This window comes from Streptosporangium sp. NPDC005286, from assembly GCF_040607515.1.
Lineage (GTDB): Bacteria > Actinomycetota > Actinomycetes > Streptosporangiales > Streptosporangiaceae > Streptosporangium.
In genome coordinates this window covers 1,464-59,134 of record NZ_JBEXGU010000040.1, presented here as the reverse complement: position 1 = coordinate 59,134, position 57,671 = coordinate 1,464, and the positions used below count along the sequence as shown (strand labels likewise).

Sequence of the window (57,671 nt, the reverse complement as noted above, 5' to 3'; positions counted from 1 at the left end):
TTTGGAGCTTATGTCGGGTATACCGGTAGAAATTCGCTTTCGCATGAAATCGAATTTCGCATGAAAACCGGAAGGGGGCATGGGTCATGATGAGACCCGCAAGCCTGGAGCAACACCCCGATCTCATGGAGATGCGGGCGAGGTACGAACGGGCGGGCTCCAGTTCGGTGGCGCAGGTCATCGACGGACTGGGCCTCCTGGCCGGGCTGTACCTGGCGATCTCTCCATGGGTGGTCGGTTTCAACGGCCTGTCCAGGCTCACCGTCAGCAACCTCGTCACCGGCCTCGTGGTCGCCGCCCTGGCCCTGGGGCTCGCGTCCGCCTACGGCCGGACGTACGGGATCAGCTGGGTCGTGCCGATCATCGGAATCTGGACCATCATCTCTCCCTGGGTCACCGGCTCGGCGACGACGGCGAACATCTGGAACAACGTCGTCACCGGCGTCATCATCTTCCTGCTCGGGCTGGGAGCGGTGGCGGTGGGCTCCAAGAGAATGCCCGGCATGGGACACAAGGGAGACATGTCCCACCGAGGAGACATGCCACACAGGACAGACATGCCCAACCGGCCGGACATGCCCAACCGGCCGGACTTCCCCAACAGGCCATAGGTGGATGTGGCATCGGTGCGGCGGCGAAGGACCGCCCCGCCGATGCTGTACGGGACCTCCGCCTTCAAGCCGCCCCCGTTCTGACCGCCTCCGCGAGGGGCGGCGGGGGTGCACAGTCCAAAGCAGCGACATCTACCCGAGTCCCGCCAGGGAAACGACCTCACCGCGACAGCGGCCCAGCCTGGCCGGGGATAGCGGTGGTGGTGCTGTATCCAGATGAGCCCGGCCCCGACCGGGCTTCCGTCATCTTCGATCCGGCGGGGGTCAGGAGACGAGCTCGCGGTCCAGGTAGGCGCGAAACTCCCTGACCTGGATGGTCGCGCTGTACGGTTCAAGCCGGTCGGAGAATTTCCGGATGCGCCCGACCAGCCGAGGCGAGGTCAGTGATCTGGCCATCGGGATGGCCGTCCGCGCCGAGTCGATGGCCTGTTCCAGCTCACCCAACCTCAGATAGGCATCGGCAGATAGGCATCGGCGGCGCTGACCCGGCTGAGCTGGTCCTGGTCCGCGAACTCTCCCGGGGGCACTGCCGCGCCTACGCCACGACGACCTTCGCCACCGAAGCACCGGCCAAGGCCATCGCCTTCGCCCTGCCGACCCTTTCGGGCATCCGCCTGACCTGCCCGCCGCCGTTGCGCCTGGGCCGCCGTTCAGTCCGTCTCCAACTCACGGACCCCGCTGACACGGCCGAGCGCGCCCAGGACGGATGACCTACTCGAAGAGGGTGTGCCGCTCACCGCGCCGACGTCTCCGTACGATCCGGATCCCGACCACCACGATGTCCACGACGGCGATGGCCGCCAGCACGGCCAGGGCCACGGCGAGCGCGGTGATCCCTGCCTGTGTCGCGAAGACCGCCAGAGCCGTACAGACCACCAGCCCGAAGATCGCCAGAGCGAGCCGCAGGTTCAGCGCGCTCTTCGGATGGTCATGCGTTCCCGGCTGCTCCTTCATGAGACCACCTCCGGGGCAATATCGATCTCCCCACCTGCCCATACCTGTGCAAGGAGGCATCTCCCAGCCCTTACCCAGGACATCCCGGATAACCCGCGGCATCATGGTCTTCACCCCGATTTTGCAGCAGACCTCCCAGGTTTCCCGCACTACCGGAGGTCCACTGCAAAACAGCACCGGATTCCCTCGGGCAACCAGGCCACCGACATGTGCGTTTACCTTGGGTCTCCATCGCCCCTACGAGGCGACCCTCGACCGTTCACGGGCCCCGGTGAGCCCGGCGACCGGCAGAGACCGCCAGGAGTGCTCTAAAAGGGGCCGGGTACAGACATCGCGCCGAAGACGGCTCACGGTTCGGCGGGGGTCGACGTGGAGGGCTCATCGGGGGTGAAGCGCCAGTATCCGTACGGGTTGAAGAAGAAGCTGTCTTCCTCGTAGCCAAGGCACGGGTGTCTTTCCATGATCCATCGCGGGCCGTCGGGGGTGGACCGGTAACCCTCGCCGTCGCTCATCTCCCGCGCCCGCCGCTCGGTCAGCAGGTAGAGCGCCACCTCGTCGATCAGATCCACGACTTCGCCGACCAGCGTCGCGGGCAGCGGTTTCCCCGCGGGCGACCCGATGTCGATCTGCACATCGGGTGCGCCCAGCAGATGCATACCGCAGCTCTTCAACAGGATGCCATCCAGAAGCGGCCGTTTGACCCAGGCGTGGAAGAGGATCACGGCCAGCATTTCCCGATCCCTAGCCTCGGCCGCCCGATCGGCCAGGGTGAGCCACCGCTCCCGGCCGTGCGCGAGACCGCTGCTCTCGCCCTTCGCGGCCGTGGCGCCGGAGCGCAACAGCGCGGCCGTCACCGCCAGCATCCGCCGCGAGACGTCGAACGTTCTGTCCCACACCTCCTCGAAAACCCCGTCACCATGACCGACCATCACTCTTCGATGGAGATCGAACGCGTTGTTCTGCCTCATCGGCGGCGACAGCACGTACACCACCGAATCGTGTGTCTCCACCGCCCCCCAGTCGGATTCGGTGAAGGAGACGTTCGCCAGGGAGGCGTCAAACGACCGGGGCATCCGCGGATCGTGAGCCTGCTGAAAGCGCTCCAGGTCGACGCTGAAGCCGGGCCCCCCGACCTCTGCGACGACCTTCTCCACCACGTCGAAATCCAGACCCGAGCCGAGCACGCAGAGCACGTGGCGTGGGTACACCTCATAGTTTTGCCGGAACATGCTGGCGAAGGTACCGAAACCCACCGACAAAACATACCTGGCCGATCACATGCTTCGGGGCTCGGGTACGCACCAGGCTGGACAAGGCGGACAGCAGAGACTGATCTCCGGGGACGTCGGGGGTCTGAAACCGGGTAGGAACAGAGCGTTCGCGACGCAAGGAGGGGCCAGGTGGCCGCACATCAGCTGGTCAACGACCCGCAGGAGATCGTCGGCGAGGCGCTCGAAGGGCTGGAGCTCAGCCAGCGGGGGCGGCTGCGCTGGAACCGCGACCCCAGCTTCGTCATCAGGGCCGATGACCGGCGGCCGTACAAGGTGGGCGTGCTGTCCGGCGGCGGCTCCGGGCACGAGCCCCTGCACACCGGTTTCGTGGGGTACGGGATGCTGGACGCCGCGGTGCCGGGAGCCGTCTTCGCCAGCCCCACCGCGATCCAGATCCAGGCGGCCACCGAGGCGGTCGACGACGGCCGGGGCGTCGTCCACGTGGTCAAGAACTACACCGGCGACGTGCTGAACTTCGCCATCGCCGCCGAGGTCTCCGGCGGCATCCGGACCGAGACCGTGCTCGTCGACGACGACCTGGCCACCGACACCTCCGTCGAGGGCGGCCCGGGGCGGCGGGGCACCGCCGCCGTCGTCGCCGTCGAGAAGATCTGCGGCGCCGCCGCCGAGCGGGGCGCCGACCTGTCCACGGTGGCCGCGCTCGGCCGCCGCGTCGCGGGCAACGCCCGGACCATGTCCCTGGCCCTGCGGGCCTGCACCCACCCCGGCCAGTCCGTACCCTCGTTCGACCTGGAAGTGGGCCAGGTCGAGTTCGGCGTCGGCATCCACGGCGAGCGGGGAGTCCGGAAGATCCCCGTCGCCCCCGCCGACGAGCTGGTGGCCGCGCTGACCGAGCCGGTCGCCGACGACCTCGGGCTGAGCAGGGGCGACGCGGTCTTCGTGATCGTCAACGGCCTCGGCGCCACCCACCAGCTGGAGCTCCTGACCGCCTACCGGCAGGTGACCCGGCTCCTCGACGCGCGAGGGGTGACGGTCGCCCGGCAACTGGTGGGCTCATATGTCACCGCCCTCGACATGGCGGGCTGCTCGGTCACCCTGATCCGCGCGGACGAGGAGCTCGTCGGCCTGTGGGACGACCCGGTGCGCACCGCGGCCCTCACCTGGTGACCCGCCCACGGCTCCGGCGGTCGGCGACGGTCACCTGACCGGCCCCGCCCCGGCCCGGTTCTCCGCATATGGAGCATCGTCGCAGGTCAGCCACCCTGTGAGACCGAATCGACCGGCCTCGCGTCCCGTCCCGGTACTCGAAGGAGAAACCCATGAACGACCTCGAACCCCAGGCCGTACTGTCGTGGATCGAGCGGTTCATCATCCGGATCGACGACCGGGTTCAGGAGTTGACCGAGCTGGACCGCCGCAGCGGGGACGGCGACTTCGGCACCAACATGGTCACCGCGCTCACCAGGGCCAAGGCGAAGCTCTCCCCCGCCCCCGCCGACGCCGGGGCGCCGTTCTCCAGCCTCTCGACGGCCTTCCTCGAACACTCCGGCGGCACCAGCGGGCCGCTGTTCGGCATGTGGTTCCGCGAGTTCGCACTGGCCGGGCAGGGCAGTCCGGCCTTCACCACGGCCCTGCTCGCCGACGCCGCCAGGAACGGGGTGGCCACGGTCCGCAGGCTGGGCTCCGCCTCCGTGGGCGACAGGACGATGGTCGACGCCATGGCCCCGGCGGCGGACTCCCTGGCCGAGGCCGCGGGGAACGACGTCCCCGCGGTGGAGGCACTGCGGTCGGCGGCGGAGGCGGCCCGCGCCGGAGCCGACTCCACCTCCTCGATCACCGCCCGCCGGGGCCGGGCCAGTTACGTCGGCGAGGCCGCCCTGGGAGCTCCCGATCCCGGAGCCGTCGCGGTCGCCCTGTTCTTCGAGTCCGCAGGCTGACCCACTTATCGTCCGCACAAGGATCCGGAGCCGCGACCCCTGAAATCTTCAGCTCGGCCGTACGACGAGCCGGAGTCGGCGTCGCACGGAACGCGCCCCTCCGGGACCGGGTCCGAGGCGGCGCGGGTCAGCCCTGGGACACCGCCGCTCCCGCTTCCACACCGCGTACGAGCGCGAGCGCTGCGCGATACTCGTCGACAAGCGGGTGCAGGGGCAGCTCCCGCAGCACGTCTTCGAGTGCGGTGAACCGTTCGAGCTGGGCGTCGCGACCGCGCGAGAACATCGCCCACGGATCACCGTGGTCCCGGGCACAGACGATCGACATAAAGTTGTCGATCTTGTCGGCCAGGCTGATCGCCTGCGCCTCCCACGGCTTCTCGGTGAAGTGCTCCAGGTACTGTCGCTTGCGTTCCTCCCACGGGAGCGACCTGTCCTGCTCGGTGACGTGGTCAACCAGTTCCGCCACCCGAGGCCCGAAGAGGTCGCGCACCTGCTCGATGGTGGCCTCGGTGTCCTCGACGGTGTCGTGCAGCACCCCGGCGGCGACCACCTCGGTGTCGAAGCCGTGCCGCGACAGGATGGCAGCGACCCCCGCCAGGTGACTGACGTAAGGCACGGCCACCCGCGGATACTTACGCAGTTGAGTCCGGTGCCACACGGCGGCCTGGTCGAGGGCTCGTTTGAGAAGAAGGTCCATACGACAGGCTCCTATCACGACCACCCGGACGTAAACGTACATGATCGCCGATCACGCCTCCCCCGTGACCCCGAGCCCGCCGCCCCACCCGATCCTCAGACCGTACCGCGGCCTGGACCGGAGCCCCGGCGGCTGTGATCCTTGCGGTGTGGCCGGCCGTGGCGACGCGCCGTAGCCGGCCGGACCGCCCGCCGAGGCTGGAGCCGCCATGAGTGATGCCGCGCACGCGCCGACGCAGATCATCTCGTTGCCGCAGGGCGGCGGGGCCGTCAAGGGCCTGGGCGAGAAGTTCTCCCCCGACCCGCACACCGGAACCGGCAACTTCGCGGTTCCGCTCGCGGTGCCGGCGGGCCGGAACGGCTTCGAGCCGAAGCTCGATCTCGCCTACAGCACGGGCGCCGGCAACGGCTGGTTCGGTCTGGGCTGGGGTCTGAGCGTCCCCGGCGTCTGCCGGAGGACCTCGCGGGGCGTCCCTGTCTACGACGACGACCGGGACACCTTCATCCTGTCCGGCGTGGAGGACCTCGTGCCCGTCGAGCGCGTCCCCGGTGGCCCGGACCGCTACCGGCCCCGCACGGAGGGGTTGTTCGCGCGCATCGAGCACCACGCCGCGGACGGGTCGGACTTCTGGGAGGTCGCCGGCAAGGACGGCATGGTGAGCAGGTACGGCACGGCCCGCCCGCCTTCGGCGCCACCGGACTGGCGCGACCCGGCGGCGGTCATGGACGGGCCGCGGCGGATCTTCGCATGGAAGCTGACGCGGACCCGCGACCCCTTCGGCAACCTGATCGAGTACGACTACGTCCAGGACGAGGGCGAAGGGGACGGGCACCGCTGGAACCAGCCGCTGCTGCGGCGCATCCGCTACGCCGACTACGACGACGCGGGGCGGACCGCGTTCCTCTGCGCGGTGACGTTCGACTACGAGGACCGCCCCGATCCCTTCTCGGACTACCAGGCGGGCTTCGAGATCCGGACGACGCTGCGGTGCCGCTCCATCACCGCCGCCGTGCGCCCGGGCCGGGACCTGCCGGTCCGTCGATACGAGTTCGCGTACGAAGCCGACCCCGGCAACGGGGTCTCGCTGCTGCGGTCGCTCGCCGTGGCCGGCTTCGACGACTCCGGCGCCGAGCGGCGGGACCTGCCGCCGCTGCGGTTCGGATACACGCGCTTCGCCCCGGAGGGACGCGGCTTCGAGCCGGTGCGCGGCCCGGACCTGCCGCCGGTCTCGCTCACCCGCGGCGACCACGAGCTGGCCGACGTCACCGGCGACGGCCTGCCCGACATCGTGGAGCTCAACGGCACGGCCCGGTACTGGCGGAATCTGGGCGGCGGCGTGTTCGACCGTCCCCGCACGATGGGATCGGCCCCGGCCGGGCTGCGCCTGTCGGACCCGGGCGTGCGACTGCTGGACGCCGACGGCGACGGGCGCGCCGATCTGCTGGTGACCGCCCCGGGCCAGGCAGGGTACTTCCCGCTGCGGTTCGACGCCACCTGGGGCCCGTACCGGCCCTATGCGACGGCGCCGACCTTCAGCCTGGAAGATCCCCAAGTCCGGCTCGCCGACCTGGACGGCGACGGTGTGACGGACGCGCTCCGATCCGACGGCCGCCTGGAGTGCTTCTTCAACGACCCGGAGCGGGGCTGGACCGGCCCTGTCCGGGCGCCGTCGGACCTTCCTCTGATCGACTTCGCCGACCCGCGGGTGAGACTTGCCCGTATGACCGGCGGCGGCCTGCAGGACCTCGTCCTGATCCACAGCGGTGACATCTCCTACTGGCCCAATCTCGGCCATGGCCGCTGGGGCCCCCGGCTGCGGATGCGCGACAGCCCGCGCCCGTCGTATCGGTTCGATCCGAGGCGGCTGCTGCTCGGCGACGTCGACGGGGACGGCCTGGCCGACCTGGTTTACGTCGGCGACGACGAGGTCACCGTCTGGATCAACCGCAGCGGCAACGGCTGGAGCGACCCCTTCGTCGTCAAGGGCACTCCCGCCCCCGGCGACGCCGACGACCTGCGGATCGTCGATCTGCTGGGCACCGGCGCCGCCGGGGTGCTGTGGAGCCGCGACGCCGGGCGGAGACGCCCGCCGATGTTCTTCCTCGACCTCACCGGCGGGGTGAAGCCGCGGCTGCTGGCCGAGATGGACAACGACATCGGCGCGATCACCCGGGTGACGTACGCTCCCTCGTCCCGATTCGCCCTCGCGGACTCCGCGCGCGCGGCGACACGGTGGCGCACGACCCTGCCGATCGTCGTCCCGGTCGTGGCCGGCGTCGAGGTGATCGACACGGTGTCGCGCGGCAGGCTCACCACCGAGTACCGCTATCACCAGGGCCACTGGGACAGCCGCGAGCGCGAGTTCCGCGGCTTCGCCTGCGTCGAGCAGCTGGACACCCAGTCATTCGCCGGATACGACGGCGTCGTCGACCGCGTGGCCTTCTCGCCGCCCACGCTGACCCGCACGTGGTTCCACGTCGGCCCGATCGGCGACGAGGACTGGTCGGAGCCGGACTGGAGCTTCGGCTACTGGGCCGGGGACCCGAACCTGCTCAGGCACACGGAGGGCGTCGAGCGATTCCTCCGCACCCTCCCCGGCCGCCGGTCCCGCCGGGACGCGATCAGGGCCCTGCGCGGCAGCGTGCTGCGCGCGGAACTGTACGCCCTCGACGACACCGAGCGGCGGCATCGCCCGTACACCGTCACCGAGACCGCGTACGAGCTGCGCGAAGAAGCCGCGCGGGTGTATTTCCCTTTCACCGTCGCCCAGCGCACGACGCAGTGGGAACGCGGCGACGATCCGATGACCCACGTCGGGTACACGCGGGACTACGACGCCTTCGGCCAACCGCGCAGTCAGACCTCGATCGCCCTTCCGCGACGGTCTGCCCGGCGCCGCCCGGTCACCGCCGTGGTGGTGGGAAAGTTCGATCCCGACGAGACGCATATCCTGGCCACTCAATCGCGCACCTCCTACGCCTTCGGGGTCACCGTCCACGATCGGGTCGCCCAGACGTGGACCTATGAGCTGGTCGCGCCCCCCACTGTCATGGAATCGGCGCCTGCGGACGTCCGCGCGGTGCTGCGCGACCAGCTGTCGGCCGCCCGGGCCGCGCAGCAACTGTTCCACCATGCGGCAAACATCCACCTTATCGGGCATATCCGGCATCACTATGACGGGGCAGCATTCGCCGGCCTTCCGGTCGGGCAGGCCGGGCAGTTCGGCGTTCTCTCCCGCAGTGAGGTGCTCGTCTTCACCGGCGAATTGCTCGACCGGGCGTACGGCGAGGCCCGCCCGGCGTATCTCGGTGGCCCGGCGCCGCTTCCGCAAGGGGCACCCTCCGGATTCGGCACCGCGCTCGGCTTTCACGCGGAGACCGACGGCTTCTACGCGGACACACTGCGGCAGCGCTATGACTTCCAGACGCCGGGGCGGCCCCCGCACGGCCTGGTCATCGGTGTCCAGGATCCGCTGGGGAACGAGACAGAGATCGAGCTGGACGAGTTCTCCCTGTTCCCCGCCAAGGTCCGCGATCCCGCCGGACTGGAGACCAGCGCGGAGTACGACTACCGATTCGGCGGCGTGCGCCGGGTGACCGATCCGAACGGGCACTCCACCGTCTATCGGTTCCACCCGCTCGGGCTGCCGTCTCGCGTCTTCCTACGGGGGCGCGAGGGCGAGGGCGGGACCGATGCCACGCCGGAGATCGCCTACTCCTACGACTTCCTGACACTGCCCGTGCGCGTCCGGACGGCCCGGCGGGTCCACCACGGCATGGACGAGGTCGTCGAGACCCGTGAATACTCCGACGGCTTCGGCCGTCTCGTGCAGAGGCGCGTCCAGGCCGACGAGCTGGGCTTCGACGACGTGCTGGGCGGCGGCTCGGCGATGGGAACGCGGGTGCCGGATCGCGTGGTCGTGAGCGGCTGGAAGACCTACGACAACAAGGGACAGGTGGTCGAGAAGTACGAGCCGTTCTTCGATCGAGGATGGGACTTCCAGCCGGAGGAGGACGCCAGACGCGGGTGCCGGGTCTCCCTCAGCTACGACCCGCGCGGCCGGATGGTGAAGGCGGTCTATCCGGACGGCTCTCAGACGCGGACGACCTTCGGCCGGCCGGGCGACGCCGAGCCCACACCATGGGTCCTCACCAGCCACGACCAGAACGACCTGGCACCGCTCAGCCCAGGCGCCGGTCGCGTCCCCGTTGACCACCACGACACCCCCGAGACAGTGATCATCGACGCCCTCGGCCGTACCAGGTGCACCCTCGCCCGCGCGGGGGCCGAGGTTCACGCGACGCGGACTTCCTACGATGTGCGAGGCAACGTGTTGAAGGTCACCGACCAGCTCGGCCGCACGGCCTTCCGGTACGACTACGACCTGCTCAATCGGGCGCTGCGGGTGACGGGCCTCGACACCGGGACGATGACCACCGTGTCCGACGCGGCCGGCACGGTGGTCGAGACGCGGGACAGCAGAGGCTGTGTCAGCCTCCGCGAGTACGACGCACTCAACCGCCCGATCCGGCTGTGGGCGAGGGATGTGCCCACCGACCCGGTGAGCCTGCGCCAGAAGGTCGAGTATGGCGACGCCGCGCCGGATGCCGCCGCCGCGCGGTCGAAGAACCGGCTCGGGCGGGTGTGGCGTCACTACGATGAGGCCGGGCTGCTCACCTTCGACGCCTACGATTTCAAGGGCAACGTCACCCGCAAGACCCGCCGGACCATCAGGGACTCCGCGCTGGCCGCGGGCTGGAGGGCGAACTGGGCCGCGGGGAACGCGTCGGCCGCGCTGGAATCCGACGACTACCCGGTGACCACCGCCTACGACGCGCTCAACAGGGTGATCCGCCTCCGGACTCCCGCCGGCCCGGACGGCCGGCGCACCGAGCTGACCCCTCACTACGGCCGTTCGGGTGCGCTTCAGGCGGTCGAGCTCGATGGGACGCCGTACATCCGCCTGATCGCGTACAACCCCAGGGGCCAGCGCGTCCTCATCACCTACGGCAACCAGACCATGACCCGCTACGCCTATGATCCTGCCACCTTCCGCCTGGCCCGCATGCGGAGCGAGCGTTTCACGACGTCGGGGAACACCTGGACGGGCACCGGAACGCCCCTGCAGGACCTCACCTACGAGTGGGACCTGGTGGGCAACGTCATCTCGATCGAGGAACGTGTTCCCGGGTGCGGCGTCGCTGCTCCCGGCCTGTCGCGCGACCGGTTGCTGCGAACGTTCGGCTATGACGCGCTCTACCGGCTCGTGTCGGCCACGGGCCGCGAATGCGCGACGATCCCTCAGCCCCGGCCTTTCGCCGACGCACCGCGATGCCGCACCGCCGACCAGGCGCAGGCCTACACCGAGACCTACGTGTACGACCCGGCGGGCAACATGTCATGGTTCAGGCATGTCGGGGGAGGTCGTACCTGGTATCGCCGCTTCCATCTGGATCGGGAGGGCAACCGGCTGACCAGCGTCGAGAACGGCGCCGGCAGCAGGCGGTTGACCTACGACGACGTCGGCAACCTCGACACAGAGGGCGGCATCCGGGTCCATACCTGGGATCACGCAGGCCGTCTCGTCAGGTTCGCCCAGCCCTCCACGACCGCACGCTATCTGTACGGCGCCGACGGTGTCCGGGTGAAAAAGTGGACGCGGCGGGGACCTGCGACCGACGAGAGCACCGTGTACATCGACGGGGTCTTCGAACGGCACCGCTGGACGAGGGGCGGAGGCGGCGAACACGCGCTGATCCACGTCCTCGACGGCGCCGCCAGGATAGCGCTCGTACGGCGAGGTCAGGCCCATCCCGGCGACAGAGGGCCGGGTATCCGCTTCACCCTGGCCGACCACCTGGGCAGCGCCACCATCACCACTGACGAGGCCGGGCGGTGGACGAACCGCGAGGAGTACTTTCCGTACGGCGAGACCGGCTTCGGCGGCTTCGCGCGCAAGCGCTACCGATTCTCGGCCCAGGAACGGGATCTTGAGTCGGGACTGGTCTCCCACAACGCACGGTCGTACGCGCCGGCGTTCTGCCGGTGGATCAGCTGCGACCCGATCGGCCTGCAGGGTGGCCTGAACGGTTACACGTCATTCCGGAACAACCCTTTGCGATGGGTGGATCCGGGCGGAACGCTTGACACCGACATATCGGGAACTCCCCCCACTGACGTCGCCGAACCGGCCCAGCCGCAGGAATTCTTCTACGGTCCCGTAGCGGGCACCCTAGCCGGTCCGAGGCCGTCCTCGGAGGCAGCCGAGCCTTCGGGCCCTGACACGGCGGCAGGGCGCGGCGTCATGAGCCGCGGCGGGGCGACCCTGCTCGGCGGCGGGCTGTCACTCGCCGTCGGGACGCTGATGCTGCTCGGCCCCGTGGGGTGGATCGCGGGCCTCACCGCCGCACTGCTGATCGGCGGAGGGACGGCCGCCGTAGGGCTGGGCGCCGGGCAGCTCGCCCTCTCGTACACGGGAAACACCACCGAGGCACAGGACCGCCAGCTCAACTCAGCCGGTGGAGTCCTCCTGGGCACGACGTCGATAACCGGATACGCCGGTGTCCTCACCGGTGGACTGGCCACCCGATCCATGGAAGGGATGGAGTACGGCGGCATGATCGGCGGTATGGCCGAGGGCGGCTTCTCATTGGTCCGGGGGGTAGGCGGAGTCGTCGCGGCGGAGGCGCGTTTCATGCTCCTTCGAGCGGGCTCAACAAGCCATAAGTGGGCGAATGTCCGCCCCTCGATCCAGACCGCGCTGGGGTACGGCGACGCCGCCTCCAGGGCCCGCGCCAACCCGCTGTTCTGGAACGACGTCGAGCGCATCGAGCTGTCCCACTTCTTCGCGCAGAGAAACATCCTCGGCTGGGAGTCACTGTTCAACCGTCCCTGGAACATCAAGGCGATGTGGGCCACCGATCACGCTCTGGTCGATCCCTTCCGTTTCCAGTTCACCAGCTCGTTGTTCAAGGCCGCCTATATCGGCGAGCAGCTTCAAGGAACGGCGCGACTGCTTCAGCTGGCCCCCGAGTGGATGGTGCGCGTGGCGTACGGCGCGGCGACATCGTCGTCGGCCGCCCTGCGCCATCAGAACACCGGCCAGTAGCTCACAGAGGCCGGTAGCTCACACGGGCCATCAGAGCTCACAGGGGCCACGGTGGAGTGCGCCCCTGGAAGGAGATGACGAGCATGATGTCGTCCAGTCCGCCGGTGGCCAGCCAGGAACGGATGTCGTCGGTGTCGGGGAGGGTGATCTCGTAGCGGCCGACCGGCGACTTGCCGATCATGCTGAACCAGGGGCCGCCGTTGGTGCGGCGGGTGCTGACGAGCCGGTCCACCGGGGAGGCCGTGCCTCCCAGACGCCCCGCCGTGCCCTGCTCGGTGAACAGGAGCCGGAGGGTGGTCAGCTCGTCGGGCAGCGGCCCGCCGGCCGACAGGAGCAGCGCGACGTCGGCGACGGCGAGCTCGTCGACGTTGCCGGGGAAGTCTGCGCGGGTGGTGGTGAGCGCGACCGACAGGGGGGAGGCGGTCTGCTCGGGGTTGTGCAGGTCCCACCAGGCGTCCGGGTAGTCGTAGCGGAGGCTGAGGCCCCGCTCGCCGGAGGCGGCGCCGTCGAGCTCGCGGATCACCTGGCGGCGGTGGTCGTCGCTGTCCAGCGCGGTGTAGTCGATTGTGACGAGCACGTCGGCGAGGGTGTCGCCGAGGTCGTTGGACGGCCGCGGCAGGCGCAGCTCCCAGGTGGTGTCCACGCCGAGCCCTTCGAAGGGGTCGCGCATCCCCGTGGGCGGCTCGAAGGGGAACACGCCCGTCGCGTTGATCGCCGCGGTGAGGGCGACCGACTCGGGGGCCCGCCGCAGCGTGATCGGCTGGAGCGGGGCGGGTCCGACCACGACCCTTGAGACCCCGGTGGTGGACAGCGTGGCGTGCACCCCCTCCGAGGGAGGGGCCAGGGCTATCACGGACACGCTCACCCTGCGGATCAGCCGCAGGTAGTGGCCGGGGAAGTCGCGGTCGAACAGGCTCATCGGCGTGGTGAAGACGGTCACGCCGTCGGACCGGAGGCGCTGCAGCTCCAGCGGCGCCACCGCCGCGAGGGAGATCGTCTTGGTGAGCTGGTGCTTGCGCCGGTCGGTCTCGAACGCGTACAGGTCGAGCCGGGCCAGGTCGGCGAGCAGCCGGGCCGAGCCCGTCATGCCCCGCCGGTCGGGCCCCTCCCCCTGCCCGGCCAGCGCGGCGAGCGCATCGTCCTGGGGCGGCTCCCAGTAGTCGGCCTGGATCGCCGGAGGCTCGCCCTCCTGGCGTTCGAACGCGAGCTGCCTCGCCGCGAGCTGGGCCACGCCGGTGGCCTGCTGCAGCACCCAGCGGTAGGCGCGCTCCAGCACGCCCGCCATCCAGTCGTACAGTTCGGCGCTGGTGAACTTCAGCTGGTGAAACTCCAGGAGCCGCTCGGCGTTGCCGGCCTGCAGGTCGGTGATGAGACGCTCCTGCTCGGCCACCCGGACGCCGTCGCGTTCGATGGCGACCTGCTGGGTCGCCGCCTGGCTCGCATACGTGGCCCGGTTGCGCTGGAACTCCCACTCCTGGCGCCTGCGGGCGTATCCGGCGCTCATCGAGTTCCACTGCGACCACGTGGAGGCGTTGGCGCCCAGGCTGGTCAGCGCCCCGGCGGTGTTGCCGAACGCGTCCCGGACGAACTGGGTCCCCTCGGCGGTCCGCCCCGCGTAGAACGCCGCCGTGGCCTGTCCCGCGTTCACGGCGGCGGCCGCGAACGCCGCGATCGAGGACGCGACCTGGTAGGAGGAGGCCGCCTCCAGCCAGCGCAGCGCCTCCAGCTCGTAGTCGAGCTCGCCGGCGGACAGCAGGTCCTGGTAGTACCGCGCCTCGTACAGGGCGCCCACCTCCTGGATCTGGGCGAGCGTGACCCGGTCGGCGGCCTGGGTGACCCGCAGCTCCTGCAGGCGTACGCCGGCCCGGGAGATCTGCAGGTCCTGGCGTGCGCTCAGCAGGTTGAGCGTCTCGGAGTCGTGCTTCTCCAGCGTGGCGAGCAGCATCGCCTCGAGGTCGCGGGCCTGCCCGGCGAGCTGCCTGGCCTGTTCGACCAGGGCCCGGTAGTGGTACAGCGTGGCCGGCGTGATCCGGTTCGCGGGCAGCACGAGCTGCCCGTCGGCGCCGATCACCGGCAGCCCGGACGCCTGGTCGGCCGGGGCCGAGTACGCCTCCAGCTCGCGGCGCAGCCCCGAGATGTTCCGCCCGGTGCTGATCTTGAAGAGGTTCAGCTCGGCGTGCAGCCGCAGCGCGCTGAGGACGGGGTTGGGGCTGACGCGGTATTCCGGGCCGGGCGTCGCGGTCATGTGCGGAAGCGCCCCCGCGGACTCGCCCAGCAGCCCCGTCAGCGCCGTCAGCGCCGCGGCGGCCCTCCCCAGCGGGAACGGCTCCGCCGGGAGCTCGCCGGGGGGAATGCGCGCGATGACGTCGGCACAGCCGTCCAGCCGCTGCCGCAGCAACGGAAGGTCCAGCAGGTCCTTGGCCGTGCCATACAGGATGCGGGCGCGGGCGATCGCCTCGGCGGTGTCCCGGGTGAACTCGGCGTCGGCGTGGTCGAGCAGGCAGCGGATCACGAGTTGGAGCACGCCCCGGGTGTAGGCGTGCGGGCGGGTGGCCGCGGCGGCGTGGGGGTCCAGCGGGTCGCTGATCCAGGCGAGGAGCCGACGCGCGTAGTCGCCGGGATCGGCCTCGGCGCGCTCGTCCTCCCCCTGGGCGTCCCCGACCAGGCCGTAGAAGATCTTCCGCTGGGCGGCCGGCCGGGTGAAGTCGTAGACCAGCCGGAACCAGTCGAGGGCGTGCTCGTACGCGTGCGCCTCCTGCAGGGCCAGCGCGACGGCGAGCGGCAGGTCGTGAAACGCCTCCCACAGGTAGACCCACATCGCGGCGTCCGGCCCCGCGTTCCGTTCGAACGCGTTCTGGGTCATCGCGCGGCGCCGGTTCCGGTCCGCGGTGTCGTCGAGGATCCAGTCGCGTGGCAGCCCGCCGTACCTGGGCTTGAGCGGGATCCGGGTGCACAGCGGCACCGGCGTGAACGGCGTGGCCGGGGTGAATCCCAGCAGGGTGAGCGGCGTCGCGGCCGCGGGAGTGGACTCGTAGCGGCGGATCAGGGTGGAGTCGATCCGCGTCCCCTGCCTGTAGTACTCGAACTCTCCGGGGACCGGGGCGGAGAACGCGCCCGGCGCGACGACGATCAGTTCCCGCGGGTCGGCGGTGAATCGCCCGGCGACCGCGATCGCCGCCCCCTGCGCGGGCGGTGGCTGCCGGCGCACCCACCCGCCCTGGTCCCAGCGGTAGTACCAGCGCCGGTTCTGGCCGAACAGGACCAGCTCGTCGCGGCCGTCGCCGTCGAAGTCTCCGGGCACGGCGAGGCAGGGCCTGCCCTCCTGGGCCGTGAAGGCGATCTCGGGCAGCGCTCCCCAGCGCCCGCCGACGGCGGGGTCGGCCTGGGCGCCCGGGATGAAGTCGGCGACCCAGAGCCGCCCGCCGGCGAAGTCGTTCTCGGTGAACTGCAGCGCGACGAGCTCCTGCCGGCCGTCGCCGTCGACGTCGGCCGCGACCAGCGCGCCGACCGCCTCGTTCCCCCCGGACAGGTCGCCGACCGTGCACCACATGTTGGAGGACACCACGCCGAGCTGCCGCAGGCGGCTGTCGGCGTGCGTGACGTCCATGACCCAGAAGTCGTTGGCCACCGACAGGTCCAGGACGGTGCCGGTCCGGCCGCTGGGGAACACCGCCACCTCGGCCCGCCCGTCGCCGTCGAAGTCCGCGGCGCACACGTGGCCCAGGTAGGCCACCTCCGGCGAGGAGCGGAACGCCAGCCGGAGTACGCCGGACTCGTAGGGGGCGCGGTTGTCGGGGTCCGGCGGGTAGGAGGGCGAGACGCGGAACGCGCCCTGGGCGTGGTCCGCGACCCAGAACGACGGCCCGGAAGGCGTGAAGAAGCCGTTCGGGAGGTCGGCTCGATGGGACCTGTTCCCCACCACCAGGGCGGCCTTGGCGGCCTGCCCGAGCCGGCCCGCGACGAGGAACTCCGCGATGGCGTTCTCGTGGGTGGACAGGCGGATGCTCGCGCCGTTCGCCGCGCCGCTCAGCGCCATCGGCTCGAAGCCGGTCAGCGGGTCGGCGTAGCGCTGCACCAGGATCGCCGTGCCGCGGCCGGGGTCGCCGACGCCGAACCTGTTCTCCAGGGTCCAGGCGATCTCGTCGGCGCCGTCGCCGTCGAAGTCCGCGGCGCAGACATGTGACCCGGGCTCGGCCTCCGCCGTGGTCAGGCCGAGCGACACCACGGTGTGACGCCGCCCCGGCGGGGCGTCCGCGTCGTACAGGACCTTGAGCACCTCGACGGGTCCGGCCTCGTGGGGGACCACCACGATCTCCTGGTGGCCGTCGCCGTCCACGTCGGCCGCCAGGAGCAGGCGGGCCCGGGCGCGCGGGTTGACCGTGGCGAGGGTGTCCCAGCCGTCCTCCACCCGCGCGGGGGCGATGCCGTCCCGGTTCCAGACCGTGCCCTTGAGGTTCATCGTGGCGATGTGGCGGCGGCCCCTCGGGTCCGACTGGTCGCGGCCGGTGAACTCGAACCCGAGCGCGGGCGGCTGGCTGACGGCCCGGGACAGCACGAAGGCGGCGTACGGGTCCGTCTTGGCCGGCGACTCCAGCTCCTGCTGCTCGTCCCACGCCCCGGTTCTCAGGTCCCGCCGGGTGAAGACCAGCCGGGTCTCCCGCCCGTCGGCGACCAGCGCGAACACGTACAGCCAGCCCTGGGGGTCGCCGGACGAGGGCGGAGGGAGGTAGACGGTCGCGCCGATCAGGGCGGAGGGCGGGGACGGGAACGCGGCCAGCCGGGTCCAGTGGCTCTGCCCGGTGTCGGCGGCGTTCCGCGCGCACCAGTACACCTTGCCCGAGCCCGCGCTGGAGGCGACGACGAACTCGCAGCCGCCGGCGCCGTCCAGCTCGGCTGGCCTCGCCCAGGACGGCGCGGCCGCGCAGAGGAACCGGCCCGGTGCGAGGTCGAGGTCGCACAGGTCCCGGAAGTACGCGCCGTATCCGGCCGCGATCCTGCGGGCCGCCGTGAGTGCGAGCTGACGGGCGTCCCTAACCTGCGCCAGCGCCTCGCTCATGGCGGGGCTGCGCGTGCGGCGGAGCGTGGGGCGCAGCAGGTTCTCCGGGTAGAGGTGGACGAGGATCGCCGACCGCCAGGTCGCGTACGATCCGATCCACCGCCAGTCCTGATCGAAGGTCGGCGCCTGCGCCGAGAGTGCCGGGTAGGTGTCGGCGAGCTGCCCGGTGCGGACCGACCACAGCAGTGCGAGGACGGTGTCGATGGCGTGCCCGGCCCTGGTGGTGCGGCGCGTGCCCGACTCGGTGACGTCCACGAGCAGATGGTCTGCGGCCCAGGCGGCGCCGTCTCCGGCCGTCGGCAGCGCGGCGAGCAGGTCGTCGCGGTAGCGGGGCAGCGCGGTCTCCTCGGCGAGCCGCACGGCGCCGGCCACGCCGTCCAGCACCCGGCGGTGCTGCTCGGCCCGGGCGGCGTAGGCGCGGTGCCAGCGGGTGATCTCGGCCTCGCTCACCCGCCCGGCCGCCCAGGGCTGCCGCAGCGACGCGAGACCGTCGCCGCCGGGGGTGCCGCCGGGGGGCGCGAAGAAGTCGGGGCCGAGCCGTACCGGCCCGCCGCCGCCGGTCCGCCGCCTCTCCTCCTCCCGCCACAGCCCGTACCGCCTCTCCTTCTCCGCGCGCAGGCCCGCGGCGATCACTTCGTCCAGCTCGGCCGCCAGGACCGGGACGCCGGAGGACGCCAGCCTTCTGACGGTCAGCAGCCGGCGCAGGGTCGCGGGGGTGAGGCGCAGCGGGGCCAGCCGGTCGGCGAGCCTTCCTCCCCACTCAGCGGTGAGCCTGTTCGCGCCGGTCAGGCGGCCGACCAGGGCCAGATGGGTGACGGTGGTGTCGAAGCGGTCCCATGTACCGGGCGGCGTGGTCGCCGCGGCACGTGTCGCCATCAGGTCGCGGAACGCGTCAACGCCGGGGAAGCCCAGGTCGTCGAGGATCTCGCGACGGGCCTCGTCGGCAGCGTCGGCGCCCGCGTCCAGGGCCGTCAGGAGCGCGGGCAGCCGGTTCCCGGCCTGGCCGAGCACCTGCCTGACGATCGTGTCGACCACCCCGGCGGGGCTCGACGCGCCGGTCACGACACGCCGGCGGGTGAGGTCGGCGCGCACGCGGGCCCGCTCCTCGTCACTCCAAAGGGTCGCCAGCAGCACGCCGTCGACGGCCTCCAGCGGCCGGGCCGCGCCGGCCATCAACTGACGCAGCGCCTGTTCCCGCTGGTACAGCAAGGAGCCGCGGTGGTCGCGGAGCCGTCCGGCGCGGCTCGCGGTGTTGCGCAGCCACCCCCTCGGCAGCCGGTCGGAATCGACCACGGGATCGCGGGTGCGCGCGGCGAGGGCGGCCCGCCACGCCTCACGGTCGTCGGCGGTGGCCCGGTGCCGTGGAAGCCGCGCCCGCCTGGCGTTCCAGTACGCGAGCCCGGCCCGGGTCTCCTCGTCCGCCCACTCGGGGAACAGCAGCCTGGTCTTCCTCGCCGCGGCCAGGCTCCGCACGCCGTCGGCGGCCTCCGCCTCGCCCAGGGGGACGCCCTGCGCGTCGCGGGCCGTCGTCGCCGCGAGCCGTAGGAACGGCGCGACGCCGAGACCGGTGCGGACGAGCACGGCGGCGGCCGCGGCTTCGGCGGTGCCGGGGTCGGCCCCCTCCAGCTCGGCCGCGCGGGCGGCGATCCACTCCGGCCAGGGCGGCTCCCCGGCGGGCGGCGCGCCGAGCGCCTCGTCGAGCCGCGCGGTCCAGGTGCCCGCCGCGCGCACGGCGTCGGCGTTGGCGGCGAGCAGCGCCGCGCGGCGGTGCCATAGTTCCCTGGCGGCCGCTCCGGCGTCTCCCGCCGGCAGGTCGGTGAGCGTCACGAGGTCCGGGTCGACCAGAGGCAGGGTCGGGTCGCGCTCCGGCGGCCACTCCCCCTCGGGCGGCGCGGCGGCGGCGAAGGTGGCGGAGTCGAGCCGCACGCCGCGGTCCTTCTCCTCCTGACGCCAGGCGCCCACCCTGCCGTTCCGATGGGCCAGGACGCAGATCGAGCGCAGCTCGGCGAGCTCGGGAGGGCTCGGCGGCACGCCACGGGCGGCGGAGTCGCGCAGGGCGAGGATGCGGAGGAAGGCGTCCGGCGTCAGCTTGAGCACCGCGCGCACGGTCCGCGCCGCGTCCGCCACGCCGGCGCGCAGCCGGGTGCCGAGCGCGACGAGCCCGGCCAGGTCGGGGGCGTCCCGCCATGGGAAGCCCGCCGGGGGCTGCCCGCCGGACGGGCGCAGCGTGGCGAGCACGGCGTCCATCGACTCCACCGGGGGGCCGCCCAGGTGGGCGGCCTCGACCGCGCGGAGGTCCCCGAGTATCCCGTCGATCCAGGCGCGGCGGGCCAGCCACAGGTCGTACGCCCCGTCCGGGTCGCCCGCCGCGGCCTTGGGCAGCGGCACGCGGAAGTCGTCGGGACCGATCAGGTCCGGGTCGACGACGGGCAGCGGCTCGGCGCCCTCGGGCGGCTCGTCCAGGTAGCCGTCCGCGGGCTCGTCCTCGGCGTCCCACTGCCGCCGCAGCCACTCCCATCGCCGTACGGCGAGGCGGGGGAAGACGACGAGCTCCGCGTCGGTGATCCGGCCCTCACCGCTGAGCGCGATCGTGGCTGACACCCCGCTGCCCATGCGCTCGGCGAGACCGATCGGGCCCGATCGCTCCCCCTCTCCCTCGGCGACCACGATCCCGTCGTCGCGGCGCAGGACGGCCAGCACCCGCCGGGCGTCCAGCCGATCCACCTCCAGCCGCAGCCTGCCGTCGCCGGTGGTGGCCGTGGACGCCGGGTCGGCGGACCAGTGGGCGCCGTCCACGCGCCAGCGCGACACCCGGGCCCGGTCGCCGCCCAGCGTCAGCCCGTCCCCCAGCGGGTCGCGGAGGAAGGACGGCAGGCCGAACAGCTCCTCCAGCCGATCCTGGCTCAGCCCGGCCCCGTCCAGCATGAGCTCGTCCAGCGTGTCGGGCCGCGCCCCGCCGAGGGGGAGGCCGAGCCGCTCGGCGAGCCTTCGCCGGTCTCCGGGGGCCGCGCCCCTCGCCTGCCTGATCTCCTCGTAGGAGGTCCCGTGCTCGGCCAGCAGGCGCTCGTAGGCCGACCGCAGGTAGCCGACGTCCACGTCGGCCGGGATGACCGGCGACAGGTGCCGCCATCCGGCCTCGCCGTATTTCAGCACCCAGATCTGCGCCGAGTCGCCGCCCGCGAAGACCAGCTCGGGGCAGCCGTCGCCGTCGACGTCCGCGGCCAGCACGGTCGGCGCGGGCATCCCTCCGTCCGCGGTCCACACCAGGTCGGCCCCGGACCCGTGGCCGGGGATCGGGGACAGGTGACGCCAGGTGCCGTCGTCCTCGCTGGTCATGACCCAGGCCCAGTACTCCTCGCGGCCTGGCGCGATCCGCCGGTGGGAGAGCACGACGAGCTCGTCGCGGGAGTCGTCGTCGACGTCGGCGAGCAGCGCCACGTCGATCGGGCCGAACTCGGTGGGCGCGCAGTCGATCACGCCGATCTCGGTGAACGGGTCACCCGGCTCCGGGGCCGTGTGGCGGAAGACGGTGAACCGGTTGACGTCGGCGCCCGGCCACGGCCGCGGCGCGACGACCACCTCGGTGCTGTTGAGCCCGGTGACGCTCCCCACCAGCGCGATGTCGGTGGCGAAGGGCCTGATCGGGTCGGCGTCGAGGTCGGCCTCGAGATCCAGCCCGCTGTTCTGGACCAGGTGCGACCACCGCTCGGCTGCCGGGTCGTAGGTGAAGATCCACAGATTGTTGCCGAAGTTCCCCGGGGCGTCGGGGATGGCGACGATCTCGTGGCCCCCGGTCTGGCTGACGTGCCCGCCCGCCGCGCTCCGCACCGGGTACGGCCACATGGCCGCGTCGGCGCAGACGAACGCCACGTCGTCGGGACTGTCCGGCGGGGCGAGCGCCCGCCAGTCGCGGCCCACGAGGTCGTACACGCAGAAGGCGCTCGTCCGCGGCGGGCCGCCGGGCGACGCGGGTGGCGCCTCACCGTACGAGACCAGCTCGTCGCGACCGTCCGCGTCCACGTCGGCGGCGAAGATCCGGCCCGTCGCCCACGGCGGGAAGGCCAGGTCGGCGCCCACGGCATCGACGATGTGCGGCGACACGTGCTGCCAGGCGTCGTCGTCGGCCTTCGGGTCGTAGCCGAGCGCCCACAGCCGCTGCGCGTCCTGGCCGGGCTCGTCCAGCAGGAAGACCGCCTGGGCGCGCTCGGCGCGCAGCGACGGGTCGTCGTCGGGCCGCAGCCGGGCGCCGAAGCCCGAGGACGCGCGCACACCGGGTGGGAACAGGAACGCCTCCGCCAGCGGTCCCGGCCGCGGCCGCAGATGCCCCCAGCGTCCGGTCGCCTTGTCCAGGCGCATCACCCAGAACCCGGACCGGGGCTCCGGCTCGGTCGACGTCAGGCACAGGGGGTCGTGGTCGAACCCGATCACCAGCTCGTCCTGGAGGTCGCCGTCCAGGTCGGCGGCGAACACGTAGCTGATCCGGTGCCGCAGGCCGAAGGGCGCGACGTCCGGCCGCTCACGCAGTTCCCGGCCGATGAGGCGGAGCAGGCTCTCCACGCAGAGCCGTACCTGGTTGACGTCCTGCTCGCCGGCGTCGCAGTCGGCGGCCAAGTCCTTGAGCGGCTGCCGGATCAGCTCCTCGATCCGGGCCGCCCCGAACGCGCCGACGGCCAGGCCGCCGCTCTCCGCGTAGCCGAGTCGCTGTCCCGCGTAGCCGAGCAGATCGGCCAGGTACGCCAGCGGGCTGGTCGCCGCCAGGCAGTCCGAGCAGCCGCAGTCGGCGCCGTCGGCGGCCGATCGCCCGAGACCGTCAACCCTGCGCGCCGTCGCGAGGCCGTTCAGGACCGCGGCCTGGGCGGTGGCCACGCCATGGAGGCGATCAGCCGTCCGCTCGCCGAGCGCGCCCGCGACGGCACGGAACTCGGCGCGGGGCAGGGCCGCGACCGCACCGGGCGTCGCCAGCCCGGCCTCGATGAGTCCCGCCCGCTCGGCGGCGTCGGAGGTGATCGTGGACAGCACCGCGTGCGCCGCCAGCTCGCCTGCCACCGCCCGATCCGCGTCGGCGAGGTCGTCCAGGTCTCCGCCGGCGACGAGCGCGGCGAGCGACGCACCGGACTCCGCGCCCCGGCCGATCAGCACCCGGACCACTGCGTCGTCGGGCGGGTTCGGCAGCGAGGCGGCCAGCTCGGCCAGATCTCCGGAAGACGGACGGGAGGATTCCGGCTCTTCGGCCACCGTGCTCATTCACTCGCCTCCGCCAGGTGGGCGCGGCGTCATGCCGGCAGCCAGAATCGTCCGCCATGACGTGCCTCTGGATGTGCTCACCCAAGCGTAAAAGGCGATGGAATGATCGGGAAGGGGCGGTCGCCTGCGCCTGCGCCGAGGCCGAGCGTTCGGTGAGCCGCCGGGCATACGAAAGGCCCCCGCGGATGATCTCCGCAGGAGCCTTCCAGGGTCGTGCTGTAAGCCGAGCGGCTAGTAGATCGGGCGCGAGGAGGAGCGCAGCCGCTCCAGGGCCTCGGCCAGGATCTGTGCGCCGTCCTTGTCGCTGCGACGTTCCTTCACATACGCGAGGTGCGTCTTGTAAGGCTCGTTACGCGGCGGCGCGGGCGGGTTGGCCTCGTCCTGACCTGCGGGGAGACCACACCGGGGGCAGTCCCAGAACTCGGGAACGGCCGCGTCGCTGGCGAAACTGGGGCGCGTCTCATGCATGTTCGCGCACCAGAAAGGGACCCGCACACGGGGGGCCGCCTCGCCACGCTCCGCCTCCCCCATCGGGCCGGCACCGACACGGCTGCCACGGATCGCGTTGCCACTACCCACGGATGAACTCCTTGCTCGATGGCCCCGCCGCTTGGGGATGCGGGGACTGAACCACTGTCACGCCTGTCGAAGCCGGGTCAGGGCCTCAGGAGCAGGCCCAGCGCGATGATGCAGACGAACCAGACCACACCGGTGATGACGGTGAGCCTGTCAAGGTTGCGCTCCACCACGGAGGAGCCTCCGAACGACGACGAGAAACCGCCACCGAACAGATCCGAGAGACCACCGCCCTTGCCCTTGTGGAGCAGGACGAGCAGCATCATCAGCAAGCTCGACAGGATGAGGGCGATGGAGATTCCGATTGTCACCGTTGACCTGTTCCCTATGTGCGCGTGTCCCGCGTCCGGGCACGACCCTTGTGTACGCCAGAGGCGTGACGATTCAAACCTGCTCTAAGAGGGTATGACGTGCTGTCAAATCACACCCCCCAAATGGAGCAGTCAACTCGACAATTCGCCAAGACGGCAAATTTTGACGAATTCCCCGGCATCGAGGCTCGCGCCACCGACCAGGGCACCGTCGACATCGGGCTGTGCCATGATGCCCGCGATGTTGTCAGACTTGACCGACCCACCGTAAAGGATACGGACACCCGCGGCCACATCGGTGTCGTACAGCTCGGCGAGTCGCTCCCGGAGGGCCCCGCAGACCTCCTGCGCGTCGTCGGGGGTGGCCACCTCGCCGGTGCCGATCGCCCAGACGGGCTCGTAGGCGAGCACGATTGAGGCGACCTGCTCGGCGGTGACCTTGCGAAGCGCCCCTTCGAGCTGCGCGAGGCTGTAGGCCACCTGGCCGCCCGCCTGGCGCACCGGCAGCCCCTCCCCCACACACAGGATGGGGGTGAGCGAGTGCCGGTAGGCCGCCTGCACCTTGGCGTTGACGACGTCGTCGTCCTCGTGGTGGTACTGGCGGCGCTCGGAGTGCCCGATCGTGGCGAAGGTGCAGCCGAGCTTGGCGAGCATGGCCCCGGAGATCTCACCGGTGTAGGCGCCGCCGTCGTGCTGCGACAGGTCCTGGGCACCGTAGAGGATCCGCAACTTGTCGCCGTCCACCAGGGTCTGCACGCTGCGCAGATCGGTGAAGGGCGGCAGCACGGCCACGTCGGCCCGGTCGAAGTCCTTGTCGCCCAGCGCGAAGGCGAGCTTCTGGGTGTGGGCGATGGCCTCAAGGTGGTTGAGGTTCATCTTCCAGTTGCCGGCTATGAGCGGCTTGCGAGCGGTGCTCATTTGACTTCTACCTCTCCAGCGCCACAAGTCCGGGGAGGGTCTTGCCCTCCAGGTATTCCAGGCTGGCCCCGCCACCGGTGGAGATGTGCGAGAACCCGTCCTCGGGCAGGCCGAGTCTGCGCACGGCGGCGGCCGAGTCTCCCCCGCCGACGACCGTGAAGGCCTCCGAGCCGATCAACGCCTCGGCGACCGCGCGGGTTCCGCCGGAGAACGCCTCGAACTCGAAGACGCCCATCGGGCCGTTCCAGAACACGGTCTCGGCGTCGGCCAGCTTGCTCGCGAACAGCTCGCGGGTGCGCGGGCCGATGTCGAGGCCCTGGCGGTCGGCCGGGATCGCGGTGGCGTCGACCACCTCGTATTCGGCGTCCTCGGCGAACTCGGTGGCCGCCAGCACGTCGACCGGCAGGACGAGCTGCACGCCGCGCTTGGCCGCCTCGTCCAGGAAGCCCCGCACCTGGTCGAGCTGGTCCTCCTGGAGCAGCGACCCGCCCACCTCGTACCCCTGTGCCTTCAGGAAGGTGTAGGCCATGCCGCCGCCGATGAGAAGCCTGTCGACCTTGGTGAGCAGGTTGCCGATGACCCCGAGCTTGTCGGAGACCTTCGCGCCGCCCAGCACCACGACGTACGGCCGTTCGGTGGTCTCGGTCAGCCTTTTGAGCACCTCGACCTCGGCCAGGACCAGCCGGCCCGCGGCGTGCGGCAGCAGGGCGGGCACGTCGTAGACGCTGGCGTGCCTGCGGTGCACCGCGCCGAAGCCGTCGCCCACGTAGAGGTCGGCGAGAGCGGCCAGCCTGGCCGCGAACTCGGCCCGCTCGGCGTCGTCCTTGGACTCCTCGCCGGGCTCGAAGCGCAGGTTCTCCAGCAGGGCCACCTGGCCGTCCTGAAGCGCCTCCACGACCTCCTGGGCCGACTTCCCGACCACGTCGGTCGCGAAGGCGACGTCCGCGCCCAGGAGCTCACCCAGCCGCTTGGCGACGGGGGCCAGGGAGTATTCCGGGTTCGGCTTGCCCTTGGGACGCCCCAGGTGCGCGACGACGATCACGCGGGCGCCCTTGCGGGCGAGTTCCTCGATCGTCGGCACCGAGGCGCGGATGCGGCCGTCGTCGGTGATGACGTCCCCCTCCAGGGGGACGTTGAGGTCGGCGCGTACCAGGACGCGCCGACCGTCCACGTCGAACTCGGAGATGTCCTTCATCAGAGGTCGGCGCCGACCAGCTCGATGAGGTCGGCGAGACGGTTGGAGTAGCCCCACTCGTTGTCGTACCAGCCGACGACCTTGACCTGGTTGCCGATCACCTTGGTGAGGGCGGAGTCGAAGATGCAGGACGAGGGGTCGGTGACGATGTCGGAGGAGACGATCGGGTCCTCGGTGTAGGTGAGGTAGCCCTTGAGCTCGCCCTCGGCCGCGGCCTTGAGTGCGGCGTTGACCTCCTCGACCGTGGTCTCGCGGCCGACCTCGACGGTGAGGTCGGTGGCCGAGCCGGTGGGGATCGGCACCCGCAGCGCGTAACCGTCGAGCTTGCCCTTGAGCTCGGGCAGCACCAGGCCGATGGCCTTGGCCGCACCGGTCGAGGTCGGCACGATGTTGATCGCGGCGGCGCGGGCGCGGCGCAGGTCGCTGTGCGGGGCGTCCTGCAGGTTCTGGTCCTGCGTGTAGGCGTGGATGGTGGTCATCAGACCCTTCTCGATACCGAAGGTGTCGTTGAGGACCTTGGCCATCGGCGCCAGGCAGTTGGTGGTGCAGGAGGCGTTGGAGATGACCGTGTGCTTGGCCGGGTCGTACTTGTCGTGGTTGACGCCCATCACGACGGTGACGTCCTCGTTCTTGGCCGGAGCCGAGATGATGACCTTCTTGGCGCCGTTCTCGGCGTGCACTCGGGCCTTGTTCGCGTCGGTGAAGAAGCCGGTCGACTCCACCACGACGTCCACACCCAGGTCACCCCAGGGCAGCTTGGCGGGGTCGCGCTCGGCGAAGGCCTTGATGGTCTTGCCGTCGACGATGATCTCGTCGGCGGTGCTCTTCACCTCGTACGGCAGGCGGCCAAGAATGCTGTCGTACTTCAGCAGGTGGGCGAGCGTGGCGTTGTCGGTCAGGTCGTTGACCGCCACGATCTCGATGTCCTTGCCGCTGGCAGCGACCGCGCGCCAGAAGTTGCGGCCGATGCGGCCGAATCCATTGACGCCTACGCGGATGGTCACGGTGCCGATCTCCTCGTACGTCGGTGCGCCAGTCGTGAGGACCGGCGACTTGGGGCGGGCTGAAACCTCAACCACGAACCTTATCGGACCTAAATTGGTGTAGACCACTGGAGGGGGGAGGTCCGTTATTCCTTAACCCATGAACAGGTATCGCCCCATTCAAGTAGAGTGCCCGACCCGTCACCGGAAATCCCTTAGACCTCACGAGGAGCTGTCATGACGGATAACGATCCACATCTGGCAAACGGGCTTCTACCAGGTATTTTTACCGGTCTCGGCGCCACCGTGGTCGGTGCCGCGGCCTACGGCGCGCTCATCGGCTTCAGCGGGTACGAGATCGGCTTCGCCGCCATCGGCGTCGGTCTCCTCGTCGGCCTCGCCATGATGGCGGTCAGGCCGACGAGCCCGGTGCTGCCGCCGCTGGCCGCCCTCTTCTCCCTGATCGGCGCCGCGCTCGGCCAGGTCGCCGGATACGTGATCATCTGGGTACGAGCCTCCGGCGACGACTACGGCTCGGCGCTGACCCAGGTTCTCAACACCTTCCCCGAGGATCTCAGGCACGATCCCAAGTCACTGCTGTTCTGGGCGATCGCCGCCTACGCGGGCTTCGGCTTCGTGAGCAGAAGAGTCAAGGCCGCCCGCGAAGCCCACGCCGCCTCGTCCGTCCCGCAGCCGGACGAGGCCGACCGGGTGGACTACTTCGCTCCCAGGAAGCAGCCCTGAGCGGGCTTTGACGGCACGTACCGGAGCCGCGGCCGCACCGGGCCCGCCGCTCTCCCGGTGCGGTCACCGGGAGCGCGGCGCCGCCCTTTCGGATCGGGGAGCGCGTCAGGGGGCCAGCATGTCGACGGTGAGATTGGCCTCGGTGTTGGGGATGCCGATGTCCTGAGCGCGCTTGTCGGCCATGGCCAGCAGGCGGCGGATGCGACCGGCGATGGCGTCCTTGGTCAGGGGCGGGTCGGCGAGCTGGCCGAGCTCCTCCAGGGACGCCTGCTTGTGCTCCACCCGCAGGCGGCCGGCGATCACCAGGTGCTCCGGGGCCTCCTCCCCGAGGATCTCCAGTGCCCGCTGGACCCTGGCTCCGGCGGCGACCGCGGCGCGGGCCGAGCGGCGCAGGTTGGCGTCGTCGAAGTTGGCCAGCCGGTTGGCCGTCGCCCGGACCTCGCGGCGCATCCGCCGCTCCTCCCAGGCCAGCACGCTGTCGTGGGCGCCCAGCCTGGTCAGCAGCGCGCCGATGGCGTCGCCGTCACGGACCACCACCCGGTCGACGCCGCGCACCTCGCGGGCCTTGGCATGGATCTTCAGCCGCCGCGCCGACCCGACCAGCGCGAGCGCCGCCTCGGGCCCCGGGCAGGTGACCTCCAGCGACATCGAGCGCCCGGGCTCGGTGAGCGAGCCGTGCGCCAGGAACGCCCCCCGCCAGGCCGCCTCGGCATCGCAGGCCGCCCCGGCGACGACCTGGCGGGGCAGGCCGCGGACCGGGCGCCCGTGATTGTCGATCAGGCCGGTCTGGCGGGCCAGCGCCTCCCCGTCGCGGTAGACCCGCACGAGGTAGCGCGATCCCTTGCGCAACCCTGCCGGGGCCAGCACGAGCACCTCCGCCTTGTGCCCGAAAACTTCACCGATGTCTTTGATGAGCCGCCGGGCGGTGACGTTGGTGTCCAGCTCGGCCTCGATCACGATCCGGCCGCTCACCAGGTGCAACCCGCTCGCGAACCGCAGCAGCGTCGACACCTCGGCCTTACGGCAGCAAGGCTTCAGGACCGTCAACCTGCTCAGCTCGTCCTTGACCACACCTGTCATCGCCATGCGCGTTCGTCCTCCCCCATACAGACCCCATGCGGCTCGAGATGAATCGGGCTCACAGCAGTTTCTCGCACTCCTGGGCACCGCTGACCAGGATCAACGCTTCGCACGGAAAATCTCGTCCAGGACGGAGGCAAGACGTTGTGCATCGTGTCGCGGCGAGCCGTCCTCATCCGCCACGGAGGCCAGGACCAGCCTCCCGCCGAGACCGGCCGCGGCCTTCTCCAGCTCCTCACCGTCGTCGGCCACGCCGGTGTCCGCGACGACCACGTCCACCTCCAGGGAGGGCGCGTGCTGGCGCAGCACCTCCAGGTGTTTCTGGGGGGAGAAACCGTCGGTCTCCCCCGCCTGGGGAGCGAGGTTCAGCGCGACCAGGCGCCGCGCGCGGGTGGTGTGCAACGCCTCGGCCAGCTCGGGCACCTTCAGGTGGGGCAGCACGCTGGTGAACCACGAGCCGGGGCCGAACACCACCCAGTCGGCGTCGAGGACCGCCTCGACGGCCTCGGGGCACGCCGGCGGGTCCTCGGGGACCAGCGAGATGGCCCGGACCCGGCCCGGGGTGAGCGCGCAGGCCACCTGGCCGCGCACCGTGCTCACCAGGCCGTCCAGCTCCACCTCGGCGGCGATGTCGAGTGGCACCGAGGACATCGGCAGCACCCGCCCGTGCGCGCCGAGCAGCCGCCCGAGCCAGTCGAGTCCGGCGACCGTGTCGCCCAGGCGCTCCCAGAGCGCCACGATCAGCAGGTTGCCGATCGCGTGGCCGTTCAGGTCACCGTCGCTGCGGAAGCGATGCTGGACGACCTCGCTCCAGGTGTGGCCCCACTCGTCGTCACCGCACAGGGCGGCCAGCGCCATCCTCAGGTCTCCCGGGGGCAGCACGCCGAACTCGCGGCGGAGACGGCCGCTGGAGCCTCCGTCGTCGGCCACGGTGACCACCGCCGTCAGCCGGGAGGTGACCCTCCGCAGTGCCGACAGCGAGGCGTACAGCCCGTGTCCTCCACCCAGCGCGACGACCTTGAGACCTTCATTCACTCCCGGCCCACATCCCGATGGCTTACCTGCACCTCCATGCCACCCCGATCCCGCAGCCGGCCGCCGATCTGCTCGGCCATGGCGACGCTGCGGTGCTTGCCCCCGGTGCAGCCGACGGCGAGCGTGGCGTAGCTCTTGCCCTCGCGGGTGTAGCCGGAGGCGATGATGGCGAACACCTCGTCGTAGGCGTCCAGAAGTTCCTTCGCACCCGCCTGGTTGAGAACGTACTCCCGTACGGGCGCGTCCAGACCGTTCATGGGGCGAAGTTCGGGAACCCAGTGGGGATTGGGCAGGAACCGGCAGTCGACGACCATGTCCGCGTCGACCGGCAGGCCGTACTTGTAGCCGAAGGAGACGACGTTGACCCGCAGGCCCGGACGGTCCTCGCCACCGAAGAAGGCGACGATCTTCCCCCTGAGCTCGTGGACGTTGAGGTTGGAGGTGTCGATCACCAGGTCGGCGTTGGCCCGGACCTCACGCAGGATGCCGCGCTCGCGGGCGATCCCGTCGACCAGCCGGCCGTCGCTCTGCAGCGGGTGCGGGCGGCGGACGTTCTCGAACCTGCGGACCAGCTCCTCGTCACTGGCCTCGAGGAACACCACCCGCACGCCGACGCCGCGCCCCTCCAGCTCCTCGATGGCACTGTTGAGGTCGCTGGTGAAGGCCAGGCTGCGCACGTCGACCACCGCGGCCACCTTGTCGGCGGCCAGCTTGACCCGCCCCGCCTCCTCGGCCATGGCGAACAGCAGCCCCGGCGGCAGGTTGTCGATGACGAACCACCCCAGATCCTCCAGAGCCTTGGCGGCGGTGCTCCGCCCCGCCCCCGACATTCCGGTGACGAGGACGAACGCGGACTCTCTTTCGCTCATGGGTTCTGCCCCTTCAAGACCGACACGATCGTCTCGGCCGTCGAGGGGCCGATCCCGGGAACCTCGCAGATCTGCGCCGCGGTCGCCTCCCGCAGCCGTTTCACCGATCCGAAATGCTTGATCAACGCCTGCCTGCGGGCCGGGCCGAGTCCGGGAACCTCGTCCAGAGCGCTTTCCTTGACGCTCTTCGACCGCTTGGATCGATGGTAGGTGATGGCGAAGCGGTGAGCCTCGTCGCGTACCCGCTGAAGAAGGTAAAGGGCCTCGCTGGAGCGGGCGAGGATCACCGGCAGGTCCTCACCGGGCAGCCAGACCTCCTCCAGCCGTTTGGCCAGGCCGCACACCGCCACGTCGTCGACGCCCAGTTCGTCGAGCGCCCTGCGGGCCGCCGCGGCCTGCGCGGGCCCGCCGTCGACGACGACCAGGTTGGGCGGGTAGGCGAACTTGCGCGGCTTGCCGGTCTCCGGGTCGATGCCCGGCGTCCGCAGTCCCTCGCCCGGCCCCTCGCCGGGCTCTGCCATGGCGTCGGCGTCGAGATCCCCGGTGGCCGAGCGCTCCTCCAGGTAGCGCTTGAAGCGTCGGGAGATCACCTCGTAGATGGAGGCGACGTCGCCCTCGGTGGAGCGCACCGAGAACCTGCGGTACTCGCTCTTGCGGGCCAGGCCGTCCTCGAACACCACCATGGAGGCCACCACGTCGGTGCCCTGCATGTGGGAGACGTCGTAGCACTCGATGCGGAGCGGCACCTGGTCCAGGCCGAGGGCGTCGGCGACCTCCTGCAGCGCCCTGCTCCGCGCGGTCAGGTCGCTGGCCCGCCTGAGCTTGTGCTGTTTCAGGGACTCCACGGCGTTGCGCTCGACGGTCTCCATCAGCGACCTCTTGTCGCCCCGCTGCGGAACCCTGATCTCCACCCTGGCCCCGCGGTGCTCGCCGAGCAGCTCGGAAACCGCCTCCGTATCGGGGGGCAGGACGGGGACCAGCACCTCCCTGGGCAGCGCCTCGGCGGCCGCGTCACCGTACATCTGCAGGAGGAACTGCTCGACCAGCTCGCCGGGCGTGGCCTCCTCGACCTTGTCCACCACCCAGCCGCGCTGGCCCCTGATGCGCCCGTCACGGACGTAGAAGACCTGGACGGCGGCCTCCAGCGGATCCTCCGCAAGGGCGATCACGTCGCAGTCGGTGTTGTCGCCGAGGACCACCGCCTGCTTCTCCATCGCCCGCTGCAGGGCTCCGATGTCGTCGCGCAGCCTGGCCGCCCGCTCGTACTCCTGTTCGGCGGCGGCCTCGCGCATCTCGCGCTCCAGCCGCTTGACGAACCGGCCGGTGTTGCCGGCCATGAACTCGCAGAAGTCGTCGGCCAGCTTCCGGTGCTCCTCGGCGGTGACCCGGCCGACGCAGGGGGCGGAGCACTTGTCGATGTAACCCAGCAGGCAGGGGCGCCCGACCTGCGCGGCCCGCCGGAACACCCCCGTCGAGCAGCTCCTGATCGGGAACACCCGGAGCAGCAGGTCGACGGTCTCCCTGATCGCCCAGGCGTGGGAGTAGGGGCCGAAGTAGCGGATGCCCTTGCGTTTGGCCCCGCGCAGCACCTGGACCCGGGGAAACTCCTCCCCCATGGTGACCGCGAGGTAGGGATAGGACTTGTCGTCGCGGTATTTGACGTTGAACCGCGGGTCGTACTCCTTGATCCAGGAGTATTCGAGCTGGAGCGCCTCGACCTCGGTGCCGACGACGGTCCAGTCGACGTCCACGGCGGTCGTGAGCATGGTCTGGGTGCGCGGATGCAGGCTCGCGAAGTCGGCGAAGTAGGAGTTGAGCCGCTGGCGCAGGCTCTTGGCCTTGCCGACGTAGACGACCCGGCCTCCGGCGTCCTTGAACCGGTAGACGCCGGGGGACTCGGGGATCGACCCCGGCTTCGGCCGGAAACTCGCCGGACCACCCACAGATCTCGCCACACAGAAAGCCTATCGGCCCGGACCGACAGGTTTCCTTACGCTTTTCCCGGCACGGTTCCGCCCGCGGACTCGCGCCGTCGCGGACGGATCACCACCTGACGTCCGCCAGGCTCAAAAGACCCTGGCGGCCCATCGCCGCCGGTCGGTGTCCGATGTCGTCATCCGACGCGGGACACAGAGGTCGCGAAGCTCGAAAGCCGGGGATTCCCGCGCCCGGCCCGCCGGCCGGGCCCGCCGTGTGCGCGGGCCGGGCAGCCCCGATCCCTCCCCCGCGCACACGGCACGTCCTACCCCGCCCGAAGAACCTGTGACGCGCGGCCTCACCGCCGGGGCGAACCTTCCGGCGGCGGAGCCATGACCGGATTCAGGCGAGGCTGATGGAGTCGCCGTCCACCTTGATCGCCTTCTCCTCCAGCGGCTTCGAGGCCGGGCCGTCCGCCACGGAACCATCAGCGATCTTGAACTTGCTGCCGTGGCACGGGCAGTCGATGGTGCCGTCCACGACCTTGTCCACGTCGCATCCCTGGTGGGTGCAGACGGAGCTGAACGCCTTGAACTGGCCCGCGGCCGGCTGGGTGATCACGATCTTCTGGTCCTTGAAGACCTTGCCACCCCCCTCGGGGATGTCCGCGGTCTTGGCCAGGGCGTTCGCCCCTGAGTCGCCCGCGCCGGCCTCCGGCGCCTGCGAGGACGCGGTCGACGAGGCGTCACCGCCGCTCGCCGCGGGCTCTTCCGAGCTCCCGCACGCGGTCAGCACCGCGGCCACCCCGGCCCCTCCGGCACCCAATATCACCGTACGACGTGTCGTCTCAGTCATGCATCTCCTCCAGGATCGTCATCTTCAGGTACGGCTGGCACCCCGATGACGGTTCAGCATGCCGTACGCCGTGTCAGGAGACTGTGAAGAATTACCCCCTTGGCGCTCTTTCTGGATCACTCGGAGAATCCCCCTGGAAACCCTCATCGCGGACTTCGGCCCCGGCAAACCGACCCCGACGAGCCCGACGAGCTCGACAAATCCGCCCCCTGGAGGAGAAGGCGGCGCGAATCGTCAGACCACGATGATCCCGTCACCCTCGACCTTCAGCGCGTACTGGACCAGCGGCGCCTCCGCCGGGCCCTTGAGGCATTTGCCGGAGTCGGCGGCGAACTCGCTGCCGTGGCAGGGGCAGCGGATGACGCCGTCCCCGACCCTCCCGACCGCGCACCCCCGGTGCGGGCAGCTCGCCGTGAACGCCCTGAACACCCCAGAGGTCGGCTGGGTGATCACGATCTTCCACTTGGTGATCACCTTGCCGCCGCCCACCGGGATGTCGGCGGTCCTCGCGATGACCTTCCCCTTGATCCCCGGCGGCACGATGGCGGCGGCGGGATCCCCGCTGCCGCACCCGGCCAGCGCCGCCCCGCACGCCACGGCCCCCGCGGCGGCGATCACCTGCCTGCGCGCAGGCATGGCGGAGGTTTCCTGCATGCTCATTGCGGCCCTTCTCGCAACGTCATCCCCGTCAGAACCGGGCTCCCGCGTCAAGGGTATTGACGGGGGAGCCCGGCCCTGAATCCGGCCTTCAGGTACCGAGGATCTTGCGCAGGAAGCGGCCGGTGTGGCTCTCGTCGACCAGGGCGACGTCCTCGGGCGTGCCGACGGCGAGCACGCTGCCTCCCCTGGAGCCGCCCTCGGGGCCCATGTCGATCAGCCAGTCGGCGGTCTTGATCACGTCGAGGTTGTGCTCGATGACAATGACCGTGTTCCCGCCGTCGACGAGCTTGCCCAGCACACCCAGCAGCCTGCGGATGTCCTCGAAGTGCAGGCCGGTGGTGGGCTCGTCGAGCACGTAGATCGTCCGACCGGTGGAGCGGCGCTGCAGTTCGGAGGCGAGCTTGACGCGCTGGGCCTCACCGCCGGACAGGGTCGTGGCGGGCTGGCCGAGCCTGACGTACCCCAGGCCGACGTCGTAAAGCGTCTGCAGGTAGCGCTTGATGGACGGGATGGAGTCGAAGAAGCCCAGGGCCTCCTCGATCGGCATGTCGAGCACCTCGGAGATCGTCTTGCCCTTGTAATGGACCTCCAGGGTCTCCCGGTTGTAGCGCGCCCCGTGGCAGACCTCACAGGGCACGTAGACGTCCGGCAGGAAGTTCATCTCGATCTTGAGGGTGCCGTCTCCCGAGCACGCCTCGCACCGGCCGCCCTTGACGTTGAAGCTGAAGCGCCCCTTCTGGTAACCGCGGACCTTGGCCTCCGTGGTCTGCGCGAACAGGTCACGGACCTTGTCGAAGACGCCGGTGTAGGTCGCCGGGTTGGAACGGGGCGTGCGGCCGATAGGCGACTGGTCCACATGCACGACCTTGTCGACCAGGTCCATCCCGTTGACCCGCGCGTGCCGGCCGGGGACGGTGCGCGCGCCGTTCAGCTCCTTGGCCAGCGCGTTGTAGAGGATGTCGTTGACCAGGGTGGACTTGCCGGACCCCGAGACCCCGGTGACCGCGGTCAGCAGCCCGAGGGGGAACTCCACGTCGACGCCCTTGAGGTTGTGCTCGCGGGCGCCCTTCACGGTGAGCTGCCGCTTCCTGTCGCGCTTGCGGCGTACGGGAGGGATGGCGATGGTCTTGCGGCCGGACAGGTAGGCGCCGGTCATCGACTCCTCCGAGGCCAGCAGGTCGGCCACGGTGCCGGAGACGACGACCTGGCCGCCGTGCTCGCCCGCCCCCGGGCCGATGTCGACCACCCAGTCGGCGGCGGCGATGGTGTCCTCGTCGTGCTCGACCACGATGAGCGTGTTGCCCATGTCGCGCAGTCTGATCAGGGTCTCCAGCAGCCGCTGGTTGTCGCGCTGGTGCAGGCCGATGGAGGGCTCGTCCAGCACGTACAGCACACCGACCAGGCCGGAGCCGATCTGGGTGGCGAGCCGGATGCGCTGTGCCTCACCACCCGCGAGGGTGCCTGAGGCCCGGTCCATGGTCAGGTAGTCGAGGCCCACGTCGAGCAGGAAACCCATCCGGGCGTTGATCTCCTTGACCACCCGCTCGGCGATGTGCATGTCACGGTCCGACAGCGTCAGCCCCGCCAGGAACGTCGCGCAGTCGCCGATCGACATCGCCGAGACCTCGGCGATCGAGCGGCCGTCGACCGTGACGGCCAGCGAGACCGGCTTGAGCCTGGCCCCCTCGCAGGCCGGGCACGGGATCTCCCGCATGTAGCCTTCGTACTTCTCGCGCATGCCGTCGCTGTCGGACTCACCGTGGCGACGCTGCACCCAGGGGATGGCCCCCTCGAAGGTGGTGTAGTAGGAGCGCTCTCGGCCGTAGCGGTTGCTGTAGCGGACGTGGACCTGCTCGTCGTGACCGTAGAGCAGGGCCTTCTGCGCCTTCTTCGGCAGCCGCTCCCACGGGGTGTCGAGGCTGAACCCCATGTTCAGGCCGAGCGCCTCGACGAGGCGGACGAAGTAGTCGCTGGTGTGACCCCCGGCCCATGGGGAGATCGCGCCCTCGCCCAGCGGCTTCTCCGGGTCGGGCACGATCAGGTCGGGGTCGACCTCCATGCGGACGCCCAGGCCCGTGCACTCGGGACAGGCGCCGAAGGGCGAGTTGAACGAGAACGAGCGGGGCTCCAGCTCCTCGAACGACAGGTCGTCGTAGGGGCAGTAGAGGTGCTCCGAGTAGAAGCGCTCACGGTTCGGGTCGTCCTCGGGCAGGTCGACGAACTCCAGGGTGATCGTCCCGCCCGACAGCTGCAGGGCGGTCTCCACCGAGCCGGTCAGGCGGCTGCTCGCGCCCTCCTTCACCGCCAGGCGGTCGACGATCACCTCGATGTCGTGCTTCTCCTGCTTCTTCAGCGTCGGCGGCTCATCCAGCCGGACCACCGTGCCGTCGACGCGGGCACGGGCGAAGCCCTTGGCCTGCAACTGGCTGAAAAGCTCGGCGTACTCGCCCTTGCGGCCGCGGACCACCGGGGCGAGCACCTGGAAGCGGGTGCCCTCGGGGAGCTCCATCACCCGGTCGACGATCTGCTCGGGACTCTGCCTGGCGATCGCCCGCCCGCACTGGGGGCAGTGCGGCTTGCCGATGCGCGCCCAGAGCAGGCGCAGGTAGTCGTAGACCTCGGTGATCGTGCCGACCGTGGAGCGCGGGTTGCGGCTCGTCGACTTCTGGTCGATCGACACCGCGGGTGAGAGACCCTCGATGAAGTCGACATCGGGCTTGTCCATCTGCCCGAGGAACTGCCGCGCGTAGGCCGACAGTGACTCGACATAGCGGCGCTGGCCTTCGGCGAAGATCGTGTCGAAGGCCAGACTGGACTTGCCCGAGCCGGACAGCCCGGTGAAGACGATCAGAGAGTCTCGCGGGAGGTCCAGCGAGACGTCCTTGAGGTTGTGTTCACGTGCACCACGCACGATGAGGCGGTCAGCCACAGTAGTCCCGACGTCGATTTAGAGGGTTGGAAGCGGTCGCGGGAAGACTAGCGAGAGGGACCGACAATTTTCCGGGCCGGCGTCCGGAGCTCAGGGATTCCCCGCCCTCTCCAGAGTACGGTCTTCCCTTGGATGTGGCAGGTCGTCCCCGGTTTCAACAGTGGGAGCACCCCCCTTATGCCCCGCACCACCCGCCGGGCGGCAATGATGAGGGTGGGGGCGGGCACCACCCGCGCCCCGCCCTGCCGTGACACCATCCGAGGAGAACCCGTGACGTACACCGGTGATGTGCAGGTCGGCGGCCCCGCAGACCTGCGTGAACTGCCCGGCCTGACGATCGCCAAGCTGACCGTCGGCCCGTTCGACAACAACGCCTACCTGCTCCGCTGCACCCGGACCGGTGACGGCGCGCTCATCGACGCGGCCGCCGAGCCCGACCGGCTGCTGGAGCTCATCGGTGACCGGCCGATCAGCAAGATCATCACCACCCACCAGCACGGCGACCACTGGCAGGCCCTGGAGGAGGTCGCCAGGGCGACCGGCGCCTCGGTGATCGCCCACCCGCTCGACGCGCCGGGGCTGCCGGTTCCGGTGGACCTGGAGGTGGGGCACGGCGAGGAGATCACCGTCGGCGAGGTCGGCCTGGAGGTGATCCACCTGCGCGGGCACACCCCGGGTTCGATCGCCCTGTACCACCCCGGCCACCTGTTCACCGGCGACTCGCTCTTCCCCGGCGGCGTCGGCAACACCAACAAGGATCCCGAGCGGTTCGCCCAGCTCTTCGCCGACGTGTCAGAGCGGATCTTCGACCGGCTGCCGGACGACACCTGGGTCTATCCGGGCCACGGCAAGGACACCACGCTCGGCGCCGAGCGCCCCAGCCTGCCCGAGTGGCGCGAGCGGGGCTGGTGACGCTCGCGGCGCGGAGGTCTCACCGCCCGCGCCGCCGGGGATCCTCCGCCCGCGGGGACCGCCGGTCCCGGCGGGCGGTTCCGGCGGTCAGCCGACTTCGGCGGACGCCCTGCGCTGCTCCTTGCGCTTCTCCCGCTTGAACATCAGGACACGCAGCGGGATGGCCGCCACGATCGTCATCTGCATGACGGCCCCGACCTTGATCAGCGTGTCGCCGCCGGCCAGGCCCGCGACCCAGATGGTCAGGCAGGCAACATTGATCATCATCCAGGCGAGCACCCCGGCGGCCACGTTGCCCTTGGGCTTGGGGTACTCGATCCGGCTCACCATGAGATACGCCACGCCGAAGATGGGCAGGATCGTCCAGGTCGACGGGGGGAACAGCAGTACGACCGAGACCACGGTCATGGCGCCCATCGGGATGGGCAGGCCCATGAAGTCGCCGCTCTTGGTCTTCACGCAGGCGAAACGCGCCAGCCGGATGACCCCGGCCAGCAGCACGGACGCCGCCGCGGTCATCACCAGCAGGAACGGGATCTGTTGATTGAACCCCGCCCAGATGACCACCATGAAGGCGGGGGCGAAGCCGAAGCTGATCACGTCGGCGAGGTTGTCCAGCTCGGCGCCCATGGCCGAGGCGCGGAACTTCCTGGCCACCAGGCCGTCGAACAGGTCACAGGTGGCACCGATCAGCAGGAGCACCACGGCGGTGCCGAAGAACCGGGGGTCGGCCGCGAAGGGCTTGCCCTCCTGCAGCGCGTTGATCGCCGACCAGGAGAGCACGCAGACCGCCAGGAAGCCACAGAGGGCGTTGCCAAGCGAGAGGGAGTCGGCGGCCGACAGGCGGAACGCCTTGCCCACGGGCCCTCGCGGCTCGTCGTCCGTCTCGTCCATCGGCCAGCTCGCGTCAGCCGTGGTCAAGACCGGTCACCCCCGCGACGGTCCGCTGTCCCACCGAGACAGCCGGGGCGATCCCCTCGGGGAGGTAGACGTCGACCCGCGAGCCAAGCCTGATCAGGCCGATCCGCTCGGCTCTGGCGACCTTCGCCCCCTCGGCCACGTAGGGCACGATGCGGCGAGCGACCGCGCCGGCGATCTGGACGAACTCGATGTCGCCGAGCGCGGTGTCCAGGTGCCAGACGACCCGCTCGTTGGTGTCACTGTCCTTGTTGAACGCGGGCAGGTACCCCCCGGAAACGTGCTCCACCGAGGTGACCGTGCCGGCCAGTGGCGCCCGGTTGACATGCACGTCGAGTGGGCTCATGAAGATCGCCACCCTGGTCCGGCCGTCCGGCCATGGATCGATGCTCTGCACCACACCGTCCGCGGGCGACAGGATCCGCCCGGTGCCCGGAGTCCGATCCGGATCGCGGAAGAACCAGAGCATCCCACCGGTGAGCGCGGTCAGCGGAACCGCCGCCAGCGCCCAGCGCCGGTCACGGCGGCTGAGCAGGGCGGTCACGGTGGCGGCGGCCACGGTCGGGAGCAACCACGGGGAGACGCCACGTGCCAGGCCCAGCGGACCTGGCCGGTGGCTTACTGAATCGTGGGACACAGGGAACCTTTTGTGATGTCTTGCGGCATTAGACCGGTATGTCTACCCGCTCTGGGGCAGGATGTTACCCATCTCTTAGCCCTTATAAGGCGCAATGAGACAAGCAAAGCGCCTCACACGCCGATTCGCTAGCCCTGCTCGACACTCGCCGGGGTGGTGTTTTCCTTGCCTGCACGAGCATCACGCCGGACCTTCGCCAGGCTGATCGCGGTGGTGACGACCATCGTGACGACGATAACCGACAGTGACACCCAGATCGGCACTTCGGGAGCCCAGGAGACGCCACTGGAGTGCAGCGCCTCAAGGATCAGCTTAACCCCGATGAAACCGAGGATGAACGCGAGACCGAAGCTGAGGTAGACCAGCCGCTGGAGCAGACCTCCCAGCAGGAAGTAGAGCTGGCGCAGACCCATCAGCGCGAACGCGTTCGCGGTGAAGACGATGAAGGCGTCGGTGGTCAGGCCGAAAATCGCCGGAATCGAGTCGAGCGCGAACAGCAGGTCGGTGGTGCCGATGGCGATCATGACGATCAGCAGCGGGGTGACCATGCGCCTGCCGTTGACCTTGACGACGACCTTGGAACCCACGTAGTCGTCGGTGTGCGGCAGCACCCGCCGGGCCCAGCGCAGGACCGCGTTCTCCTGCAGGTCCTCCTCCTGGCCGAACTGACGGACGAGCTGGACCGCGGTGTAGATCAGGAACAGGCCGAAGACGTAGAACAGCCAGCCGAAGTTGGACAGGGCGGCGGCGCCGAGGGCGATGAAGACGCTGCGCATGACCAGCGCCATCAGGATGCCGATCAGCAGCACCTTGTGCTGGTAGATCTTCGGCACCGCGAAGCGGGTCATGATGATGTAGAAGACGAAAAGGTTGTCGACGCTCAGGCTGTACTCGGTGATGTAGCCGGCGAAGAACTGTCCCGCGGAGGTGGGTCCCGCGAAGATCCACAATACGATACCGAAAATCACCGCGAGGGTGACGTAGAAACCGACCCAGAACCCGGCCTGCTTGAGGGAGAACTCCCGCGGCTCGCCCCGGTCGACGATCCACAGATCGAAGGCGAGAACGATGAGCAAACCGCTGATAACGGCCAACCATGCCCAGACAGGAACAATCACAACTGATAAACCTCCGGCGGCGCGCACGACAGACTGCCGGAGGTCTCTCCCGCCCGCATGAGGCATCGACTGAGATATGTCGAAGCGCGGACCGACAGCCCCGGGGGCCTCGTGGAGCGAGACAACACCGTGATGACGAGACTGCCGCGAAGGGATACTCCCCCCCTAAACACGCCAGTATAGGTCTCCGGCATGGTGGCGCCTAATCCAACATCACGACCTCTCCGCCTGTTCCATCGGGCTTCCGGCCTCGCCCGCCGCCAGGCGCCAAACCCCCTTCGGAAATCTGGCGCGGACCGCGAACGGGTCCTTTCAGCCCCTTGGGGAAAGCCCGGCGTAGACCGCGAGCACCGCCTTCAGCGCCTCCGGTTCACCCGGCATCCCACGGCCTCGCCTGGCGGCGGCAGCGGCCAGTTCCTCCGCGAGACCGTCGTCGGCGAGCATCCTCGCGACCGCGTCGCGCATCGCCGCGACGTCCCCGTACGGCACCAGCAGCCCCGCCTCACCCACCATCGCCGGAATGCCCCCCACCGCGGTGGCGATGACCGCCGTACCCGCCCGCAGGGCCTCCTGCACGGTGAGCGGCTGCCCCTCCCAGCGGCTCGGCACCAGCAGTGCCCTGGCCACCCCGAGCAGGTCCCCCACGTCGGTACGGGCACCGAGCAGCCGTACCGGCAGGTTCTCCCGGTCGATCCGCTCCTGCAACTCCGCTCGCAGCGGCCCCTCCCCCGCCACCAGGAACACCGGCCCCGACGCGTGCTCCGCGTCCCGGCGAACCTCCGGCAGCGCCTTCGCCACATCGAGCAGGGTCTCCAGGCCCTTCTGCTGGGCAAGCCTGGCGACCGTCAGGAAGATCACCCGTTCTCCCGTACCGAGCTCCCGCCGGATGTCCCCGGCCGCGCGCCCGGAAGGAGGCAGCGCGGGCGCCGGGACCACGGCGGCCTCGACACCCCTGGCCCCCAGGTGGGCCATCCGCTCCCCCAGATCGGGGGAGACGACCAGGATCCGGTCGGCGCGGCGGGCCACGATCCGTTCCAGTAGGCCGTAGACCGCGCCGACCACGCCGCCCGCGGTCGCGGCGTTGTGCAGGGTCACCACCAGGCCGGTTCCGGTTCCGGCCAGCGCGATCGCCGCCAGCGCCCCGGCTCTCAGCCCGTGGGCGTGCACGGCATGCGCCCCGCGCAGCGTCCTGAGCGCCATGACCGCCCGTAGATCGTCGAGTGGGCGGGGCCGGTCGGAGATCGGCACCGGCACGAAGCGCGCGCCGAGTGCGGCGAACCCGAAGGCCCGCTCCGTGCTCGGGGGGCCCGCCACGACCACCCGGTGGCCGCCGCGCACCAGCCCTCCGGCCAGCATGGCGACGTGCCTGCCGACCCCTCCCTCGCTCGTTCCCAGCACGAACGCCACGCGCGTCCCCTGATCAACCGTCAAAACCGCTCCCCTCCTTCACCGGTCCCCCGCGCAGTCGTGCCAGCAGCGCCCGGGCGTCTCGCCTGTCGACCATCATCGCCACGGCCGCGAACGCGGCCACCCCGGCCGTCGCGGCGGCCAGTCCGACCGCCACGTAGGCCGGCTTGGACACCGCCCCGAAAGTGTTGACCAGGGCCAGGCCTGCCCCCCAGGCCGCGACACCGCCGACCAGGGCCGCCAGGAGGGTACGCGGCGTACCCTCCAGCGCGGCCCTCCCCCTGGCGCGCAACACCGCGAGGGCCAGCAGCAGCCCGCCGACGGTCATGCCGATCGTGCTGCCCAGTGCCAGCTGCCCGACCACGTCGGCCGGATCCGCGGCGGCGTGGGCGAGCCCGACCTGGGCCACCAGCGCGACGGCCCATCCGGCCACCGAGGCGGCGGCCGCCGACCGGCCCAAGCCGCAGGAGTACAGGATGCGGGCGAGGTGCAGCATGAGTGCGTACCCGACCACACCTGGCGCGAACAGCGCGACCGCCCTGGCCATCTCGGTCTCGGCGAGCGCTCCACCTGGGCTTCCCTCCAGGAACACCCGCGACACCGGCACGGCGACCGCCGCCATCACCCCGGCCGCGAGCCCCGTCACCAGCAGCACGGTCCGCGTCGTGGCCGAGGTCAGGGCGTTGAACCCGGCCAGGTCACCCTCCTGCGCCCTGGTGGAGAGCACCGGGAAGGAACTGGTGGCGATCGGCATCACGAGCACCGCGTACGGCAGCTGGTACAGCGCCCAGGCGTAGGTGTAGACGCCCAGCGCCCCCTCGCCGCCCAGGTTGTTGGCCAGGAAGATGACGACGATCAGCGTGACCTGCTGCGCGATCAGCACGGCGATGCCCGCCGTGGCGAGTCGCCGCGCCCGGGCGGCGACCCCCGGAGGGAACGACAGGGTGGGCCGCAACCTGAGCCTGAGTCTGGCCACCGGGCCGACGACGGTGAGCACCATCGCGGCGGCGGCGACGGTCGCGCCGAGAGAGAGCGAGAGCTGCCCCGCGGTGGTCAAATCCGTCAGCCGGTCCGCGGCCTTCTCGTTGACCGCGCCGAACAGCAGATGGGAGGCGACGATGAGCAGGCTGGAGACCAGCGGCGCCAGGGCCGGGCCCATGAACCGCCGGTGTGCCTGGAGCACGCCGTACAGGACCACTGCCAGCCCGAAGAAGATCATCCGGGGGGCGAAGATGACGAGCATGCCGGTGCCGACCTCGACGACCTCGGCCAGGTCACACGGAGCGGGGTCGCCCACCAGCAGCGCGACGATCGGCCCGGCGAACGCCACGATGAGCAGTGCCAGCGGCACCATGACGAGCATCACCCAGGTGAGCAGCGCCGAGGTGATCTGGCCGGCCTCCGCCCTGGCCTCGGGGTCGTCGTCGGCCCTGGAGGCCGCCGAGGCCAGCACCGGCACCACCATCCCGGCCAGCGCGCCGCCCGCCACCAGCTCGAAGACGATGTTGGGCACGTAGTTGGCGGTGTTGTAGGCGGTGCTCAGGCAGAGGTTGCCGACGGTCTGCGACTGGACGAGATAGCGGCCGAACCCGACGAGCCGGGCCAGGACGGTAACGATCCCGATGAGAAGTGCCGCTCCCGCGATCCCCTGGGCGATCCTGCTGCTCATCGGGTGGCGGGTGCCTGCTCCACGGGACGACGGCCCAGCATGTCGAAGCGGTGCAGGACGGGGTTGCCCGCGATCACCTTGGTGAAACTGACCTTCTCCGAGGCGGCGGTCAGCGCGACCACTGTGCCGAGCACGGCCAGGCGTCCCGGACGGCCCAGGGTGACGGCGGCGGCCAGGCCGACAAGCGCGCCCAGCGCGTTGGCCCCCGCGTCGCCGAGCATGGCCCGCTCGCCGAGGTCCTCGGGCAGCAGCGCGGCGGCGGCGCCCATGGGAAGCGCGGCCAGGGTGGCCGGGACCGGGTCGTCCCTGAGCAGAGCCGCGGCGAGCAGGGGTGCGCCGGCGAGCAGGCCCACCTTGACGGCACGCCCGGGACGCAGGTCGAAGAGGTTGGCCAGGTTGGCGCTCCCGGCGATCAGCGCGCCGTTGACGGCGACGTCGAGGGGCGCGCGGGAGGTGGCGGCCGCGGCGGCCAGGCCGGTCGCGCCGATACCGAGGATCTTCACGGCCCCGCTGGTGACCTCCCCCTTGGCCAGGGCGCTCAGATGCCCCTTGAATCCCTTGGAGGAGGTCGCGCCGTAAAGGTCGTCGTAGGCACCGAGGCCGCCGGCCCCCACCGCGGCCAGCAGCGCCGCCACCCGAGCCCTGCCGGTCAGGCCGGGGATCACGGCCGCCGCGGCACCGGCGCCGGCGACGAACGCCGGGCCCTCGAGCAGGGTGATCGGTTCGCCCCTGTGGTTCGTGCGCGCCCAGGTCTCCACATCGCCGACCGGAGGCCTGCGGGTGAAGGCCGCGTACGCGGCACGCGCGGCGACCGCGCCGAGGAGCGCACCGGTGAGGGCACCGAGAAAAGCACGACGAGCCATCGGGTCATCCTCCGGAGGTGGCCGTGACGGCCGTGGGGGTGGGCGTCGCGCTGGGCTTGATACCAGAGACGCCGGAGCCTATGCCGTACTGACCGGCGAGCCCGGCCAGTTGCTCTCGGAGAGCGTAGACCACCACGACCCGCCCCGCGGGCATATCCGCGGTGTCGACACTGGAGACCTTCTCCGTGAAGGAGGTCTCCTCACGGAGCGCGGTGATGATCCCACCGGCCGCGGCGGAGGTCTGCGTACCGGCCAGTACCGTGCCCTGGCCCACCTCGTCGAGGCCCAGCGCCAGTGCCACGAGCGCGCTCGCCCGCCCGGCGGCGGTCTCTCCGGTGTACGCCTCCGCGGGGGCGATCATCAGGGCCAGTTCCGCGCGCTTGGCGGGGTCGTCGGTGATGGTGAGCAGACCGGCGCGCTGGAAGGCGTCGAGGATGCCCACGCCGGCCGGGTGCTCCTTGCCCGCCTGGACGGGGTCGCTGGTCACGATCGCGTCGGCGAGCACCTGGGCCGCCTTGTCGTATGCCGTGCCCTCGACGGGGAAGACGGTCTCGGCGGCCTTGGCCCCGACGGCCAGCTTGTCGACGAAACCCGTCTGGGTGGGATCGATGTACCTCTCGGTGAGGGTGATCCGGCCGGTCACGATCGCCCCGGCCTCCTCGATCACCTGCTGCGCCGACTCACGCACGCTCACCGTGGCGCCCGGTGCCTCGACGACCACGACCCGCTTGCCCACGAGCGCGTCCTGGACCAGCCGGGGGGTGTCGGCGGCCACGAAGGCGTCGTTGCCCGCCTCCCGCCTCTGCAGGGCCTCCACCTGGGTGCGGAGCTCGTTGTTGCCCTCGCGGAGCTGGTTGGCCAGGCCCTCGCTCGCCTTGATGACGGGGTCCTCGAGGAGGGTGGTGCCCAGCACGATGCCCACCGACAGCGCGAGGAAGATCGCGACGATGGAGACGAGGTGATAGCGGAAATCGATCACGAGAAGAGTCCGACCAGCCAGAAGATGAAGCTGCTCCAGACGTCGCGGACGCTGTCCAGCCAGATCTTGCCCACCGGAGAGACGACGATCGCCACTCCCATGGTGATCAGCGTGGTGGCGACGAGCAGGAGCAGGGACGGGGTGGAGATCCGGCTTCGGTAGAGCCGGCTGACGCCCTTTGCGTCGACGAGCTTGCTGCCCACCCGCAGGCGGGTGAGGAAGGTGCTGGCCATGCCGGAGCGCCCCTTGTCGAGGAACTCCACCAGCGTCGCGTGGGTGCCGACGGCGACGATGAGGTCGGCGCCCTTGTCGTCGGCGAGCAGCATGGCGATGTCCTCGCTGGTACCGATCGCCGGGAAGATCACCGCGCTGCGGCCGAGCTGCTGGACCCGTTCCAGCCCCGGCGCCCTGCCGTCGCGGTAGGCGTGCACGACCAGCTCGGCACCGGTGGTGAGCGCCTTGGTGGAGACCGAGTCGAAGTCGCCGACGATGATGTCCGGCAGGTAACCGGCCTCCAGCAGCGCGTCGGCCCCGCCGTCCACCCCGATCATGACCGGGCGGTATTCACGGATGTAGGGGCGGAGGGCGGCGATGTCCTCCTTGTAGTGGTAGCCGCGCACCACGATGAGGACGTGCCTGCCCTCCATGACGGTCCGGATGTCGGGAACGCCGATCCCATCGATGAGAAGGTCACGCTCGCGGCGGACGTACTCCATGGTGTTGGCCGCGAACGCCTCGATCTGCACGGTCAGCCCGGCCCGCGCCTCGGTCATCGCGGCCTCGACGGACTCGGGGGTCTGCACGTCGCCCTTGCCGACCGTCTCCTCGTCGAGGTAGACGACGCCCTCGTGCAGCCGGACCAGGTCTCCGTCCTTGATCCGCTCGAACAGCTCGGAGGTGGCGTTGTCCACGAACGGCACTCCGGCGTCAACGATGATCTGCGGGCCCAGGTTGGGGTAACGGCCGCTGATGCCCGCGGCGATGTTGACGACGCCTGCCGCCCCGCACGCGACAAGCGCCTCCGCGCTAACCCGGTCAACGTCAACGTGATCGATAATCGCGATTTCCCCGGCCCTGAGGCGCTTGGTCAGCCTCTTGGTCCGCCGATCGATTCTCGCCACTGCCGTCACCCCGGGAAGGTCCGCGACCTTCCTGCGGCGGAGGTACCCGGTGAGCCTGTCTTGAAGCCCGTCAATCGGCACCTTCATCACGACCATCCTGCCAGAGTGAACGACCAGGAGAGCCAAACAGTCGGCAGCGTGTCAGATACGTCACCCGTGACCCCCGCCACCTGCTCCCCCGGAACATACGGATTACTCTTTCAAACCGCTACTTACTCCCTCGTCTCTCCTTCCGGAGGCGTCCGGTCACGCCTTGTCCGCGGCCGCGATCGACAGGAGCTCCTCCGCGTGCGCGCGGCCCAGCTCGGAGTTCTCGAGCCCGGCGAGCATGCGGGACAGCTCCCGCGCCCTGCCGTCCTTGTCGAGGGCGATCACGCCGCTCCGCACCACGCTCCCGTCATCGGCCTTCTCCACGACGAGATGCTGGTCGGCGAAGGCCGCGACCTGCGGAAGGTGGGTGACGACGATCACCTGGGAGGTCCTGGCCAGCCGCGCCAGCCTGCGGCCGATCTCCACCGCGGCCTTGCCGCCCACGCCCGCGTCGACCTCGTCGAAGACGAACGTCGGGACCGGGTCGGCCCCGGCGAACACCACCTCGATGGCGAGCATCACCCGGCTCAGCTCGCCGCCCGAGGCGCCCTTGTTCAGCGGCAGGGGCGGCGAGGCGGGGTGCGGCGACAGCCGCAGCTCGACCTCGTCGACACCGTGCGGGCCGAACTCGGGGGCGGCGACGATGGTGACCACCACCCTGGCGTGCGGCATGGCCAGCGCGGTGAGCTCCTCGGTCACGGCCTGCCCGAAGCGCTCCGCGGCCACCGACCTGACCCGGGTCAGGTCGGTGGCCAGCTCGGTGAGGCGCCCGGTGAGCTCCTCGTGCTCGCGGGTGAGCTCACCGATGCGGTCGTCGTCACCGTCGAGCTCCGCGACGCGTGCGGCGGCCCGAGCGGCCCAGGCGAGCACCTCGGCGGTGTCCTGGCCGTACCTGCGGATGACATGGATGAGCGCGGCCCGCCGCTCCTGCACCGCCGCGAGCCGACCCGGATCCGCGTCGATCGACTCGGCGTACGCGGCCAGCTCGGTGGCGACGTCGGAGATCAGGTACCCCGCCTCGGCGAGCCTTTCGGCGATCCCGGCGAGCGCCGGGTCGAAGTCGCGCACCGCCTCGACCGCCGTGCGGGCCTCGCCGACCAGCGCGATGGCGTCCGGCATGGCCTGCTCACCGGACATCGGGTCACCGAGCAGCGCCCGGTGCGCCGTCTCGGCGGCACTCCGGAGGGAGTCCGCGTGGGAGAGCCGTTCCTCCTCCTCGCGCAGCTCGGTCTCCTCGCCGGCCTTGGGGTCGACCCTCTCGATCTCACCGAGCCCGAACCTGAGCTGGTCGGCCTCCTGGGCGCGCTCCCTGGCTCTGGTGGTCAGCTCGGCCAGCTGCTCCGCGATCTTCCTGTGCCGTTTGTACGCCTGCTCGTAGGCGCGCAACGGCTTGACCAGTTCCTCGCCCGCGTAGCGGTCGAGAGCGGCGCGCTGGCGGCCGGGCTGCAGCAGCCGCTGCTGGTCCATCTGGCCGTGCACGGCCACCAGGTCCTCGGCCAGGTAGGTGAGCGTGCCGACGGGGACGGTGCGCCCCCCCAGCCAGGCGCGGCTGCGCCCCTCGACGGAGACGGTCCGAGAGATGATCAACTCGCCGTCCTCGACCTCACCGCCCACGTCCTGCACCTGCTGCGCGACCCGCCCCTCCGGGTCGACGATCAGTGTGCCCTCGATGGTGGCCCGCTCGGAGCCGGGGCGGACCCGGGCGGGATCGGCCCGGCCGCCGAACAGCAGCCCCAGACCGGTCACCACCATGGTCTTGCCCGCACCCGTCTCGCCCGTGACCACGGTGAATCCCGGCGATAGCACCAGGACGGCCTCGTCGATCACGCCGAGCCCCTGGATGCGGACCTCCTCGACCCTAGGTCGCACTGGTCCCTCCCGTCACATCGAATTCACCGAACATCAGTGCGGTGCGCGGGCACGATCCTACGCGCTTGAGACGTCACCCGCCCTGCCGTACTAGGGCCTCACCCGTCCGCGCCACCCCTGTACAGGGAGATCGAACTTGGCGACCAACCTGTCGGTGAACGGCGCGCCCGTGTCCTCCAGACCGTGCAGCCGAGCCAGTCGTACCGGTAGCTCGGCCCGCCGCAGTTCCACCCTCGCCCCGGCGGGCAGGTCGAACCTGCGGCGCCCGTCGCACCACAGCACCGCTCCCGCGGTCTCCGTCTGGACCTCCAGCGCGAGCCTGGAGCGGGGCGAGACCACCAGGGGCCGGGAGAACAACGCATGGGCACTGATCGGCACCAGCAGCAGCGCCTCCACCTCGGGCCAGACAACCGGCCCTCCCGCGGAAAAGGCGTACGCGGTGGAACCGGTCGGCGTGGCGCAGATCACCCCGTCACACCCCCAGCGCGACAACGGGCGCCCGTCGATCTCGGCGACCACCTCGAGCATTCTCTCGCTCTTCTCGACGGTGGCCTCGTTCAGCGCCCAGCTGTCGGCCAGCAACTTGCCGTTGAGGCGGGCGGTGACCTCGATGGTCATCCGCTCCTCGACGTCGTAGCGACCTTCCACCACGCTGTCGACCGCGACCGCCAGGTTCTCCACCTCGGCCTCCGCCAGGAAGCCCACGTGTCCGAGGTTCACCCCCAGCAGCGGCACGCCGGCCGGGCGGGCGAACTCGGCCGCCCGCAGGAGGCTCCCGTCGCCGCCGAGCACGATCATCATCTCGGCGTCGTCGACCGCCGCCGAACCGGCGGGCACCACGTCGGCCCCGGCGCAGGCGATCTCGTCGGCCTCGGCGCTGAGGACGCGCACGGTCAACCCGGCGTCCAGGAACCGCTGGATCACCATCCGGGCGCTGTCGACGGCCGCCGGCCGGCCGGTGTGCGCGGTGACCAGCACGACGCGCTTGGCAGTCATCTCATCTCCTCGAGCGTGGAGACCCCGAGCTCTGGCTCTGGGGAGGAAGTCCAACTCAGCTCTTCCAGTGTGGATGCCCCGAGTTTCGGCTCCGGGCAGGATGTCAGGTCGCGCTCTCCCGGGTCGCCTGCTACCGGGGGCCCTCCGCCACCGCTCGCTCGATCTCGGCGCCGAGGTCGGCGACCGGCGGAGCCCCCTCTCCCTTACCCAGCCAGATGACGTACTCGACGTTGCCCGACGGGCCGGGCAGCGGGCTGGCGGTGACCCCTCGCACGGTCAGGCCGAGCGCCCGCGCGGCTTCGGCCACGTCGTGCACGGCCTCCGCGCGGAGCGCGGGGTCGCGGACGACGCCGCCCGCGCCGACCCGCTCCCGGCCGACCTCGAACTGGGGCTTGACCAGCATCGCGAAATCGGCCCGCTCGGCGGCGCAGCGCACCAGGGCGGGCAGCACCAGGCGCAGCGAGATGAAGGAGAGGTCTCCGACGACCAGGGTGGGCGCCTCGCCGACCATGTCCGGCGTCAGGTCCCTGACGTTGACCCGCTCCATGACCGTGACCCTGTCGTCGGTCCGCAGTGACCACGCGAGCTGGCCGTAGCCGACGTCGACGGCCAGCACGTGGGCCGCACCGCCGCGCAGCAGCACGTCTGTGAAGCCTCCGGTGGAGGCACCGGCGTCCAGGCAGCGGCGCCCGGCGACCGTGAGGCCGAGGGGGCCGAATGCCTCCAGCGCGCCGAGGAGCTTGTGCGCCCCTCGCGAGACGTAGTCCGGGCCCTCGGCCGCCTCCACCACCACGATGGCCGAGGCGGTGTCGACCTGGGTCGCCGCCTTGGCCGCCACCCGGCCGCCGACGCTGACCCGGCCGGCCTCGATGAGCTGGGCCGCCTGTTCCCTGGACCGCGCCAGCCTCCTGCGGACGAGTTCGCTGTCGAGGCGTGCCCGCCGGCTCACGGGTGCCGGTCCGGGACGTCGTTCACCGAGGCGAGCGCCTGCTCCAGTCCGGTGAGCACCTCCTCGAAGACGTCCGCGTGCGCGGAGACGGGCAGGGCGCCGAGCCGGGCGAGCCCGCCCAGCGCGGCGTCCGCCCGCTCGTCGCCCGTCTCCTCAAGCAGGTCCGTCATGCGCCCCCTCCGGATCCTCTCCTGGCCGCCTCGGCCGTCGTGGCCGTCTCGGCGCCCCTTGCCGCCGCACGGACGCGACGCTCACCGGCCCCGTGCCCGTGAATTCCCCGACCGTATCGGAACCCGCGTCCCCCGTCGCCCCGGCGGGCCTTCCCGGTTCCGTCGCCGCCCGCCTCCCTCCGCCCCGGCGTGGGTCAGAAGAGCGGGTTCTTCAAAGCTGGGTAAAGCGCGAACTATCGCGGGGGTCTCGCGCGTTGTCATCTCGTTAAGGTCGGCGGCCGCCCAAGCGCACCCTCCTCGGGGTTTCGTACGCCGCGGTGTACGCCTCTTTCCCGGCACACCCCCGCGCCGGATTGCATGCCGTACCCATGTGGAACGCTACCGTCCGTACCTGAAAGGGATTCAGGCCGGTCCGGAAGAGAAGGGAGCGCCACGCGATGGCGACCGTCGACGAGTGCCGGGCGGCACTGCGCAAACTCGGCGAGCAGTTCGACGAGGTTGACCAGGCAAGCCGCGCCAAGCACGTGGTCGAGCGCAGTATCAGCTGCCACATCAAGGATCTCGGCGTGACCTTTTACGGTCGCATCCACCACGGCGGCCTCGGCCCCTTCGAGGATCAGCCCTCGGACGACGGCAGGGAGGCCGAGGTGAAGCTGACCATCGGCAGCGATGATCTCGTCGCCCTGGTCAACGGGGAACTCGACATGGGACGGGCCGTGTTCGGCGGCCGGGTCAGGGTCGACGCCAGCTTCGGAGACCTTCTCCGCCTGCGCAAGCTTCTCTGAGGATCCCGCCCGAGGGCGGGATCACCTGAGGGGAGAGGCCGCCTGGACGAAGGTGGCCCTCTCAGCCGGCGGACGAGAGCGCGGAGTCGAGTGCCGCCTTCACCGCGTCCTCGTCCGCCCGGCCCTCCCCCGCGGCCTCCCAGGTCGCGGCTGAGGCGGCGCGGAGGCCGTCGAGCGGCTCACCTCCACCCTCAAGGGCGAGGGCACCCCCCTCCCAGCGGGCCGTCCACCCGTCGCAGGTCCACCCGTCCCCGGCCCGCCGTACCTCGGGATAGGGCCGGTGCAGTGCGGACAGATCGCCGGCGACATAGGTCGGCCGGTGCCGGGGGGCGGCGGTCAGCACGTCGAGCGCGCTCGCCACCCCCGTCAGAACCAGCAGGCTGTCGACTCCGGCGTTGGTCGCCCCCTCGATGTCGGTGTCGAGCCGGTCGCCGACCACCAGGGGCCGCCGCGATCCGGTACGGAGCATCGACTCCCGGTGCAGGGGCGGCTCGGGCTTGCCCGCGACGATCGGCTCCACCCCGGTCGCCGTGGCGATGACCCTGACCATCGCGCCGTTGCCGGGAAACTCGCCCCTGCCGGTCGGCATGGTCGAGTCGGCGTTCGCGGCCACGAAGAGCGCCCCCTCCCGCACCGCGAGTGTCCCCTCGGCCAGCAGGCCGTAGGAGAGGTCGGGGGCTATGCCCTGGACGACCGCGACCGGGCTGTCCAGGGCGGTGCTGACCGGGCGCAGACCATGGGCGCGCAACGCGGTGCGCAGTCCCATCCCGCCGACCACCAGCACCGCGGCACCCGGTTCGACCCGCTCGGCCACGAGCCGTGCGGCGGCCTGGGCGGAGGTGACGACGTCGTCGGGGGTCGCCGGAGCGCCCAGCGCGCTCAGGTGCTGGGCGATGGCGCCGGGGGTACGTGAGGCGTTGTTGGTGACATAGGCGAGGCGCACGCCACGCTCCGCCGCCCGGCGTAGCGCCTCGGGCGCCCCGGGTACGGCGTCGCGCCCGAGATACACCACCCCATCGAGATCAAGGAGGAGGGTGTCGTACAGGTCGATCAGCGCGTTCGTGTCCACTGGCCTATTTCATCACCCACGTTCCATTGCTCGCACAGATCACATACGGATCACATCCGGCGGGCCCGTAACGTGGCGCGCACGCTTTTCAAAGCGGAGACGTAGTGCCGCTGGTCGGGCCGCATCGCGACGGCGATGGCCAGCGGCTCCTGGGCTCCCTCCATGTCCCCGGTCCGCCACAGGGCGAGCCCGAGACCGAAATACGCGTAGTCCTCGGCTGGATTCGCATCGATGATCCAGCGAAAGCTGTCGACCGCGTCGGCGTACTGCCGGGAGTTGAACTGCGCCCGGGCGAGAGCCTCACGGATGCTCCGGGACTCCGGCTCCGCGTAGGCCGCCCGCTCCAGCAGCGCGGCAGCCGCCGCCGGGCTCCCCTCGGCCAGCAACCTCATCCCTCGTTGAAACCATTCGTAGACGTCCCCGACCGGAGCGCCCGTCTCGGGGTTGGGGGAATCAGACGGACCGCTACGTCCTTGGACCATTGTGTGAGGCCTCCTTCATCGACAGACGACAGATCTGGCCGACTCCCTGACGGGACCGGGCACCACCGCAGCCTCGAGACGGCGCCCGGCCGTTTCAGGCCTTTATGGCAGCATGCCCTCTATGGCGAATCCTGAACTGCCGGTGCCCGGCGGGCTGGTGCTACGCCCGTTCCGCGGCGTACGGTTCACGGTCGACGATCTGGCCGGGGTCACCTCACCGCCTTACGATCTCATCGACGAGGCGGGCGTACGGGAGTTGCTCGACACCCACCCCAACAACGTGGTGCGTTTGATCCTTCCCGGCATCGACCAGCCCAGGTACGCCGAGGCGCGGGAGAAGCTTCAGGAGTGGCTCTCCTCCGGAGTGCTGGCCGCCGACGAGACACCCGCGATCTACGTCTACGAGCAGTCCGGGCCCGGGATCCTGCAGCGCGGACTCATCGGCGACGTGGGCCTGGCGGGGCCGGACCAGCACATCGTCCTGCCGCACGAGAACGTGATGCCCGGACCGGTCGCCAACCGGCTGGCGCTGATGCGCACCACGGAGGCCAACCTGGAGCCGATCTTCCTGCTCTACGACGGCGCGGGCGGCGCCGCCACCCGTCTCGTCGACCGGACCGCCACATCCCGGCCTCCGCTGGCGGAGGCGGTGACCGGCGACGGGGTCAGACACCGGCTGTGGGCCGTCACCGACACCGGTGAGCTCGCCTCCATCAACGCCGATCTCCGCCCTCGCCAAGCCCTGATCGCCGACGGGCACCACCGCTACGCCACCTATCTCGAACTCCAGCGGGAACACCACGCCTCAAGGCCCGCAGAGCCCGGGCCCTGGGATTTCGGTCTCGCACTCCTGGTGGACTCCGGCGCCTACCCCCCGCATCTGAAGGCCATCCATCGGGTCATTCCCGAACTGCCGCTCGGGGAGGCGCTGGCCAAGGCCAGGGGCTCCTGGCAGGTACGGGAGCACGCGGGCCTGGCCGAGGGGCTGGCCGCGCTGGAGGAGAGCACCGGACCGGCCTACCTGTTGTCCGGCGGGGGCCCCACCTACCTGCTCACCGACCCCGACCCCGACCGGCTCGCGCACGCCATGCCGACCGACCGCTCGGCCGGATGGCGGGCGCTGAACACCTCCATCCTCGCGGAGTTCCTCCTGCCGAAGGTGTGGGGGATGCGGGACGACGAGCGTTCGGTCCGCGTCGTCCACCACGATCCGGAGGCCGCCACACAGCTCGCGCGGGCCTCCGGCGGGACGGCGGTGCTGCTGCGCCCGCTGGCGGTCGAGGACGTGCTCGCGATCGCGGCCCGGGGAGAACGGGTGCCCCGCAAGTCCACCTCCTTCGGCCCCAAGCCCCGCACCGGCCTGGTCCTGCGTCTGCTCAGCACTTCGGCCCAGAGCCCGCCCACGAGCGGTCCGGCCCCCCAGGAAGCCGGGGCTTTGAGCGACCCCGAGGTCTCTGGCTCCTGGAGGTCCGAACAGTGACCGGGATCACACGTTCACCCCGGAGACGACAGCTCAGCGGCCCTCACAAGCGGCACCGGGTCGCTTGCCTGCGACACCTTTCTTCGCGTACGGAAGCGAGCGACCGAGGACGACTCTCTACGATGTGAGCTGCACCGGAATGGCCGAATACCGTTCTGGGGACGCCGGTTCCAGTTATGAGGTGACCTGTGGACAACATCACCGCCCTCGGCGGAGACGTCTATGAGATCGACACGAGGATGGCCGGATACTCCAGTATCACGGCCGGATACCTGATTCTCGGAGATCGGCCCTGCCTGGTGGAGACGGGTACCTCCACCTCGGCTCCCGTGGTACGCGACGCCCTGACCTCGCTGGGCGTCGGCCCGGCGGATCTCGCCACGGTCGTTGTCACGCACATTCACCTGGACCACGCGGGCGGAGTCGGGGACATCGCCGGTTTCTACCCGGACGCGGAGATCGTGGTTCACGAGAAAGGCGCCAGGCATCTCGCCGACCCGTCCAGGCTGATGGCCAGCGCGCGAATGGTCTGGGGCGACAAGCTGGACACCCTGTTCGGCGAACTCTCCCCCACCGAAGCCTCACGAATTCGCGCGCTAGGCGACACAGGCAGTGTCGACCTCGGCAACGGACGCACGCTGAGCAGCCACTACTCCCCGGGACACGCCAAACATCACGTGGGGCTCATCGACTCCGGCACCGGTGACCTCTACGTCGGCGACGCGGCCGGGGTCTACCTTCCGGAGACGGGCGACCTACGCCCCGCCACGCCCCCGCCGGACTTCGACCTGCGGACCGCGCTGGACTCGATCGCCCTGTTCAAGGCGCTGGGCCCGCAACGGCTGCTCTTCAGCCACTACGGGCCGGTCACGGACGTGGAAGAGATTCTGGGACGCTCCGCCGAGGAGTTGCGCGTCTGGGTCGACCTGACCCGTCAGGCCCGCGCGCAGGCCATGGACCTGGACCACGCGGTGGCCATGGTCAGGGAGCGGACCCGTGACCGCTATGCGGCGCTGAAGGCGGACGAGGCCACCGCCGAGCAGTTCGAACTGCTGAGCGGCGCCCCGTCCAACGTGGCTGGAATCCTGCACTGGCTGGACCGGACAGAGTCGTAAGGACGCGTCCCTCAGGCCCAGGACCGCACTGGAATCGCCATTTCGGGTGAACGGGCCGTTCGCCCGTTCACCCGAAATACGGCGAAGTCCCCCGGGGAGCTACTTCTCCTCGGGCTTGCTCCGGCGATTCTGGCCCTGCTCGTCGGCCTCATCCCGATCGTCGTGGATATCGGGGGCATCGCGGAGAATGTCGCCGAAGTCAGGTTCGATGAAGGCCGGCTCGACAGCCAGGTCGGCCTTTCCCTCCTTCTCCTGGATCTTCCGCTCGATACCCGCCGTTCCGTTCGCGTCAGGAGCGCCGTTGTCCAGGGCGTCACCGATCACGGGCCTTCCCGTGCCGAACGCCTCCTCGTAGAGATCGTCTTCGTCCTCGATGTCCGCGTCCAGAGTCGCCGCGTCGTCGATGTCGACCTCGTCGATGACGTCGTCGGCGTCGATCTCGTCATCGTCATCGGCGTCGTCCAGGAAGCGGTCGTCGTCGACGGCTTCCTCGTCCTCGAACTCGTCGTCCTCTTCGAGATCCTCGATGACGGCCCCGGTCAGCTCCGCGTAACGCTCGGCCGCATCGGTCTCGCCGTCCTCGTCGAAAGCCATCGCCCGGCCGAACCACTCGGTGGCGGGCCCCTCGTGACCCGCCTCGAACAACGCGTCGGCGTAGGCGAAGGCGAGACGGGCCGACCAGGGCTGGGGACGCGTGTCGCGCAACTCGGGAAGGCGCTGGAGGGTGATGACCGCGGCATCGTTCTGGCCGAGATCACGCCGGGCGCCGGATTCCACGATGGCGAGCTCGATCTTGCCGACGCGGTCGAGCCGCTCGGCCTCCTTGGAGCGGACCAGGTCGAGGGCGCGCTCGGGGCGGCCGAGGCCACGCTCGCAGTCCGCCATGATCGGCAGGAACGAGTCAGAACCCGTCATCCGGCGGGCCGCACGCAGGTCACTGAGTGCTTCGGAGAAGTGGCCGGCATGGTAGGCCGCGATGCCGACGGCCTCGCGGATCACTCCGATCCTGGCCGCGAAGCGGCGGGCGACCTTGGTGTGCTCGTACGCCCGCTCCGCGTCGTCCTCGCCCAGAGCCCTCTCGGCTGCCACGAGGTGGCGAGAGATCAGCTCCGCGAGGTCGAGCGGGAGGGAACGGAGTTCCTCGCGAATCTCCTTGTCGAGCTCCTCCGCGGTGATGTCCGGGGCAAGCTCGGGCAATTCCTCACGCTGGCGGCTGGGAGCCTCGTCACGGCCACCGGGCCGGTCATCCCGGCCGTAACGGGTGCGTGACCCCTCACCATCGCGGTCTCCCCGGTAGCCGCCGGCGGGACGGTCGTCACGGTTGAACGGCCTGCGCTCACCACGGTCATCTCGGTTGAAGGGCCTGCGCTCGCCGCTGTCGGGACGCGAACCGTAACGGCTACGGGCCTGGTCACGGTCACCGTACGAACGACGCTCCCCACCCGGACGATCATCACGGTTGAACGGCCTGCGCTCACCACGATCATCACGGTTGAAGGACGGACGATCTCCCCGGTAACCACCACTCGGACGATCATCTCGGTCGAACGGCCTGCGCTCACCACGATCGGGACGCGAACCATACTGACCACGCGACTGATCGCGGTCACCGTACGAACGACGCTCCCCACCCGGACGATCATCACGGTTGAACGGCCTACGCTCACCACGATCATCACGGTTGAACGACGGACGCTCCCCACCCGGACGGTCATCACGGTTGAACGGCCTACGCTCACCACGATCATCACGGTTGAACGACGGACGCTCCCCACCCGGACGGTCATCACGGTTGAACGGCCTACGCTCACCACGATCATCACGGTTGAACGACGGACGCTCCCCACCCGGACGGTCATCACGGTTGAACGGCCTGCGCTCACCACGATCGTCACGGTTGAAGGGCCTGCGCTCGCCGCTGTCGGGACGCGAACCGTAACGGCTACGGGCCTGGTCACGGTCACCGTACGAACGACGCTCCCCACCCGGACGATCATCACGGTTGAACGACGGACGCTCCCCACCCGGACGATCGTCACGGTTGAACGGCCTGCGCTCACCACGATCATCACGGTTGAAGGACGGACGATCTCCCCGGTAACCACCACTCGGACGATCATCTCGGTCGAAC

Annotated in this window: 42 protein-coding genes; 9 read left to right on the top strand and 33 right to left on the bottom strand. The window is 70.6% G+C overall.

Translation table 11 applies throughout. The features are described from left to right. Positions 1-86 precede the first annotated feature (86 nt). Positions 87-611: an SPW repeat protein gene (locus ABZU75_RS17285; protein WP_355554980.1), complete on the top strand. Its 525-nt coding sequence runs from the start codon at positions 87-89 to the stop codon at positions 609-611. Between the two features lie 264 nt (positions 612-875). On the opposite strand, the gene ABZU75_RS17280 is transcribed toward ABZU75_RS17285, so the two are convergent. The 3 genes from ABZU75_RS17280 to ABZU75_RS17270 all read right to left on the bottom strand — a co-directional run bounded on the left by ABZU75_RS17280 (position 876) and on the right by ABZU75_RS17270 (position 2,794). After that, entirely contained in the window at positions 876-1,055 is a 180-nt protein-coding gene (locus ABZU75_RS17280; protein WP_355554978.1) for a hypothetical protein, read from the bottom strand. A 267-nt stretch (positions 1,056-1,322) separates the two neighbouring features. Then, positions 1,323-1,565, bottom strand: a complete 243-nt coding sequence (locus ABZU75_RS17275) for a DUF6343 family protein (protein WP_350918791.1) — start codon at positions 1,563-1,565, stop codon at positions 1,323-1,325. A 347-nt stretch (positions 1,566-1,912) separates the two neighbouring features. Next, a complete protein-coding gene (locus ABZU75_RS17270; protein ID WP_355554976.1) occupies positions 1,913-2,794 on the bottom strand; it encodes a hypothetical protein in 882 nt (293 codons plus the stop codon). A gap of 171 nt (positions 2,795-2,965) precedes the next feature. On the opposite strand from ABZU75_RS17270, the gene ABZU75_RS17265 reads away from it, so the two are divergent. Beyond that, positions 2,966-3,964 carry a dihydroxyacetone kinase subunit DhaK gene (locus tag ABZU75_RS17265; RefSeq protein ID WP_355554974.1) on the top strand — a complete coding sequence of 333 codons (999 nt, stop codon included), beginning with the start codon at positions 2,966-2,968 and terminating at the stop codon, positions 3,962-3,964. Between the two features lie 152 nt (positions 3,965-4,116). After that, the gene (gene dhaL / locus ABZU75_RS17260; RefSeq protein ID WP_350954585.1) at positions 4,117-4,734 is read left to right on the top strand and encodes a dihydroxyacetone kinase subunit DhaL; all 618 of its coding nucleotides are present in this window, start codon (positions 4,117-4,119) and stop codon (positions 4,732-4,734) included. 127 nt (positions 4,735-4,861) lie between these two features. Here the strand turns inward: dhaL and ABZU75_RS17255 are convergent, their stop codons facing one another. Further along, the gene (locus tag ABZU75_RS17255) at positions 4,862-5,431 is read right to left on the bottom strand and encodes an HD domain-containing protein (protein WP_355554971.1); all 570 of its coding nucleotides are present in this window, start codon (positions 5,429-5,431) and stop codon (positions 4,862-4,864) included. A 208-nt stretch (positions 5,432-5,639) separates the two neighbouring features. Here ABZU75_RS17255 and ABZU75_RS17250 point away from each other — a divergent pair, with 208 nt between their 5' ends. Further along, complete coding sequence (locus ABZU75_RS17250; protein ID WP_355554969.1) at positions 5,640-12,539, top strand: SpvB/TcaC N-terminal domain-containing protein; 6,900 nt, start codon at positions 5,640-5,642, stop codon at positions 12,537-12,539. 37 nt (positions 12,540-12,576) lie between these two features. Here the strand turns inward: ABZU75_RS17250 and ABZU75_RS17245 are convergent, their stop codons facing one another. The 6 genes from ABZU75_RS17245 to gap all read right to left on the bottom strand — a co-directional run bounded on the left by ABZU75_RS17245 (position 12,577) and on the right by gap (position 26,843). Continuing rightward, positions 12,577-22,839, bottom strand: a complete 10,263-nt coding sequence (locus ABZU75_RS17245) for a neuraminidase-like domain-containing protein (RefSeq protein WP_355554967.1) — start codon at positions 22,837-22,839, stop codon at positions 12,577-12,579. A 231-nt stretch (positions 22,840-23,070) separates the two neighbouring features. Next, on the bottom strand, positions 23,071-23,418 hold the full coding sequence (locus ABZU75_RS17240; protein WP_012892502.1) for an RNA polymerase-binding protein RbpA: 348 nt from the start codon (positions 23,416-23,418) through the stop codon (positions 23,071-23,073). 77 nt (positions 23,419-23,495) lie between these two features. Further along, complete coding sequence (secG, locus tag ABZU75_RS17235; RefSeq protein WP_030905020.1) at positions 23,496-23,726, bottom strand: preprotein translocase subunit SecG; 231 nt, start codon at positions 23,724-23,726, stop codon at positions 23,496-23,498. 132 nt (positions 23,727-23,858) lie between these two features. Further along, the gene (gene tpiA, locus ABZU75_RS17230; RefSeq protein ID WP_350918780.1) at positions 23,859-24,644 is read right to left on the bottom strand and encodes a triose-phosphate isomerase; all 786 of its coding nucleotides are present in this window, start codon (positions 24,642-24,644) and stop codon (positions 23,859-23,861) included. Positions 24,645-24,651: 7 nt separating this feature from the next. Continuing rightward, positions 24,652-25,839: a phosphoglycerate kinase gene (locus tag ABZU75_RS17225; protein WP_355554963.1), complete on the bottom strand. Its 1,188-nt coding sequence runs from the start codon at positions 25,837-25,839 to the stop codon at positions 24,652-24,654. Next, entirely contained in the window at positions 25,839-26,843 is a 1,005-nt protein-coding gene (gene gap / locus ABZU75_RS17220; protein ID WP_350918774.1) for a type I glyceraldehyde-3-phosphate dehydrogenase, read from the bottom strand. The genes ABZU75_RS17225 and gap overlap by 1 nt, the downstream gene beginning before the upstream one ends. Positions 26,844-27,059: 216 nt before the next feature. Here gap and ABZU75_RS17215 point away from each other — a divergent pair, with 216 nt between their 5' ends. Further along, positions 27,060-27,566, top strand: coding sequence for a hypothetical protein (locus ABZU75_RS17215; RefSeq protein ID WP_355554961.1), 507 nt, complete (start codon positions 27,060-27,062; stop codon positions 27,564-27,566). 105 nt (positions 27,567-27,671) lie between these two features. Here the strand turns inward: ABZU75_RS17215 and whiA are convergent, their stop codons facing one another. The 7 genes from whiA to uvrA form a co-directional block, all read right to left on the bottom strand. Then, the gene (gene whiA, locus ABZU75_RS17210; protein WP_030905033.1) at positions 27,672-28,652 is read right to left on the bottom strand and encodes a DNA-binding protein WhiA; all 981 of its coding nucleotides are present in this window, start codon (positions 28,650-28,652) and stop codon (positions 27,672-27,674) included. Between the two features lie 93 nt (positions 28,653-28,745). After that, positions 28,746-29,681, bottom strand: coding sequence for a uridine diphosphate-N-acetylglucosamine-binding protein YvcK (gene yvcK / locus ABZU75_RS17205; RefSeq protein ID WP_350918767.1), 936 nt, complete (start codon positions 29,679-29,681; stop codon positions 28,746-28,748). Continuing rightward, positions 29,678-30,550, bottom strand: coding sequence for an RNase adapter RapZ (gene rapZ / locus ABZU75_RS17200; RefSeq protein WP_350918764.1), 873 nt, complete (start codon positions 30,548-30,550; stop codon positions 29,678-29,680). Before rapZ ends, yvcK begins: the two co-directional genes overlap by 4 nt. Next, positions 30,547-32,493, bottom strand: coding sequence for an excinuclease ABC subunit UvrC (gene uvrC, locus ABZU75_RS17195; RefSeq protein ID WP_355554995.1), 1,947 nt, complete (start codon positions 32,491-32,493; stop codon positions 30,547-30,549). The genes rapZ and uvrC overlap by 4 nt, the downstream gene beginning before the upstream one ends. Before the next feature lie 376 nt (positions 32,494-32,869). Then, positions 32,870-33,322 (bottom strand): Rieske (2Fe-2S) protein, encoded by a 453-nt coding sequence (locus ABZU75_RS17190; protein ID WP_355554957.1) that lies wholly within the window; start codon positions 33,320-33,322, stop codon positions 32,870-32,872. A 234-nt stretch (positions 33,323-33,556) separates the two neighbouring features. After that, positions 33,557-33,982, bottom strand: a complete 426-nt coding sequence (locus ABZU75_RS17185; protein ID WP_355554955.1) for a Rieske (2Fe-2S) protein — start codon at positions 33,980-33,982, stop codon at positions 33,557-33,559. Positions 33,983-34,070: 88 nt separating this feature from the next. After that, a complete protein-coding gene (gene uvrA, locus ABZU75_RS17180; protein ID WP_350918755.1) occupies positions 34,071-36,911 on the bottom strand; it encodes an excinuclease ABC subunit UvrA in 2,841 nt (946 codons plus the stop codon). Between the two features lie 270 nt (positions 36,912-37,181). On the opposite strand from uvrA, the gene ABZU75_RS17175 reads away from it, so the two are divergent. Further along, positions 37,182-37,823, top strand: a complete 642-nt coding sequence (locus tag ABZU75_RS17175) for an MBL fold metallo-hydrolase (protein WP_355554953.1) — start codon at positions 37,182-37,184, stop codon at positions 37,821-37,823. Between the two features lie 87 nt (positions 37,824-37,910). Here the strand turns inward: ABZU75_RS17175 and pssA are convergent, their stop codons facing one another. From pssA to ABZU75_RS17115, 12 genes are all read right to left on the bottom strand, one after another. Next, entirely contained in the window at positions 37,911-38,744 is an 834-nt protein-coding gene (pssA, locus tag ABZU75_RS17170) for a CDP-diacylglycerol--serine O-phosphatidyltransferase (RefSeq protein ID WP_350918749.1), read from the bottom strand. After that, complete coding sequence (locus ABZU75_RS17165; protein ID WP_350918746.1) at positions 38,731-39,378, bottom strand: phosphatidylserine decarboxylase; 648 nt, start codon at positions 39,376-39,378, stop codon at positions 38,731-38,733. The genes pssA and ABZU75_RS17165 overlap by 14 nt, the downstream gene beginning before the upstream one ends. Before the next feature lie 128 nt (positions 39,379-39,506). Beyond that, positions 39,507-40,496, bottom strand: a complete 990-nt coding sequence (locus ABZU75_RS17160; protein WP_355554950.1) for a TerC family protein — start codon at positions 40,494-40,496, stop codon at positions 39,507-39,509. 312 nt (positions 40,497-40,808) lie between these two features. Next, positions 40,809-41,927 (bottom strand): glycosyltransferase family 4 protein, encoded by a 1,119-nt coding sequence (locus tag ABZU75_RS17155; protein ID WP_355554947.1) that lies wholly within the window; start codon positions 41,925-41,927, stop codon positions 40,809-40,811. Next, positions 41,917-43,572 (bottom strand): lipid II flippase MurJ, encoded by a 1,656-nt coding sequence (locus ABZU75_RS17150; RefSeq protein WP_355554945.1) that lies wholly within the window; start codon positions 43,570-43,572, stop codon positions 41,917-41,919. Before ABZU75_RS17150 ends, ABZU75_RS17155 begins: the two co-directional genes overlap by 11 nt. Next, complete coding sequence (locus ABZU75_RS17145) at positions 43,569-44,435, bottom strand: hypothetical protein (protein ID WP_350918734.1); 867 nt, start codon at positions 44,433-44,435, stop codon at positions 43,569-43,571. Before ABZU75_RS17145 ends, ABZU75_RS17150 begins: the two co-directional genes overlap by 4 nt. Before the next feature lie 4 nt (positions 44,436-44,439). Next, positions 44,440-45,414, bottom strand: coding sequence for a copper transporter (locus ABZU75_RS17140; protein ID WP_355554942.1), 975 nt, complete (start codon positions 45,412-45,414; stop codon positions 44,440-44,442). Further along, positions 45,411-46,622, bottom strand: coding sequence for a putative cytokinetic ring protein SteA (gene steA, locus ABZU75_RS17135; protein WP_355554940.1), 1,212 nt, complete (start codon positions 46,620-46,622; stop codon positions 45,411-45,413). Before steA ends, ABZU75_RS17140 begins: the two co-directional genes overlap by 4 nt. Before the next feature lie 159 nt (positions 46,623-46,781). Further along, the gene (gene recN, locus ABZU75_RS17130) at positions 46,782-48,494 is read right to left on the bottom strand and encodes a DNA repair protein RecN (RefSeq protein WP_355554938.1); all 1,713 of its coding nucleotides are present in this window, start codon (positions 48,492-48,494) and stop codon (positions 46,782-46,784) included. Between the two features lie 90 nt (positions 48,495-48,584). Further along, positions 48,585-49,490: an NAD kinase gene (locus ABZU75_RS17125; protein ID WP_343968981.1), complete on the bottom strand. Its 906-nt coding sequence runs from the start codon at positions 49,488-49,490 to the stop codon at positions 48,585-48,587. Between the two features lie 130 nt (positions 49,491-49,620). Further along, complete coding sequence (locus ABZU75_RS17120) at positions 49,621-50,439, bottom strand: TlyA family RNA methyltransferase (protein ID WP_355554935.1); 819 nt, start codon at positions 50,437-50,439, stop codon at positions 49,621-49,623. After that, positions 50,436-50,609 carry a hypothetical protein gene (locus ABZU75_RS17115; RefSeq protein ID WP_350966147.1) on the bottom strand — a complete coding sequence of 58 codons (174 nt, stop codon included), beginning with the start codon at positions 50,607-50,609 and terminating at the stop codon, positions 50,436-50,438. Before ABZU75_RS17115 ends, ABZU75_RS17120 begins: the two co-directional genes overlap by 4 nt. A gap of 437 nt (positions 50,610-51,046) precedes the next feature. Between ABZU75_RS17115 and ABZU75_RS17110 the strand changes: the two genes are divergently transcribed. Further along, on the top strand, positions 51,047-51,394 hold the full coding sequence (locus tag ABZU75_RS17110; RefSeq protein WP_355554932.1) for an SCP2 sterol-binding domain-containing protein: 348 nt from the start codon (positions 51,047-51,049) through the stop codon (positions 51,392-51,394). Between the two features lie 61 nt (positions 51,395-51,455). Here the strand turns inward: ABZU75_RS17110 and ABZU75_RS17105 are convergent, their stop codons facing one another. Together ABZU75_RS17105 and ABZU75_RS17100 are read right to left on the bottom strand one after the other, a co-directional pair. Further along, complete coding sequence (locus ABZU75_RS17105; protein ID WP_355554930.1) at positions 51,456-52,463, bottom strand: HAD-IIA family hydrolase; 1,008 nt, start codon at positions 52,461-52,463, stop codon at positions 51,456-51,458. 50 nt (positions 52,464-52,513) lie between these two features. Beyond that, positions 52,514-52,855, bottom strand: a complete 342-nt coding sequence (locus tag ABZU75_RS17100) for a tetratricopeptide repeat protein (protein ID WP_350966146.1) — start codon at positions 52,853-52,855, stop codon at positions 52,514-52,516. Positions 52,856-53,066: 211 nt separating this feature from the next. Here ABZU75_RS17100 and ABZU75_RS17095 point away from each other — a divergent pair, with 211 nt between their 5' ends. Together ABZU75_RS17095 and ABZU75_RS17090 are read left to right on the top strand one after the other, a co-directional pair. After that, complete coding sequence (locus ABZU75_RS17095; protein WP_355554927.1) at positions 53,067-54,425, top strand: DUF1015 domain-containing protein; 1,359 nt, start codon at positions 53,067-53,069, stop codon at positions 54,423-54,425. Between the two features lie 188 nt (positions 54,426-54,613). Next, positions 54,614-55,540 carry an MBL fold metallo-hydrolase gene (locus ABZU75_RS17090; RefSeq protein WP_350966144.1) on the top strand — a complete coding sequence of 309 codons (927 nt, stop codon included), beginning with the start codon at positions 54,614-54,616 and terminating at the stop codon, positions 55,538-55,540. A gap of 99 nt (positions 55,541-55,639) precedes the next feature. Here the strand turns inward: ABZU75_RS17090 and ABZU75_RS17085 are convergent, their stop codons facing one another. Continuing rightward, on the bottom strand, positions 55,640-56,737 hold the full coding sequence (locus ABZU75_RS17085) for a hypothetical protein (protein WP_355554924.1): 1,098 nt from the start codon (positions 56,735-56,737) through the stop codon (positions 55,640-55,642). Beyond that, the coding region (locus ABZU75_RS17080; RefSeq protein ID WP_355554922.1) for a hypothetical protein at positions 56,644-57,671 on the bottom strand (1,028 nt) is incomplete at its 5' end. The genes ABZU75_RS17080 and ABZU75_RS17085, both read right to left, overlap by 94 nt.

Coding starts and splice junctions, on each gene's coding strand:
- ABZU75_RS17285 (WP_355554980.1), top strand. CDS start 87: ATGATGAGACCCGCAAGCCTGGAGCAACACCCCGATCTCATGGAGATG.
- ABZU75_RS17275 (WP_350918791.1), bottom strand. CDS start 1,565: ATGAAGGAGCAGCCGGGAACGCATGACCATCCGAAGAGCGCGCTGAAC.
- ABZU75_RS17270 (WP_355554976.1), bottom strand. CDS start 2,794: ATGTTCCGGCAAAACTATGAGGTGTACCCACGCCACGTGCTCTGCGTG.
- dhaL (WP_350954585.1), top strand. CDS start 4,117: ATGAACGACCTCGAACCCCAGGCCGTACTGTCGTGGATCGAGCGGTTC.
- ABZU75_RS17255 (WP_355554971.1), bottom strand. CDS start 5,431: ATGGACCTTCTTCTCAAACGAGCCCTCGACCAGGCCGCCGTGTGGCAC.
- ABZU75_RS17250 (WP_355554969.1), top strand. CDS start 5,640: ATGAGTGATGCCGCGCACGCGCCGACGCAGATCATCTCGTTGCCGCAG.
- ABZU75_RS17245 (WP_355554967.1), bottom strand. CDS start 22,839: ATGAGCACGGTGGCCGAAGAGCCGGAATCCTCCCGTCCGTCTTCCGGA.
- tpiA (WP_350918780.1), bottom strand. CDS start 24,644: ATGAGCACCGCTCGCAAGCCGCTCATAGCCGGCAACTGGAAGATGAAC.
- ABZU75_RS17225 (WP_355554963.1), bottom strand. CDS start 25,839: ATGAAGGACATCTCCGAGTTCGACGTGGACGGTCGGCGCGTCCTGGTA.
- ABZU75_RS17215 (WP_355554961.1), top strand. CDS start 27,060: ATGACGGATAACGATCCACATCTGGCAAACGGGCTTCTACCAGGTATT.
- whiA (WP_030905033.1), bottom strand. CDS start 28,652: ATGGCGATGACAGGTGTGGTCAAGGACGAGCTGAGCAGGTTGACGGTC.
- rapZ (WP_350918764.1), bottom strand. CDS start 30,550: ATGAGCGAAAGAGAGTCCGCGTTCGTCCTCGTCACCGGAATGTCGGGG.
- ABZU75_RS17190 (WP_355554957.1), bottom strand. CDS start 33,322: ATGACTGAGACGACACGTCGTACGGTGATATTGGGTGCCGGAGGGGCC.
- ABZU75_RS17185 (WP_355554955.1), bottom strand. CDS start 33,982: ATGAGCATGCAGGAAACCTCCGCCATGCCTGCGCGCAGGCAGGTGATC.
- ABZU75_RS17150 (WP_355554945.1), bottom strand. CDS start 43,572: ATGAGCAGCAGGATCGCCCAGGGGATCGCGGGAGCGGCACTTCTCATC.
- ABZU75_RS17145 (WP_350918734.1), bottom strand. CDS start 44,435: ATGGCTCGTCGTGCTTTTCTCGGTGCCCTCACCGGTGCGCTCCTCGGC.
- steA (WP_355554940.1), bottom strand. CDS start 46,622: ATGAAGGTGCCGATTGACGGGCTTCAAGACAGGCTCACCGGGTACCTC.
- ABZU75_RS17125 (WP_343968981.1), bottom strand. CDS start 49,490: ATGACTGCCAAGCGCGTCGTGCTGGTCACCGCGCACACCGGCCGGCCG.
- ABZU75_RS17115 (WP_350966147.1), bottom strand. CDS start 50,609: ATGACGGACCTGCTTGAGGAGACGGGCGACGAGCGGGCGGACGCCGCG.
- ABZU75_RS17110 (WP_355554932.1), top strand. CDS start 51,047: ATGGCGACCGTCGACGAGTGCCGGGCGGCACTGCGCAAACTCGGCGAG.
- ABZU75_RS17100 (WP_350966146.1), bottom strand. CDS start 52,855: ATGAGGTTGCTGGCCGAGGGGAGCCCGGCGGCGGCTGCCGCGCTGCTG.
- ABZU75_RS17095 (WP_355554927.1), top strand. CDS start 53,067: ATGGCGAATCCTGAACTGCCGGTGCCCGGCGGGCTGGTGCTACGCCCG.